The organism is Streptomyces sp. NPDC020983 (assembly GCF_044333485.1).
Lineage (GTDB): Bacteria > Actinomycetota > Actinomycetes > Streptomycetales > Streptomycetaceae > Actinacidiphila.
Window position 1 is genome coordinate 77,523 of sequence record NZ_JBIRRA010000017.1, and the last position, 55,068, is coordinate 132,590.

The window sequence follows — 55,068 nt, forward strand, 5'->3', positions numbered from 1 at the left end:
GCGCCGGCCCGGGCGACGTGCTGCTCGTCCCGCACGGCAGCGGCCACCTGCTGGCCGACCCGCTCGGCGGACCGGACCGGCTCCCCTCCCCCACGGCGGCCCCGCACGGCGGCGGCGCGGCGAAACCCGCCCTCCGCGCCGGGCAGACCGCCGTCCCCGTCCCCCGCCCCCGCAGCGGCGAGCGCACACCGGCGGCCGCGGCACCCGGCGACGGGCCCTCAGCCGTCCTGTTCAGCGGCAGCCACCGGTTCGACCCGCGCTACGTCCACCCGCTGCTGCACGGCCTGCCGGCGGTGCTGCACCTGCCCGCGAGCCCCGCCCGGCACCCCGACGTCACCGCCGCGGTCCGGCTGCTCGCCGCCGAGCTGGACCGCCCGCGGCTCGGTACGGACGGGCTCGTCCCGCCCCTCCTCGACGCCCTCCTGCTGTACGCGCTGCGCGCGTGGTTCGCCGACCGCCCGCGCCACGACACCCGCGAGCCCGGCTGGGCCGCGGCCCTCACCGACCCTCCGGTCGCCGCCGCCCTGCACGCGATGCACCGCGCCCCGGAAGCGCCCTGGACCGTCGAACGGCTCGCACGCGAGGCGGGTCTGTCACGCGCCGCCTTCGCCCGCCGCTTCGCGGCCCTGACCGGGCGCCCGCCGCTGGCCTATCTGACGTGGTGGCGGATGACGCTCGCCGCCCGCCTGCTGGCCGAATCGCCACTCCCGCTCGCAGCGGTCGCCGCCCGCGTCGGCTACTCCTCGGAATTCGCCTTCGCCCACGCCTTCAAGCGGTGGTACGGCGTCGCGCCCGGCCGCCACCGCAGGACCACCCATCCGGTTCACGAACCGACGGCGCGTCGGTAACGTGGCTCCCGTGCCCAGTTACTCCTATGCCGTCACGATCGCCGCTCCCGCCGCCCGGGTCTGGCAGGTGCTCGCCGCGCCGGAGAAGTGGCCGGAGCTGACCCCCTCCATGACCTCCGTACGCGGCCTCGCCGGCCCCGGCGTCTTTCCCGGCGCGCGGTTCGCCGTCCGCCAGCCCCGCCTCCGCCCGGCCGTCTGGCAGGTCACCGCCCTCGACGAGGGCACCTCCTTCTTCTGGGAGACCCGCGCCCCCGGCGCCCGCTCCCGCGCCGGCCATGTCCTGGAACCGGCCGGCGACGCCACCCGTATGACCCTCACCCTCGACCAGTCCGGCGCCCTGTCCTGGCCCGTGGCCTTCCTCCTCGGCTCCACCATCCGCCGCTACCTCTCCCTGGAGGGCGACGGCATCAAGCGCCGCAGCGAACAGCCCCCGTCCGCGTGAGGAGAGCGGACCGAGGGGGTGGTCGAGTGGTGGTGGCGGGACTCGGGGGCCCGGCTCGATCCGGCTCACCGGCGCCCCCCGGCGGCCTGCTCCCGAGCCGGCACGAGGAGCCTGATCACAGGGGGTGCGGGTGTTATCGTCCCCCGCATGGCCGAACTGATCGCTCCCACGGAACGGTTGCACTCCTCGTGGCGCACCGCGCGTGACGAGTGGCAGCCCGGCGCTCACCAGGACGGGGTCGGCCTGCACCTGGTGGGTGACGACGACCTCGACAGCCCGGAAGGGTTCGCCTCCTGGGTCCAGCGGCTGCGGCAGCAGTCGGACCGGTCGCTGCCCGTCGGGGAAGGTCGCGTCCACGCCACCCACTGGTGGATCGCCGAGGGCGAGACCTACCTCGGGGCCATTGACCTCCGGCACTACCTGAACGCCTTCCTGCGGGAAGGCGGCGGACACATCGGCTACAGCATCCGCCCTTCCGCCAGGAGACGCGGACTGGCCTCGTGGGCGCTGGGGGAGGTTCTGCTCAAGGCACCGGCCCTTGGTCTGGACCGCGTCCTCCTCACCTGCGACGACGGCAACGCCGGCTCGGCCCGCACCATCGAGGGCAGGGGCGGCGTCCTCGAAGACGTGCGCAGCACCGGATCCGGGGTCAAGCGCCGCTACTGGATCGACCTCGGCGGCGCCGGGCAAGGGCATTCACCGACGGCCCCGACGGGGACGGCCGACGCGTAGCGGGGCGCGAGCGCGCCGCAGGTCGCGGGGGGCACGGTGTCCCGTGCGGCGTCGGCGCCGCACCGGGCCCCGGCCCGGCAGTTCCTCGGGGCCGGGTCCTGCCGGGCCGCCGACGCGCGGACCGCGTTCCCCGGGGCCCCCGCCGCCCGGCGGCTAGTGGCAGGCCTTCTTCCCGAAGTCGGCGGTTTTCGCGGTTCCGCCGAAGAAGCTGACGCGGCCGGGCGAGAGGGATTTCAGGTCGGCCACCGTGAAGTCGATGTGGACCGCCGTCCAGGAGTTGTCCGTGGTCCAGCCGTAGAGCACGTACGTGACCCTGGGGACGAGCGTCGTCGTGGGCCAGTCGGCCCCCCAGCCGGGCAGGATCCCGTTCAGCGGCCAGCTGGTCACCCCGGGCTCGATGGGGTGGACCGGCACCCAGGTGTTGATCGTGCTGAGGTGGCCGTCCGCCTTCTCGGAGTAGAGCGTCAGGCCGTCGATGTGGGAGCCGCACACGGCGACGTAGCCCACCGGCCTGCCGCTCGCGTCCACACTGATTCCGGCGGCACCGGCCGTGGGCGCCCCGCAGCCGGTGAGAAGTCCCATCGCCGTTGCCGCCGCGGCCACGCAGGCAGCCCCTCCGAACGACCCCAACCGCCCGACCGACCGCATGTGGCCCCCCTGGATCCAGCGTCCGTCCCTGTCGAGCGTAGGCGCGGCACCTCCGCGAACGGGGCGTGCCGCCACTCCGTTGTGCGGACGTTGCCGTTCCGTGGCCGCCGGGCCCTCGTGGTGGTGCCGGCCCGCCGGGAACGCACGTGCGGCTGCCCCCTCCCCGCCTTCGGGCCGGCGGGCGGGCGGCACCGCGCGGGCGCGACCGGCCGCCCGCCGCGAGTCCCGGCACGGCGGCAGCAGGCACCCCCGGGGGTGGCGCCCGGCAAGAACTAGGCTGGCCGGGCAGCCGGAGCCGCCGGCCCACCCGCCGCCGACGCACCGGACCCGCCGACCCACGGCCCAGGAAGGAGCCCCCCGTGTCACGGGACGCCCGATGGACCTCGCTCCTGGACCTGCTCGCCGCCGAAGGGCGCCTGGACGTCGAGGAGGCGGCCGCCGCCCTGAACGTGTCCGCGGCCACGATCCGCCGCGACCTCGACCAGCTTGCCGAGCAGCAGATGCTCATCCGGACCCGCGGCGGCGCCGTCGCGCACGGCGTGTCGTACGAACTGCCGCTCCGCTACCGCACCGCCCGCCACACCGAGCAGAAGCAGCGGATCGCGGCCGCGGTCGCGGCGATGGTCGGGGCCGGGGAGGTGGTGGGCCTCACGGGCGGGACCACGACCACCGAGGTCGCGCGGGCGCTGGCGCTGCGCGGCGATCTGACCGGGGCGGCCGGCCGGCACCCCGCGCTCACCGTGGTGACCAACGCCCTCAACATCGCCGGTGAGCTGGTGATCCGCCCCCAGATCAAGCTCGTGGTGACCGGCGGCGTCGCCCGGCCGCAGTCCTACGAACTGACCGGCCCGCTGGCCGCCGGGGTGCTGCACGAGATCACCCTCGACCTGGCCGTGCTGGGTATCGACGGGATCGACCCCGACGAGGGCGTCTACGCCCACCACGAGGACGAGGCGAGCACCAACCGGCTGCTGGCGCAGCGGGCCCGGCGGGTCGTGGTGGCCACCGACTCCTCGAAGATCGGCCGCCGCGCCTTCGCGCGTATCTGCGCCACGGGTGCCGTGCACACGCTGGTGACCGACGGCGGCGCCCCGCCCGCCGCGCTGGCCCGTTTCGCGGACGCCGGCGTGGAGGTCGTGACCGTCTGAGCCGACGCCGTCCGCGACGGCCCGGCAGCGAACGGCCCGGGGCCCGGCGAGCGCACAGCAGCGGCCCGGCAGGGGCACCGCAGGGGTCCCGGCGGCCCCGGTGAAGGCCTGGCCGGCGGTACGGCATGCTGGCGCGATGAGCGACGCGCCGACCACCCTCCTCCGCTGGCCCGCCGAGGGCCCCTCCGACGAGTCCCTGTCCGCCCTGCTCGCCGCGTACCACCTGCGGACGCAGGCCGAGAAGGGCGTTCCCGTCGGCAGCCCGGAGAACCTGCCGGCCCGCTACCGGGCCGAGGTGGAGGCCCCGAGGACCGCGTTCGCGGGTGACACCGTCCTGGTGGCGACGAGCGGTGGCACGGCTGCCGGCTGCGTCGTCCTGAGCGCACCGGCAGGCGCGCGGTCGGAGGTCAGGAGGCTCTGGACGGAGCCCGCCTTCCGCGGCCGCGGCATCGCCTCCGCCCTGATCCGCGCGTCGTTCGCCCTGTCCGCGGCGGCGGGCGCGGACACCGTGCGGCTGTCGGTGTGGAAATGGCGGACCGGTGCGATCGGGCTGTACGAACGGCTCGGCTTCACCGTGGCGGAGTCCTGGGACGAGCGGGACGGCCTGGTGTGCATGGAACGGGCGCTGTGAACTGCGCGGCCGCGCACCGGGCGCAGGCCTGAGGCGCCCGGGCAGCGCTCCCGGCCGGCCGGGCCGCGTACGGCGGCAACGCCACACCGCGGGGGGTGGGCGCGCCTGAACGGCGCTCGCCGGGCGTGCGCCGGCGCGGCACTCGCGGCTCGGCCCACGCGCCCGGTCGAGGAGACTCCCGCCCGGGCGGCTGCCACGCGGCCTCCCGGGCCCTGATCGGCCTTCCCGCGGCGAACGGCCCCCTGCTAGCGTGCGCCGATGGAGAACCTGGTCCCCGTCGCGTGGCCCCCCGCCCCGATCAGGACGGAGCGGCTCGTGCTGCGTGCGTCCGAGGCACGGGACCGTGCGGCCTTCGTCGAACTGCTCGCCTCGCCGGAGGTGCACACCTACCTGGGCGGTCCCCGTCCGCGTGCCGATCTCGAACGCGAACTGCCCGACGTACCCGAGTCGTGGCCCGGCAGCTTCGTCGTCGCACTCGACGGGGCGATGATCGGCCAGATCCTGCTGCGGAGGGTGCCCGGGGACCGCCGCCCGGCGGCTGCCGGGAAGGCCGATCTCGGCTACCTGTTCCTGCCGCGGGCATGGGGGTCCGGCTACGCGGCCGAGGCGTGCGGGGCGGCGCTCGGCTGGTTCGACGCCGCCTTCCCCGGCGAGCCGGTGGTGCTCGCCACCCAGTCCGCCAACGCCGCCTCCATGCGCCTCGCGGCGCGGCTGGGGTTCGCGGAGGTGGAGCGGTTTCGGGCCTGGGACGCCGAGCAGTGGCTCGGCCTGCGGCTGCCGGCCGGGACGTCCGACTGAAACGCCGGCGCCTGCCGCGACCTGGCGCACACGCAACAGTTACGACACCGTGATCGCGCTCGCGTCCGCTCCGGCACACGCCGCGGCCGTCGCCCCGGCGCCCCCGGCACACCCTGGCTCCTGACGCGAAACCCCAGGTCAGAGCCCACTTTTCGAGGACCGGCCGGCTGGCGGCAGGTCAGCGGCGGCCCTCACGGGACCGCTCCCCCGGGCGGCGGGGTGGGAGTCGCGGGGCGGCTGGTGCGGCTGTGAACAGCGGTGTCACACGTCCCCGAGAGCGCTCTCACGAATTCTTGACACCGGCTTCCCGCAGCCCGCAGGGTACGTCTGCAAGAGAGCGCTCTCACGCGCTCCGGGGATCCGTGGGGCTGCCGGTCCCGGGCCGTACGGAGCTCGCGGACAGTCGCGGAAGGTGGTCGTCGTCATGTCGTCGTTCAGGGTCGCGGGCAGTGAACTCACCGGCACCGCAACGGGGACCGCCACCGCCGCCGGCGCCCGCTTCCGCACCGGCTCGCCCGCGGACACGCGCCCGGGCCCCGGCGCCGGGCGGAGCCGCCGCACGTTCGCCGCGTCCACCGCGCCGGCCCCGGCCGCCCCGCCCGGGACGGCCCCCGCCTCCGCCGCCCGCGGGCAGGAGCGCCGGCCGGGCTCCCCCGAACCGGACTTCGGGCCGAACGTGCGGGTCTTCGGCCCCGCCACCCCCGCCGCCGAGATCCAGGCCGCGCTGGACGCCGCCGCCCGCCGGCAGGATGCGGGCGGCGGCTTCGCCTTCCTCTTCCGGCCCGGCACCTACGACGTGGACGCCCGGCTCGGCTCCTGCACCTCGATCGCGGGCCTGGGCCTGTCGCCCGACGACGTGACGATCAACGGCGCGGTGCGCGTCGAGGGCCGGCCGCAACCGGGCGGCGGGGGCGGCGCGCTCACCGCCTTGCCGTGCTCGGCGGAGAACCTGGCCGTCGGCCCCGCCGACGGGACCGGCCGGTGGGCCGTGTCGCAGGCCGCGCCGCCGCGCCGGGTGCACATCCGCGGGCAGCTGCTCCTCCCCCCGCGCCGGGGCGGTTCCACGAGCGGCGGCCACACCGCGGACCCGGCGGCCGGCAGCGGGGTCGTGAACGCCTCGCAGCAGCCGGGGCCGACGCGCGGCAGCACGGCCGCCGGCCGGCCCGACGGCGTCCGGGACCAGATCTTCCGCAGGTTCGCCGGCGCGCCGGGTCAGCCCTCCCCGCAGCCCCCGTGTCCCGCCGCGCCGGCCGCGCCGGTCAGCCGCGAGAAGCCCTTCCTCCACCTCGACGCGGCCGGGCGCTACCGGGTGTTCCTGCCCGCGCTGCGTTACGGCACGGCGGACGCAGGCCGGAGCGCGGGGCGCGTCCGGGGCACCTCGGTCCCGATCGAGCAGTTCTTCGTCGCGAAGCCCGCCGACTCGGTGGTCACCCTCAACCGGGCGCTGGCACAGGGCAAGCACCTGCTGCTGACCCCCGGCGTCTACCGGCTGACGGGCACGCTCAAGGTCACCTGGTCCGGCACGGTGGTGCTGGGCCTGGGCTTCCCGACGCTCGTCCCGGTCACCGGCGCGGTGGCGATGCGGGTGGAGAACGTCCGCGGGGTGCGCGTAGCCGGGCTGCTCTTCGACGCGGCCGGGGAGGAGCCGCCCGCGCTGCTGGAGATCGGCGGCCGCGGCAGGCGCAGTGACCCGCGGGACCCGACGTCGGTGCAGGACGTCTTCTTCCGGGTCGGCGCCGGGGGCCCGGGGCGTACGGGCAACGCGCTGGTGGTCGGCAGCGACGACGTACTGATCGACCACGTCCGGGCGTGGCACGCGGACCGCCCGGGCGCCGCGGCGCCGGTGGACGTCGTCCGCCACCCGTCGCCCTGACCGGCACGCGGACACCACGAGACGTCACGAGCCATTGCTGGTGGGGCAGTTGGTGTCGACCGGCGGCTCGCGGCTGCCTAGGATGGGAGTGCTCCAGCTCACTTTCACCTCGGCTGCGCCGGGCCGAAGATGCCGCGAGGATCCGATGGACGACGCCTCTGTCCCGCTGACGGACCGCATCGACGTCAACGTGCCGAGTGTGGCGCGGATGTACGACTACCTGATGGGCGGCAAGGACAACTACCCGGCGGACCGGGCGGCCACCGAGGAGCTGCTGGAGCAGGTCCCCAGCACCAAGGTGCTGGCCGTCAACAACCGGGCCTTCCTGCGCCGGGTGGTACGGCGGCTCGCCGAGGACTACGGCATCCGGCAGTTCGTCGACCACGGCTCGGGCCTGCCGACGCAGGACAACGTGCACGAGGTGGCCCAGCGGGTCGACCCGGAGTGCCGGGTCGTCTACATCGACAACGACCCGATCGTGCTCGCCCACGGGCGGGCGCTGCTGGAGCAGAACGCGAACACCGCCGTGATCCACGCGGACATGCGCGACACCGAGGCCGTGTGGTCGCACCCCGACGTCAAGCGGCTGATCGACACCGAGCAGCCGGTCGCGGTGCTCTTCGTGTCGGTGCTGCACTGCATCCCGGACCGCGACGACCCGGCGGGTGTGGTGCGGCGGGCGGCGGCGAAGGTGCCGCCGGGCAGTTTCCTGGTGGTGTGCCAGCTGGTGAGCGAGGACGAGGAGACCCGGCGCGGCGTCACGGAGTTCATGGACCGCACCACGGGCGGGAACTGGGGCGAGGTGCGGCGCGAGGCGGACGTCCTGCGCTTCCTCGAGGGCACCGAGCTGCTGGAGCCGGGACTGGTGGAGGTGTCGACATGGCGCCCGGACTCCGACCTGGCGCCGCGGCAGCCCAGCATGGAGTGGATCGAGTACGGCGGCGTCGGCCGTATCCGCTGACGGGCCCGTGGCGGCGGGCCCGTGCCCGCTGCCGCGGGGTCAGCGGTAGCGCTGGAGTGCCTGCTCCAGGAGCACCCGGCTGTCCGCCGGGGTCGCGGCGAGCGCGCTCAGCTCGTCCAGCGCGGCGCGGTAGTGGTCGACGTCGGTGAGCCGGTCGAGGTAGACCGCGCTCGTCATGTGCTCCAGGTAGACCATGTCCGGCAGGAAGCCCTGCGCGAAGCGGAGGTAGGTGACGGACGTCCCCGGGGTCGCGGCGGCGCTGGCGGCGTAGGAGGCGATCTGCAGCCGGACGCCGGGCTGCCGCAGCACCTCCAGGAGGTACGTCAGCTGCTCGCGCATCACGGCGGCGCCGCCGACCGGGCGGTGCAGCACCCCCTCGTCGACGAGCGCCCACAGCACGGGCGCGCCCGGCTCGGTCATCCGGCGCTGCCGCTCCAGTCGCAGCTCGACACGCCGGGCGTTCTCCTCCGGGGGCGCGAGCCGGTGGCCGCTCTCCACGACGGCGCGGGCGTACCGCTCGGTCTGGAGCAGGCCGGGGACGAACTGCGTCTCGTAGCTGCGCACCAGGTGGGCGTCCCGCTCCAGGCCGATGAGCTGCTGGAACCAGTCGGGCACGACCTCGCCGTAGGGCTGCCACCAGTCGGGGCCGGCGGCGCGCTGCACCAGGCGCCCGATCTCCGCGCGCTCGCCCTCGCCGACCCCGTAGAGCTGGAGGAGCTCGTCGACGTCGCGGACCTTGAGGGAGACGTGCGCGGTCTCCATGCGGCTGATCTTCGAGGCGTGGGCGCGGATGTGGGCACCGGCCGCGGCCGGGGAGCAGTTGCGGCTCTCCCGCAGGGCGCGCAGGTAGGAGCCGAGCACCCGGGACACGGCGCGGGAACCCATCTCGGGGCGGCGCTCGAACAGGGGTAAGGGCGAGGCGGGCTGCGGCAGTGCGGACATGCTGGCTCCCCGAGTGGTACCGGCCGGCCGGTACTGCTCCGCGAAGCCCGCGACCCGCCCCTGCGGGCGTCATTGCACGGGCTTCACACCGTGAAGGTGTCGAAGTCGCCGTCCTTGGCGCCCCCGACGAATGCGTTTATCTCCTCCCGCGTGTATACCAGAGCAGGCCCGTCGGGATAACGGGAATTGCGAACCGCAACCCCTCCGTCGGGAAGCCGCGCGAACTCCACGCAGTTGCCGCTCGGGTTGCTGCGAGCGCTCTTGATCCATTCCACTCCGGGAATGCTGCTGGCCCGGACGCCGTTGCCGAACTGCGCGCTCATCGCCGTACCGCCTCTCCTGCTCGATTCCGGCGGCCCGTCCGCCGCACGGGCACCGTCAGGCGCGTGCCCGCATCCGGGATCTACCCCGCAAGTGCAGCTGCAATTCCGGATGCAATTGCACACATTGCCGCGGGCAGGCGGGGCTGGTGCCGCCGCGTCAGGTGGCGACGGCGCCGAGCGAGACGAATGCGCAGATCAGCACGAAGAGGAGGGCCAGGAGCGGCCAGATGAAGCGCAGGTACTGGTCATAGCGGACCTTTGCCAGCGAGACGCCGCCGATCGTCACGGCCGTGGTGGGCACCCACAGGTTCATCCAGCCGCTCGCGGCCTGCCACGCGGTGACGACGACCGCGCGGGAGACGCCCGCGAAGTCCGCGAGCGGCGCGAGGATCGGCATCGCGAGGGTCGCGTGGCCGGACGTGGAGGGGATCAGGAAGGCCAGCGGCAGGTTGACGACGAAGACGACGACCGCGAAGACCGCGTTCGAGGACCCGGACACCGCGCCCTCGATGGAGTGCAGCACCGTGTCGGTCACCTTCGCGTTGTTCATGATCACCGTGACACCGCGGGCCAGCACGATGACCAGCGCGGGCGAGACGAAGTCCGCGGCGCCCTGCACGACGGTGGAGCTGAGCTTCTGCTCCCCCAGCCCCGCGAGCAGCCCGACGAGCACGGCCGCGACGACGAACAGCGCGGCGAGTTCGGCAAAGGACCAGTCCAGCTCCCAGCCGTACGGGAGGGCGTCGGCCCTGCCGGTGACCGCGCTCGACCAGGGCACCACCGAGAAGATCATGAAGACGAAGACCAGCACCACCGCGGCCAGCACCGTCCTGTGCCGCCGGGTCAGCTCGGGCGGCTCGCCCGCGCCCCGCTCGCCCTGCTCGCGGTCGCCGGGCAGGAAGCCGCTGACCGAGCGCTCGGGGCGGCGCTGCACCCGGCGGCCGTAGCGGACGACGTAGGCGACCGTCACGGCCGTCAGCACGATCCACATCAGGGAGCGCAGCACGATGCCGTCACCGAGGGAGATGCCGGCGGCCGAGGAGGCGACGCCGGTCGCGAACGGGTTGACGGTGGAGCACAGCACACCGACGCCCGCGCCGAGGATGATCGTGCCGGTGGCGACCATCCGGTCGTAGCCGAGCGCGAGCATGAGCGGCACGATCAGCCCGTAGAAGCCGAGGGTCTCCTCGGCGAAGCCCTCGACCGTGCCGAGCACCGAGAAGACGACCATGATGCCGGCGATCAGCAGCGCGCCGCGCGTGCGCAGCGCGTGCGCGAGCCGGGCGATGCCGCGGTCCAGGGCGCCGGTCGCGAAGACCACCGTGATGAAAGCGCCGATGGCCAGTACGAAGAGGAAGACGCCCGCGCTGCCGTAGAGGTCGCCGGTGTTGTCGGGCCCGACCGCGCCGGTCCTGGTGTCCTGGATGCCGTAGAGGCCGTTGACCGGCGAGAGGAAGAGGTCCTTGAGGCGGCCGCCGAAGCTCAGTCCGGAGGGCACGTGGTGGTAGGTGCCCTGGACCGGCTTGCCGTCGGCGTTGCGGCGGTACTCGCCGGACGGGATCGCGAAGGCCAGCGCCCACACCGCGATCGTGACGAGGGCGAGGATCGTCAGCGCGCTGGGGAAGGTGAAGCGGCGCCTTTCACCGGGCCCCTCCCCGCCGCCCTCGCCGCCGGGGCCGCCGCCTGGCGGCGGGCCCGCGGCGCCGGCCCGCGTGCCGGGACCGGCCGCCGCGGCGCTCACCGCCGGCCGCCCGCCGCCTTGAAGTCGGCGGCGTACTCGCGCAGGAAGGCCGCCTCGGCGATGACGGCGCCGCGCAGTTCGGAGAACAGCACCCGCTCGTTGGGCGCGTGCAGATTGCACATGCTGTCCTGCGCGCCGAAGAGCAGCACCTCCGCGTCCGGCACGGCCCTGGCGAGCCCGTTGACCAGCGGGATGGACCCGCCGCTCGCCGCGAGCCGCGCCTCGCTCCCCCAGCCCTCGCGCAGCGCGGCACGCGCCGCCCGGTAGGCGGGTCCGTCGGTGGCCGGCTCGAAACCGGGTCCCGTGTCGCCCGGGGTCACCGTCAGCTCGATCCCGTACGGGCGGTGCTCGCGCAGGTGCCGCACGAGCGCCTCGGTGGCCTCCCGCGGGTCCTGCTGCGGGTGCACCCGCAGGTTGAGCTTGGCGCGCGCGTACGGGACGACGGCGGAGGCCGCGCCGTCGACGGCCGGGGCGTCCAGGCCGATCACGGTGACCGCCGGGCCGCTCCACAGCCGCTCGCCGAGACTTCCGCTGCCGGTCAGCGGGACCCCGCCGGCGACGGTGGCCAGCTCACGGAACTCCTCCTCGGTGTACGACGCGCCCCGCCACTCCTCGCGGCGCAGCCCCTGCACCGCGACGTCGCCGCGCTCGTCGTGCAGCCCGGCGAGCGCGCGCAGCAGCGCGAGCAGCGCGTCGGGGGCGGCGCCGCCGAATTCGCCGCTGTGCCGGGCCTCGGCGAGGGTGCGGACCTCCACCACGACCTCGGCGACCCCGCGCAGCCCGGTCGTCAGGGTCGGGGTGCCGGGCCGGAGGTTGCCCATGTCGGCGATCACCATCGCGTCGCACGCGAAGCGCGCGGGGTCGGTCGGGGGGTAGTCGTCGAAGGCGCTGCCGTACTCCTCCTGGCCCTCCAGGACGATCTTCAGCCCGGTCGGCGGGCGGCCCCCGTAGGCCCGCAGCACCCCGATGTGGGCCATGACGTTGGACTTGTCGTCGGCGATCCCGCGCGCCCGCAGGCCGCCTTCGACGGGCGTGGGCTCGAACGGCGGGGAGAGCCACAGGGACACGTCGCCGGGCGGCTGGACGTCGTAGTGGCCGTAGAGCAGCACGGTCGGGGCGTCCGGGGCGGGCGGCGGCACCTCGGCGTAGATCACCGGTGCGGTGTCGGGCAGGTCGATGCGCTCGACGTGCCCGACACCGGCGTCCCGCAGCAGCTCGACGAGCAGGTCGTGCGCGCGTTCGACCTCGGCGCGGGGGTAGCCGGGGAAGGCGATCGAGGGGATCGCGGCGAGCCGGGCGAGGTCGGCGGTGAGCCCGTCCATGAGGCTGTCCACCGTGCTGCTGAGGTCCATCGGTTCTCCCCGGGCCGGCTGGTCCGTGCCCGGGCCCGGGCACGGCTGTCCACCCCAGACCCTTGCGCACGCCGCGCCGCCCGTGCAGCCGGGGTGGGCCGAACGGGCGGCGGGCGGCCCGCGCTCAGGCCGCGCGCAGCTCCAGCAGCAGCGCCTGGCCCGGGTTCAGCGTCGGCATCGGCAGCCCGGCGTGCACCGCCACGGCGCCCGGCAGCGGCACCCAGCCCTCCAGCGCGGCGGTGAACCACGCGGGTCCGTCGTTCTGGTGCAGCGACGGCAGCCCCGGCTCGGTGCGGATCCGCACCCGGTAGGCGGTGCCCGGGTCCAGGCCCGGCAGCGGCACGCGCCCTGACTGGCCGTCGGCCGAGGTCGCGGTGCGGGCCCAGCAGTAGACGGCGGCGGAGGCGTCGGGCGCGACCACGCCGTGCAGCAGCACCGCGTCGTCGGGGAGGTCGGCGCGCACCTGCCGGCCGCCGTGCAGCAGCGGGCGCAGCTCGCGGTAGAGCGCCGTCCAGTCCGTGATGCGCGCGAGTTCCCCGGGCTCGCAGGCGGTGAGGTCCTGCTCGATGCCGGGGTGGCCGAACAGGCTGGTCACCAGCCGGAAGGAGGCGGCGGTCACCCGGCCGGTGGTGTGGCTCTCGGCGGTGGCGACGTGGGCGCCCATCAGCTCGGGGGGCAGCAGCTGGCCGGTCCAGCGCTGGATGGCCTGGCGCTCGACCGGGTCGTTGCAGTCGGAGGTCCAGACCCGGTCGGTGCGGGCGAGGATGCCGAGGTCGATCCGGGCGCCGCCGGAGGCGCAGCTCTCGATCTCCAGCCCGGGGTGGCGGGCCCGCAGGGTGTCGAGCAGCCGGTAGAGGGCGACGACCTGGGCGTGGCCGGCGGGTCGGTCGCCGGGGCCGTGCACGGCCTCGTGCAGGTCCCGGTTGTGGTCCCACTTCAGGTAGCCGATGCCGTGGTCCTCGACGAGCGTGCCGATCCGCTCCAGCAGGTACGCCCAGGCGTCCGGGTGGGCGATGTCCAGCACGTACTGGTGGCGGGAGGTGGGGCCGAGGCCGCGGGCGGGGCCGAGGATCCACTCCGGGTGGGCGCGGGCCAGGTCGGAGTCGGGGTTGACCATCTCCGGCTCGAACCACAGCCCGAAGTCCATGCCGAGCGCGCGGACGTGGTCGGCGAGCGGGGCGAGGCCGTCCGGCCACACGGCGGGGTCGACGTACCAGTCGCCGAGGCCCGCGGTGTCGGCGCGGCGGCCGGTGAACCAGCCGTCGTCCAGTACGAAGCGCTCCACGCCCACCTCGGCGGCCCGGTCGGCCAGGCGGCGCAGCCGGTCGAGGTCGTGGTCGAAGTAGACGGCCTCCCAGCTGTTGAGGACGACGGGCCGGGGGGTTCGCGGGTGGCCCGGGCGTGCGCGCAGCAGGGTGTGGAAGCGGTCGGCGAGCCCGTCGAGCCCGGCGCCCGACCAGGCGAAGTGGCAGACGGGGGTGCGGTAGCTGTCGCCGGGGGCGAGGCGGATCTCGCCGGGCCGCAGCAGCTCGCCGCCGCCGAGGACGCCGCCGTGCACGCCGGCGCCCTCGGGCAGCCGCTCGGCGAGGTAGCGCTGGTCGCCGCTCCAGGCGACGTGCACCGCCCACACCTCGCCGGTGCGGAAGCCGAAGCCGGGCACCCCGGCGGCGAGGAGGTAGGGCGAGTCCGCGCCGGGCTTGCCGCGGCGCGCCTCGCGGACGTGGCTGCCGTGACCGAGCGGGCGGCGCTGCGGCACCCGCTCGCGGCTCCATTTGCCGGTGAAGTCCAGCAGTTCGGTGGCCCGTCCGGGCAGCGGCAGCACGGTGGTGACGCGCGCGAGGTCGTACGGCTCGGGTCCGGCGTCCGCCCGGCGCGTCAGGGTGGCGGACGCGGCGAGCACGCCGGAGGGTTCGAGGCGGTAGGTCAGCTCGGTGTCGAGGCCGGTCGTGGCGTCGGTGAGCGACAGGACGATCGTGCCGCCGCCTTCCGCGGACTCCTCGTGCGTGGCGCCGGTGAGCACCGGCCCGGGCGCGGCGGCGCCGCCCGCCACGTGGCCCTCCTGCGCGGGGGTGCCGGACCAGCCGTCGGCCTCGGTGGGCCAGACGGTCAGCCGGCGCGGCACGTCGAGGGCGTTGTTGAGCACCGCCTGGTCGGCGGTCAGGGCGAGCGCGGCGGCGTCCGCCTCCGCCAGGGCGCCGAGGTCGGCGCCCCAGTGCAGTACGCGCGGCACCGGCTCGGTCAGTTCCACGACGAGCGCGGTGCCCGCGGCCCGCAGGGCGAGGACACGGGCGGTGGGTGTGGGCATGGGGAGTCCTCTCAGTCCTCGCGTTCGATCATGGTGAATCTAGGGCGCTTTTCGTTCGACGGTCAACAGATTCCAACGCAAGGACAGGATCTCCGGCGGCCCCCGCCCCGCGGTACGGTGCCGGGCATGACCTCAGCCGCAGCACGCACTCCCGGACCGGTGACCGCCGACGACGTCACCGAGGCCGTCCGCCTGTCGATCACCGCCCTGCGCGGAGCCCCCGGGGACGGCTGGGACTCACCGGCGGGCGACCTGACATGGACGTGCTGGCAGACGGCGGAGCACCTGGCCGACGACCTGTTCGCCTACGCGCTGCAACTCGGGCCGCAGCAGCCGCCGCTGACGACCCATGTGCCGGTCTCCTGGCGCCGCGAGTTCCCCGGCGGGCCGGCGAGCACGATCTTCGTGGAGCGCGCCGAGGGCACCGAGGGCCTGCTCCAGGTACTGGACGGCTGCGGCGCGCTGCTGGCGGCGATGGTGCGGGTGACCCCGCCGGAGGTGCGCTCCCACCACGTCTTCGGCGCCGCCGACCCCGAGGGCTTCGCGGCGATGGGCGTCGTCGAGACCCTCGTCCACGTCCACGACATCGCCGCCGGGCTGGGCCTGCCGCCTTTCACCCCGCCGGCCGCCCTGTGCGCCCGCACCCTGCACCGCCTCTTCCCCCACGCCCCCGGGGACGCCGAGCCCTGGCCCGCCCTGCTGTGGTCGGCCGGCCGCGTCGCCCTGCCGGACCACCCGCGCCAGGAGAAGTGGCGCTGGTACGGGGAGCCGCGCGGCTGACCTTCCCCCGGGCCCCTCAGGGCAGCCGCGCCGCGGACGCGGGGGAGAGCAGCGGGGCCAGCAGGTCACCGTGGGCGGCCAGGCGGGCCGGGATGTCGGCGATCGTGAAGGCCAGGTCGGCGGGCGAGGCCGCGGACTCCACCTCGTCCCAGGACAGCGGCGTGGACACGGTGGGCTCGGGGCGGGCGCGGACGGTGTAGGGCGTCGCGGTGGTCTTCTTGCGGGAGTTCTGCGACCAGTCGAGGAAGACGCGTCCGGTGCGGTCGGCCTTCGCCATGCGGGAGACGACCCGGTCGGGGTGGGCGCGCTCCAGCTCGCGGGCGACGGCGCGGGTGTAGTCCGAGGCCTGTTCGGCGTCGGCGTCGCGCAGCGCCGCGTAGAGGTGCAGGCCCTTGGAGCCGCTGGTCTTCGCCCAGGCGCGCAGCCCGTCCGCGGCGAGCCGGTCGCGCAGCAGCAGGGCGATCTCGCAGCAGTCGACGACGGTCCGCCCCGGCCCGGGGTCGAGGTCGACGACGAGGCGGTCCGCGGTGCCGGGCGCCCCCGACCGCCACTGCGGGGTGTGGATCTCCACGCACGCCAGGTTCGCCGCCCACATCAGCGTGGCCAGGTCGTTGACCTGGACCTGCGGCATCAGCTCGCCGCTCTTGCGCGGCGTCTCGGACGTCGCCACCCAGTCGGGCGTACCGGCGGGAGGGCGTTTCTGGAAGAAGCGCTGCCCCTGCACGCCGTCCGGGGTGCGTACGAAGCTCACCGGACGCCCGGCGCAGTGCTGGATCAGGGCGTCGGCCACCGTCGCGTAGTAGTGCAGCAGCTCGCCCTTGGTGGTCCCGGTGTCCGGCCACAGGACCCGGTCGAGGTGGCTGAGGGTGATCCGGCGGCCCCCGACCTCGGTGATCGGCATATCCTAAAGATCCCATATCCGGATCAAAGGGACATGCCATGCGCAGCGTCTGGAGCGGAACCCTCGCCTTCGGCCTGGTCTCCATCCCGGTGAAGCTCGGATCCGCGGTGTCCAGCCACAAGATCAGCTTCCGGCAGATCCACCTGGCCGACCAGGGCCGGGTGCGCTACCAGAAGACCTGCGAGCTGGACGAGGAGGTGCTGTCCTCCGCCGAGATCGGCCGCGCCTTCGAGACCCCCGACGACGAACTCGTCGAGGTCACCGACGCCGAGCTCCAGGCACTGCCGCTGCCGACCGCCAAGACCATCGAGGTGAGCGGCTTCGTCGACACCTCCCGCATCGACCAGATGCAGCTGGACACGCCCTACTTCCTCGCACCCTCCTCCCCCACCGCGAACAAGCCGTACGTCCTGATGCGCGAGGCGCTCTCCCGCTCGGGCAAGGCGGCGGTCGGCAAGTTCGCGATGCGCAACTCCGAGCACCTGGCCCTGATCACCGCGCGCGGCGACGTCCTGCTGCTCCAGACGCTGCGCTGGCCCGACGAGCTGAACCCGGCGGCCGACGCGGCGCCGCGCGGCAAGGTCACCATCTCCGACAACGAGCTGAAGCTCGCCGACACCCTCATCGACGCCCTGGGCGAGGCCGACCTGGCCGCCTACCACGACGAGTACGCGGCGGCGGTGGAGGCGCTGGTCACCGCGAAGCTGGAGGGCGCCGAACCGCCCACGGCCGGGGGCGGGACCGGCGGCGGGCAGGTCGTGGACCTCATGGCCGCCCTCCAGGCCTCGGTGGACCAGGCCCACGAGGGCCGCGCGAAGAGCGGGCGCGGCAAGGACGCGACGGTGACGGACATCGGTGACCGGCCGGGAAAGGGTGCCGGTACCGGCACCGGCAAGCGTCCCGCCAGGAAGGCCGCGGCGAAGAAGACGGCGGCCAGGAAGACGGCGAAGAAGGCCCCCGCGAAAAAGACCCCCGCCAAGAAGACCGCGGGCCGCCGGAAGGCGAACTGAGACGGCGGTCGCGCGACCCGCGGAAAAAACGACAGTCCACTTTCATTTGACATCACTCTCCGATCTGGGAGTCTACTGTCAACAAACAGTCGACTCCCCCGGAGGCCGCCATGTCCGCGCCCACCCCTCCTCCGCCGCCGCTCGCGGCGTCACCACGCCGCTGGTGGGTGCTGGCGGCACTGACGCTGAGCGTGCTGACCGTCGCCCTCGACGGCACCGTCGTCACCGTCGCGCTGCCCACACTGTCCGGTGAACTCGGCGCCGACAGCGCCCAGTTGCAGTGGATCAACGGCGGCTACCTGCTGGCGCTGTCGGTCGGCATGCTCCCCGTCGGGCTGCTCGGCGACCGCTACGGGCACCGCAGGATCCTGGTCGCCGGTGTCACGCTCTTCGGTCTCGCCTCCCTCGCCGGGACCCAGGCCGGCAGTCCCGGGCAGCTGATCGCGATACGCGCCGTGCTCGGGCTGGCCGCCGCGATGATCATGCCGGTGTCGATGGCGGTGCTGCCGCAGGTCTTCGGCCCCGAGGAGGTGCCCAAGGCCGTCGGCGTGTGGACGGCGGCCACCGCCCTGGGCCTGCCCGTCGGCCCGCTGGTCGGCGGCTGGCTGCTGAACCACTTCTGGTGGGGCTCGGTCTTCCTGTTCAACGTGCCGCTGTTCGCCGTCGCGCTGGCCGCGTGCCTCCTGCTGCTGCCCGCCGGGGAGCCGCGCGACCGGGCCGGCGCCGCGCCCTTCGACGTCACGGGCACCCTGCTCAGCGGGCTGGGCATCACCGGCCTCGTGTACGGCACGATCCTGGTGCCCGGCCACGGGTGGGGCAGCGCGAAGGTGCTGGCCGGGATCGCCGGCGGCGCCGTGCTGCTCGTGGCCTTCGTCGTGCAGCAGCGCCGCCACCCCTTCCCGCTGGTGGACACCGCGCTGTTCACCGACCCCCGGTTCCGCTGGGGCACGCTCGTCGCCGTCTTCGTCAACTTCGCCGTCATGGGCATCCTCTTCGTGGTGCCGCAGTACCTCCAGGCGGTCCTGGGGCACGACGCGCTCGGCACCGGGCTGCGGATCCTGCCGCTGATCGGCGGGCTGATGGCGGCCGCCGCCCTGAGCGAGCAGCTCGTCCCGCGGCTCGGCGCCCGCGTCGTGGTGCCCGCCGGGCTGCTGGCGCTCGCGGTGGGCACGCTGCTGGGAGCGGCCACCGGCGGCGGCGCCGGGTACGGCTACGCGGCGCTGTGGCTGACGCTGACGGGGCTGGGCTTCGGGCTCGCGACCGTCCCCGCGACCAGCCTGGTGATGGCCTCGCTGCCCGCCGGGGCCTCCGGACGGGGCACCAGCCTGCTGGAGACGGTGCAGCAGGTCGGCGGGGTGCTGGGCGTCGCGGGGCTCGGCAGCCTGCTGAGCGCGGGGTACCTGGCCCGGCTGCACGTGCCCGGGCTGTCCGCCGCGGACACCGGCCGGGCCCGCGACTCGGTCAGCGGCGCCGACGAGGTCGCCGCCCGGCTGGACGACCCGCGCCTGGCGGACACCGCGCACCGCGCCTTCCTGCACGGCATGGGGCTGGCGCTGCTGGTGTGCTGCGCCATCGCCGTGGCCGGCGCGGTGCTCGCCGCGCTGTTCCTGCCCGGGCGCGCCGCCGCCGGGCGGACCGTGACGGACGGCGGGGACGGGCGGGCCACCGTACCGGAACCGGCCGGCCCGACCGGGGCGGTGGATGCGGCGGGCTCCCCGGGGGCCGGGTTGGCGGGAGCCGTGCCCGAGCGCGGAGAATCACCGGCATGAACGCCAAGGAGACCCCCGCCGCGCCGGAGACGAGCCTGCGGGAGCGCAAGAAGCGGCGCACCCTCGCGACCATCCGGCGCGAGGCCTTCCGCCTCTTCGCGGCCCAGGGCTACGAACGCACCACCGTGGAGCAGATCGCCGCCGCGGCCGAGGTCTCCCCCAGCACGTTCTTCCGCTACTTCCCGACCAAGGAGGACGTCGTCCTCGACGACGACTACGACGCCGCGCTCGCCGACGCGCTGCGCGCCCGCCCGCCCGGCGAACCGGTCGTCGACAGCCTGCGCGTCGCGCTCACGGACTCGCTCGGGCGGCTGCTGGAGGCCGATCGGGACGAACTGCTGCTGCGTACCCGGCTGGGCTTCACCGACCCGGCACTGCGGGCCCGCTCCTGGGACGAGCTGATCCGCAGCCAGGACTCGGTGGCCGAGGTGATCGCGGAGCGCAGCGGCCGCGCCGCGGACGACCTGGACGTGCGGTGCACCGCCGCCGCCCTCATGGCGGTCTCCACCGCGGTGGTGCGCCACTGGGTCGAGCACGACGGCCAGGTGGACCTGGTGCCGCTGTACGACCGGCAGTTCGCGTTGCTCTCCGCGGGCCTGCGGCTCTGACCCCCCGCCCGGCCCGTACGCGTCCGGCGGACGGGACGCCGGGGCCGTGCGGAAGATCTTGCGGCCGGATCGGGTTGCACCACTGGTGAGCGCCGGCCGGCCCGGCGCAGAAACGGAGCAGCAGCGCGACCATGTCGACCAGCCTCGAATCCGCCCAGCCGGCGCGTCCGGCACCTGCCGCGCACCCCCTGGACAACCCGGTGTGGGCCGCGCTGAACGGCCCGCAGGCCGCTCTCGCCGTCGCCGCCGGTTCCGCGGCCCGCTTCCACCCCGAGGTGTCGCCCTTCGTGGCCGTCGCCGATCCGGACGACCCACGGGGCTGGGCCGATCTGGCCGCGCTCGTCGGCGGCGGCAACGCCTTCGCCTTCACCGGGGCCGAGGCGCTGCCCGGCGGGTGGGAGACCGGCTGGGCGGGGCAGGGGGTGCAGATGGTCGGCAGTGCCGTCACCGCCGTGACCGACGACGAGGCGGAGCCGCTGGGCCCCGCGGACGTCCCCGAGATGCTGGAGCTGGTGGCACGGACCAAGCCGGGCCCGTTCGCGGCCCGCACGGTCGAGATGGGCGCCTACTACGGCATCCGCCGGGAGGGCCGGCTCGTCGCGATGGCCGGCGAGCGGATGCGGCCGCCGGGCTGGACGGAGATCAGCGCGGTGTGCACCGACCCGGAGCACCGCGGCCAGGGCCTGGCCTCGCGGCTCGTGCTGCACACCGCGGCGGGCATCGCGGCCCGCGGCGACACCCCGTTCCTGCACGCCGCCGCGGTCAACACCGGGGCCATCAGGCTGTACGAGTCGCTGGGCTTCTCCCGGCGCCGCGAGGTGCACTTCCATTTCTCGAAGGTCCCCGCCGGCACCGCCCGCTGAACGCCCGAGACCGCACCGACCACCGAGCACGGGAGCACCGGATGCCCACCGCGTACGTCCACACCGCCTTCGGCGGGCCCGAGACCGAGACCTTCGCCGACCTGCCGCGCCCCGTGCCCGGCCCCGGGCAGCTGCTGGTCGCCGTACGCGCCGCCGGGGTGAACCCGGTCGACTGGAAACGGCGCGAGGGCTACCGGCGGGCGGGCGGCCCGGCCACCGAGCTGCCGGCGGTCTTCGGCAGCGAGGCCGCCGGCGTCGTCGTGGAGGTGGGGCCGGAGGCCGAGGGCTTCGCGCCCGGCGACGAGGTCTTCGGCCACGCCGGGAGCGGCGGCTACGCCGAACTGACGCTGCTGCCCGCGGCCGGCACCGCGCACAAGCCCGCCGCGCTGGCGTGGACCGACGCGGCCGCGCTGCCGGTCGCCGCCGCGACCGCGTACGACGCGCTCGTCGGGCTCGCGCTGCCGGAGGGGGCCACCGTGCTGGTCAACGGCGTCGGCGGCGGGGTCGGCGTGGCCGCGGCGCAGATCGCCCGGCACCTCGGCCTGAAGGTCGTGGGCACCGCGAGCGAGGCGAAGCGGGCCTTCACCGAATCGCTGGGCGCGGTGCACGTCGCCTCCGGTCCCGGTGTGGCCGAGCGGGTCCGCGTCGCGGCGCCCGGCGGGGTGGACGCGATCCTCGACCTGGTCGGCGGCGAGCCGCTGCGCGAGCTGGCGGTCCTGCTGGGCGACCGCTCGCGGCTGGTCAGCGGGGCCGACAAGGAGGGCGCCGCCGAGCTGGGCGGGTCGGCGATCGTCCGCGAGCGCACGGCGGCGGTGCTGGACGCGGTGGCCGCGCTCGTGGTCGACGGCGTCCTGGACCCGTACGTGACGCGGACCTTCCCGCTCGACGAGGCGGGGGCCGCGCTGCGGGCGGTGGAGCAGGGCCACACCCGCGGCAAGATCGTCCTCACGGTCGGCGGCTGAGGGTCTCCCTCAGCCGCCCCGGCCCCGCCGTACCGGGCGGTCCGGCGGGGCCGGGGCGGTGGGGAAGGACGTCCGCACCAGCTCCCAGGCGTCCGCGACCGGGCCGACGTGCCCGAGCTTGTCCGGGTTGACGACCGTGCGGATGGCCTGGACGCGGCCGTCGGCGACGTCGAGGGTCCAGGTGTTGATGACCTTGCCGTCCCGGTCGCGGAAGATCGCCCCGGGCTGGCCGTTGAGCCGGTGCGGCTCCAGCCCGGCGCCGAGCGCGGTGAAGGAGCCGGCGAGGGCGGCCAGCACCCGGGTCACCCGGGCGGCGCCGACGACGGGGGTGAGGAAGTTCGGGCCCTTCCCGCCGCCGTCGGCGACCATCCGCACGTCGGCGGCGAGCATGTCCCGCAGGGCCTCCACGTCGCCGTCCCGGAAGGCGCCGAGGAAGCGCCCGGCCAGCTCCTCGCGGCGGCGCCGGTCGGCCTCGAAGCGCGGGCGGCCCGCGTCCATGTGGCGGCGGGCGCGTACCGCCAGCTGCCGGCAGGCGGCCTCGGACCGCCCCACGGCCGCGGCGACCTCCGGGAAGCCGAAGCCGAAGACCTCGCGGAGCACGAAGACGGCGCGCTCCAGCGGGCTGAGCCGCTCCAGCAGCAGCAGCGCGGCCATCGACACCGAGTCGGCCAGCTCCGCCGAGCGCGCCGGGTCCTCGTACGGATCGGCGAGCAGCGGTTCGGGGAACCACGGGCCGACGTACTCCTCACGGCGGACCCGGGCCGAGCGGAGCACGTCGATCGCGATCCGGGTGACCACCGCGGACAGGTAGGCACGCGGCGAGTCGGGCCGGACGGGTGAGGACCGGTGCCGCAGCCATGCCTCCTGCACGGCGTCCTCGGCCTCGCTGACGCTGCCGAGGATCCGGTAGGCGATCGAGAACAGCAGCGGCCGCAGCTCCTCGAACTCCTCGGCGGGCGTCACCCCTGAAGCTCCGTCCGGAAGCCCTCCCGCCACGAGGGGTGGCGCAGCTCCCAGCCCAGCTCGCGCCGGGCCTTGGCGTTGGAGAAGCCGCGGCCCTCCGTCATCATGATCACCGCCTGGTCGCCGGCCAGCAGCCGGGCCAGCCACACCGGCACCCGCCGCGGCGGCCGGGCCCCGGCGCATTCCGCCAGGTGGGGCAGCCACTCGGCGGCGGGGGCGGGCTCGTCGTCGACGATGTTGAAGACCCCGCGTGCCTTCTGCTCCACGGCCAGCACGGTCGCGCTCGCCGCGTCGTCGAGGTGGATCCAGGAGCTGTGGCCCTGGGCCCTGCCGACCAGCGGGTACTGCCGCTTGCGGACCAGCGTGACCTGGTCGTCGATGGCGCCGGGCCCGTAGAAGGCGCCGTAGCGCAGCACCGCGCCGCCCGCCGCGAGCACCGCCCGCTCCACGTGCGCCAGCACCTCCATGCCGTGCTGGGCGGCAGTGCCGGGGAGCAGGTCGAGCGGGTCCTCCTCGGTCTTGACCCAGCCGCCCTCGCGCAGGCCGTTCCAGCTGGCGTAGCCCTGCGCGACGACGTGCGGGACACCTGCCTCGGCGGCCGCGGCGAGCAGGTTGTCGGTGCCCTCGCCGCGCAGCCGGTTGGTGGCGGCGAACCAGCGGTCCGGGTGCTTGATGTCGGGCCTGCCCGCGTGCGCCGGGGAGATCGCCGTCATCTGGTGGACGACCGTGTCGGGCCGGGCGCGCGCCACCGCGGCCCGTATCGAGGCGGCGTCGAGGCCGTCCATGACGACGCCCTCGGCGCCCAGCCCGCGCAGCAGGTCCAGTTTCGCCGGGCTCGTCGTCGTGGCCGTGACCTGGTGGCCGCCGGCCACCAGCTGCGGCACGAGCCGCCGCCCGAGCACCCCGGTCCCGCCCGCCACGAACACCCGCATGTCGCTCACCTTCCCGGTTCCCTCGCCGTCCACCGTCCCCCGGGGTATGACGAGGCAGCCCCGCCGACTGTGACACGGGCGGCGGGCCCGGGGACACGGCGGCGCGCCGCGCCCGGCTCAGCGGTGCGAGCGGCGGCGCAGGGCGGGGTCGGAGAGCGCCGGCGGGGCGTACCCGGCGTCGCGGGCGACGAGGTGGACGCCGGGCGGCACGACGACGGCGACGAGGTCGGCGCGGTGGCGCGGGCAGGAACCGGCGAGCCGGGGGAGCCGGCCGCCCGGCGGCAGGGCCGGGCCGGCCGCCGCGGCGGCCGGCCCGGGTGCGGTGTCCGTACAGTCCGTCACGAAACCTCCGGGAGTGCGATGCCGAGGTGCCCGGCGCCGGTGGCGCCCGCCGGCTCGAAGAGCCGGTTGGCGGGGCGCGGCAGCCCGTAGTGCTCGCGCAGGGTGCGGCCGGTGTACTCGGTGCGGAACAGGCCGCGCTCCTGGAGGATCGGCACGACCCGGTCGACGAACAGCTCCAGACCGGACGGCAGCACCGCGGGCATGATGTTGAAGCCGTCGGCGGCGCCCGCCTCGTACCACTCCTCGATGGTGTCGGCGACCTGCACCGCGGTGCCGGCGAAGGTGCGGTGGCCGCGGCCGCCACCGAGCCGGCCGATGAGCTGACGGACGGTCAGCCGCTCGCGCCGGGCCAGCTCCACGATGAGGGTGAAGCGGCTCTTGGCGCCCTCGATCTCGTCCTCGCCGGGGATGTCCGCGGGCAGTTCCTCGTCGAGCTCCAGCCGCTCGGGGTCGATGCGGAGGGTCTTGGAGAGCTGGTGTACGGCGTACTCGGGGCGGATCAGCCGGTCCAGCTCGTCGTCGAGGGCGTGAGCCTGCTCCTCGGTGTCGCCGATGACGGGGACGATGCCGGGCAGGATCTTGATGCCCTCGGGGTCGCGGCCCAGGGCGGCGGCGCGCTGCTTGACGTCCTTGTAGAAGGCGACGGCCTCTTCGAGGGTCTGCTGGGCGGTGAAGACCGCCTCGGCGTAGCGGGCCGCGAAGTCCTTGCCGTCCTCGCTGGAGCCGGCCTGCACCAGGAGCGGGTATCCCTGCGGGGAGCGCTGCACGTTGAGCGGTCCGTCCACCCGGAAGTACGTGCCCCGGTGGCCGACCTTGCGCACCTTGTCCGCCCGCGCGTGGACGCCGGCCGCCTTGTCGGCCACGACCGCGTCGTCGGCCCAGCTGTCCCACAGCTTGGTCGCGACGTCCACGAACTCGGCGGCGCGCAGGTAGCGGTCGCGGTGCAGCGGGGTGTCGTCGAGGCCGAAGTTGCGGGCCGCGTCGGCACCCGCGGTCGTCACGATGTTCCAGCCCGCGCGGCCGCCGGAGATGTGGTCCACCGAGGCGAACCGGCGGGCGAGGTTGTAGGGCTCGTTGTAGCTCGTGGAGGCCGTCGCGATGAGGCCGATGTGCTCGGTGGCCGCGGCGAGCGCCGTCAGCAGCACCGTGGGCTCCAGTTTGCTGCCCGGGCGGCGGCCCGGATCGCCCATCAGCACGGGGCTGTCGGCGAGGAAGAGCGAATCGAGCCTGCCACGCTCGGCGATACGGGCCAGTTCGCGGTAGTGGTCGAGGTCGGTGCCGCCGGAGGCGGGGCTCTCCGGGAGCCGCCAGGCGGCCTCGTGGTGACCGACGGACATCAGGAAGGCGTTGAGGTGCAGCGGCTTGCGGTCAGTCCTGGCGGTCATGGTCCTTCTTCTCCTGGTCGTGGCCGAGCGCGCGGGCGGGCGCCGCGGAGGCGGCGAGGGGGACGGGGCGGGGGCGCGCCGGGTGGGCGGGGGCCGCGGCGCGGGTGTGCGGCACGGGGGCGTCGGGCAGCTCCACGCCGAGTGCGGCGAGGAGGGTGTCGCGGTACTCCTGGAAGCGCGGGTCGCGGCGGCTGCGGGGGCTGGGCAGGTCGACGGTGAGGTCCACCGCGATGCGGCCCTCCTCCAGCACCAGGACGCGGTCGGCGAGCTCCACGGCCTCGTCCACGTCGTGCGTGACGAGCAGCACCGCGGGGCGGTGCCGTTCGTACAGCTCGCGCAGCAGGCCGTGCATCCGCAGCCGGGTCAGCGCGTCGAGCGCCCCGAACGGCTCGTCGGCCAGCAGCAGTTGCGGCTCGCGGACGAGGGCCCGGGCCAGGGCGGCGCGCTGCTGCTCGCCACCGGACAGCTCGTGCGGCCAGGACCGCTCGCGCCCTTCGAGGCCGACCTCGGCGAGGGCGGTGCGGCCGCGCTCGCGGGCCTGCCTGCCGCGGATGCCGAGCACCACGTTGTCCAGCACCCGCATCCAGGGCAGCAGCCGGGAGTCCTGGAAGGACAGCGAGACCCGCTCCGGCACGCTCAGCTCGCCGGAGCCGGCCACCCCGTGGTCGAGCCCGGCCACCGCCCGCAGGAGCGTGGACTTGCCGGAGCCGCTGCGGCCCAGCAGCGCGATGAACTCGCCCTGCCCCACGGTCAGGTCCAGGTCCCGCAGCACGTCCCGGTCGCCGAAGGACCGGACCAGCCCCGTGGTGCGGACGGCGGGGCGCCCTGCGGTCAGTCCGCCAGCGTGCGGCGCCATGACAGCACCTTCCGTTCTGCGGCACGCACGACCGCGTCGGAGACGAAGCCGAAGACCCCGTAGACCACGAGGCCCACGACGATGACGTCGGACTGGGCGTACTGCTGGGCCTGGAACATCATGTAGCCGAGGCCCTGGGTGGCGTTGACCTGCTCGACCACGACCAGCCCGAGCCAGGAGGCGGTGACCGCGAGCCGCAGCCCGACGAAGAAGCCGGGCAGTGCGCCGGGCACGACGACCCGGCCGACGAACTGCGCCCGCGTCAGGTCCAGGCTCTCCGCCAGCTCGACGTACTTGCGGTCGATGCCGGTCAGCGACGCGTAGGTGTTGACGTACACCACCACCGCGACACCCACGGCGATCACGACGACCTTCATCTCCTCGCCGATGCCGAGCCACAGGATCATCAGCGGCAGCAGCGCGAGGGACGGGATGGCCCGCTTGACCTGGAGTGTGCCGTCCAGCAGGTACTCGCCGATCCGGCTGAGACCCGCGGCGACCGCGAGCGCCACCCCGGCCAGGGTGCCGAAGAGCAGACCGAGTCCCGCGCGCTGCAGCGAGACGAGCATGTTGTCCTGCAGCCGCCCGCTCCCGACCAGGTCGGCGAAGGTCGAGGCGACGGTGCCGGGGCCGGACAGGATGCGCGGGTCGAGGTAGCCGAGCGCGGAGGAGGCCCACCAGACCAGCACCAGCAGAGCCGGTCCGGCCAGCCGCGCGAAGGGGACCGCCCGCCCGGGCCCGAGCCGCCGGCGCCGGGCCGGGGCCCCGCCGCCGCGGGCGGGGGCGGGGGCGGCCGCCCGACCGGACGCGGGGACGGTACGGGCGCCGGGCCCGTCGGGCGGTGCCGCGACGGCCGTCGGGAGGATGCCGGTCATGACGCCACCTGGTACCGCGCCGGTACGGCCTGCGAGGCGAGGCCCTCGAAGCGGCGGTCGAAGAGCCCCGCTGCCCCGATCTTCGGGACGAAGCCGCCGGCGGCCATCAGGTCGGCGGTCTCCTGCTCCCAGGCGACGGCCCGGTCCCAGCTGCGCGGGAACCGCGGCTGCGACTGCGAGGCGACGATGCGCTGCCCGTCGGCGGCCGTCACGCCCTGGTCCTCGACGTAGTAGCGCTGGACCCACTCGTCGGTGTGCTCCCAGGCCCACACCACGCCCTGCGCCCACAGCGGGACGAAGCTGCGGATCGCGGCGACCTTGGCGTCGTCGTTGAGCACCTCGGTGGGCGCCCACAGCACGGTGAGCAGGTCCACCACGTCGGTCGTCACACCGCGCGCGCCGTCCTTGCCGTACTGGCCCAGGTACTTGGTGAGCGTCGGCTCGCCGAGCGGGGCGACGTCCACCTGCCGGGACTGCAGGGCGGTGAGGAACTGCGTGCTGGGCAGCGGGACGAGCGAGACGTCGGAGTTCTTCAGGCCCGCCTCCTTCAGCGCGCGCAGCACCACGACACCCTGGGCCTGGCCCTGCGAGAAGGCGATCTTCCGGCCGCGGAAGTCCGCGGCGGAGGCGATGGCGTCGCCGGATCCGGGCGCGGTGGCGAAGGTGTAGAGCGGGTGGTCGCGGGTCTGGACGGCGACGATACGGGCGCCGACCTTGATGGCCTCGGCCTGGATCGGCGGGATCCCGGCGTTGCTCGCCAGGTCGACGGAATGCGCCCGGAAGCCCTGGATCACGTCGGGTCCGGCCGTCAGGTTCGGCCAGCCGGAGACCGTGAAGGGCAGCTTCTTGTCCAGCCCGGATCCGGCGAGCTGCAGCTGGGAGGTGTGGATGGATATCGCGAGTTTCGTGCCGGGCGGCGGTGCCCCCGAGGGCAGTGCGCGGGTCGGCACCGAGTCGATCGAGGCGGACGCGTTGCGCGAGCAGGCGGCGAGCAGCGCGGCGCCTCCTGCGAGGGCGAGGAGGGACCGGCGCGGGACGAGTCCGGCGGTAGGGCGGTGAGTCATGGCGGATTCCCGGAAGGAGGGCCGGACACGCGGGTCCGGACGTGGCGTGGGCGTCGGGCGGGGCGGGTCAGAGCGTGTGGTAGCGGCCGTCGTGGAAGAGCAGCGGGGAGCGGGTGCCGTCCGTCCAGGACTCCTGGACGCGGCCGATCACGACCCGGTGGTCGCCGGCCGGCACGATCTGCTCGATGCCGACACGCAGCCAGCTGCCCACGCCGTCGAGCACCGGCTCGCCCTGCGGCAGCCGGCGCCAGGCGGTGGGCGCGGCGAAACGGTCGATGCCGCTGGTGGCGAAGGTCCTGGCGACCTCTTCCTGGCCGGCGCCCAGGAAGTTGACGACGGCGCTGCGCGCCTGCTCGACGTGCGGCCACGACGACGTGCCGGCGCCGATACCGAAGGACACCAGCGGCGGATGCAGGGACAGCGAGGTGAGCGAGGTCGCGGTGAAGCCCGCGGGTCCGCGCCCGGCGTCGACGGTGACGACCACCACGCCTGCGGGATGGTTGCGGAATATCTGCTTGAAGCGCTCGGGGTCGATCCCCGGGACGGCAGGTGACGGCACGGTGATGGTCAACGTCTCCCCCAGTTGGGTCGAGGGCGGGTACGGGAAGGGGTGCGGCGGGCGTGCGGAGCCGCGCCGCGGGTGTCACACGCGCAGCGGAAAGCCCCGTGCCCGCGGGCCGCACGGCATCGGGCGGCAGGGCACGGTGGGGCTGACGGAGAAAGGGAATTACCGGAAGGGAAAACGGCGGCGGCAATGCCGTGCGCCATTCACGTAATCGTCCGCTACCGCTTGCGGCCGTTCACCGCGTTCACGGTCGCCGCGGAGAATCAGCGCCGGGCGGTAATCGGTTCGCGCTTGCCCGCGGTGCCTCGCACGGCGCGGCAAGCGCCCGTACAGCTCCCGTCCGGACAACGGAGAACGGCGCCGGACGTGCCCCGGCACCACGCACGGCCGGAAGTCTCGCGGCCCGGTGCGGAGGGCACGCGGAAGGAGTGTGCCGCGGCCGGCTCCTGCTCCTGATTCCGCTGATTGCCGTTCATGATTCCATTCTCGCGTGCGAGTTCTGCCAGGTCAACAATGCAACTGCCTGAATTAAGTCGGAATTCGGAGTTGCGCGGACGATTCGGGCGGCGCGGCGCTCAGCACACCGCGGACAGCGCCGGCCACGGACCCAGCGGGTCCGCGTAGAGGGCGCCGAGGGCCACCGCGCCGCCCGCGACCGGCAGCACCGAGCCGGTGAAGCTGCTCGGCAGCACCACTCCTTCGGGGTCGTCGCACACCCAGGAGCGGGCGCCGACCTCCGCGCGCATCACGTCCAGGCACTCCGGCAGCCGTCCGGTGCCGGCCTCGACGACGACCACGACCTCCGGGTCGAACACGTCGAGCAGCAGCGCCACCGCGCGGCCCACCAGGAGCGCCCGGCGCCGGAAGAGCGCCACCGCCCGCGGTTCGCCGGCCAGCGCGAGGGCGAGCAGCGCGCGGAAGTCGGTGACGTCCAGGCCGCGGGCGGCGGCCTGGCGCACGAGAGCGGGCTCGGACACCTCGGACTGCAGGCAGCCCGGTGCGCCGCAGGCGCACGGCTCGGCGGGCGGCCCGCCCGGTCCCTCCGGGCCGACCGGCAGGTGCGCCACGCTGCCCGCCGCCGAGCGCGGCCCGCGGTGCACCCCGCCGGCGGTGGCGAAGGCGGCGTCAACGACCGCGCCGACGAAGAGCAGCACCGCGCTGCCCCGGGTGGTCGCCGCGCCGAACAGCTGCTCAGCGCGGGCCAGCGCCCGCGAGTGGCTGTCGACGTGCACGGGCAGCCCGGTCGAGGCGGCCAGCACCTCACGTGCCGCCACATCGCGCCAGCCCAGGCGCGGGTGATCGACGATCACCCCGGCGTCCGGATCGACCCACTGGCCGGTCGCGACGCCGAGCGCCAGGACCGTACGGCCGCCCGCGTGGGCCTCGACCAGCCGCGGCAGCCGGGCGGCGAGCCCGCCGAGCACGGCGTGCGGATCGGTTCCGCGGTGCGGTCGCCGGTCACTGGCGACGACGCGGCCGCGCAGGTCCATCAGCGCGAGGGTGCTGTGCGCCACGGCGATGTGAGCGCCCGCCACCACGTAGCGGGCGGTGTCGATCTCCAGCGGGATGTGCGGGCGGCCCAGACCGCGCGGGCCCGGCGCCTGCGGGCGCTCGGCGACCAGCCCGCGGGCCACGAACCGCGTAGAGTGCCCGCTCACCGCCGCGGGCGACAGCCCGGTGAGACGGGCGACGGTGCTGCGCGCCACCGGCCCGTGGTCGAGGATCGCGCGGAGCACCGCGGCGGCCCCCGCGGGACGGCGCGGCTGCCCCGCGGACGGCGCGGCGTGCGGGCGGCGCAAGGGAGTCGGGGCGGCAGGACGTTCGGGCGGCAGGACTACCACGGTGGGCCTTCCAGGTCGTCGACGGCGGCGGGGACGCACGCGGCACGCGCACCGGCGGCGAACCGGCGGGGCGGGCACCCCCGTTGGGGCTCCGTACCTCCGTACGGGGCTGAGCTGTCAGACCTGGTGACACGCGGCGGAGCACACGCGCTTGAGGTCGACATGACCCCGCGTCGTGAGGTGTGTGGTCCGCTGCATGCCGCGCAACGTAGCCGGAACGGGCGAACGCGGTCAAACGCCTGCCCGCATCGTGGACGCCCCCCGGCCGCGGAACGGGCGCCCGGAGCGCGGGCCGGCACCCCCCCGGACGGGGCGCCGGACCCCGCCGCGTGCCCACCGCCGCCCGCACGGGGCGTGGTCACCGGCGGGCGGGCCGTCAGCCGCGGTACGCCTCCAGCAACCGCCTGTGACGACCCACAACAGCCTCTGCCTCACCGTCCGCGGCCGCCTGACAGGCAGCAGCCACCACCGCGACGGCGCTGCATGCTGCCCCGGGGGTCGGCCCGATCCCGCGCCGCCCTGATGAGCAGATGCCGCCACCGACCGGACGGCCACCTCCCACCCGCCGCAGACGCAGCCGACCACCACCTGATCGGCACAAAGCCCAGGTCGCAGTCAGAATCCGGACCGGCCGCCGCCAGACGTTGAACGGCAGGCTCAGAGGTACGGCCAGGGCCGTAGGGCCGTCGGTGCTGCCACCGTCGTTGTCATGCTCCCCGCCTCGAAGATGAGGGCCACCACGCGCCGTTGCCGGCGGCGCGGGTGATCTCCCTGTTGTGATTCCCCGCCGCCCGGAAGACAGCGGCCGCCCGCCGTCGACCCCGACAGCCGGGCACTGCTGATCGTCGCGCTCCTCCGCCGCCCCGGAGGGGGGCGGCTGCTTCTCGGCGGCGGTCACCAGACCCAGGGCTCCACGGTTGCGATCCCCTGGCTCATGGGCACCGGGCCCACCGACCCCCGCCGCTCATGTCGTGAGGAGTTCTGACACCCTCCTACGCGGCGTTGCTCACGACGGTTCCAGCGGATCGGCTTCGGTGTCCGCCCCGTCTACCCTCGGGGGATCGAGGGCGGACGGGAGGTGCCGAGTCCGGTCACTGAGCGGGCAGTTCGAACCCGAGCGTGGTCAGCGCCTCCTCCGCGGCACGCATGTCCTGCTCGTAGCTGCCTCCGGAGACGCCCAGGCCGCCGACGCACCGGCCGTCGACGATGATCGGGTAGCCGCCGCCCACGGCCATCACGCGTGGGTGGCCGGACAGCGGCGCGATGCGCCGGTCGGTGAGGAAGTCGTTCCACGCATGGGTCGGGCGGTGGAACGACGCCGCGGTCCATGCCTTGTCCAGGGCGACCTCGGCGGTGAGGAAGGGCGCGTCGTCCGCGCGGTCGAATGCCTTCAGGTGCCCGCCCTGGTCGGTGACGGCGACGGCTGCCGTGAAGCCGATGCGGCCGGCAGCGGCGTTCACTGCCTCGACGAGTGCGCGGGCGGCTGCCTGGGTGACCGAGGAGGAGTGAACGGTCTTCTCTGCAATGACAGTGCTCATCAGAAGTGTCCTCATGGCTGTGTGGTGGTGCGGGGACGGCCGGATGTCCACGGCGCGGGTTCAGCGCAGCGGGGAGGCGGGCGTGGGACTCACGTACGTGACGACCGTCTCCTCGCGGATCAGCAGGGTGTTGACGATCGGGCCGATCTCGTTCTTCCACCGGTCGTGCTCGTAAACGGCCGCGTACAGGGCGGCGCTCTCCGAGTCGTTCTCGAACCGGCGCATCCACACATAGCCGTTCTCGTCCCGGCCGTCGGTGAAGGAGGCGGTCACGTCCATACCCTGCGCGGTCTGGAACGGGATGATCACCGCTTCCATGTAGCGGACCCACTCCTCGCGGCGCCCGGGCCGGGTCCTGTACCGGCGGATCTCGTAGTGCATGGTGTTTCTCCGGGGTGGGTGAGGGGGTCAGTCCGTGACGGTGAGGACGAGCTTGCCGCGGGTGCGGTTGGCCTCGCCCACGCGGTGGGCCTCGGCAACCTCTTCCAGCGGGAAGGTGCGCTCCACCTCGATGCGGACCGTGCCGGAGTCGACCAGACCGGCGATCGTGGTCAGGGCGGCGGAGTCCGGCTCCACGAGGAACGGGCTGGTGCGCACCCCGGCTTGACCGGCGACGGTGGCGAGACGCTCCGGGACACCGGCGGGAATCGAGACGACCAGGCCGCCGGGACGGGTCACCGACACGGACCGGACATCGGTGTCGTCATGGGCGCCGACCAGGTCGACGACGACGTCGATGTCGCCGGTGACGTCCTCGAACCGCTGCTGGGTGTAGTCGATGACCTCGTCCGCGCCCAGCTCCTTGAGCCATGCGTGCCGGGGTGCGCTGGCGGTCGCCACCACCTCGGCGCCGAGGTGCTTGGCGAACTGCACGGCCAGGTGCCCGACTCCGCCGGCCGCCGCGTGCACGAGTACGCGCTGGCCGGCCCGCACGGCGGAGGTGTCGACCAGGACCTGCCACGCGGTGAGCGCCGCGAGGGGCAGGGCCGCGGCCTCGACGTGACCGATCGAGGCCGGCTTGCGGGCGAAGTGGCGGGAGGGCGCCGTGACGTACTCGGCGTAAGCACCGGCGGCCCGCGGGAACCAGGGCATGGCATAGACCTCGTCGCCGGGCTTGAGCGTGGTGACGCCGAAGCCGACCTCCTCCACGACTCCGGAGACGTCCCATCCCAGGATCAGCGGCATCGTCTGCACGCCGGCCATGGCCTGGCCCGCACGGGTCTTCCAGTCCACCGGGTTGAGCCCGGCGGCGCGCACCCGGACCAGCACCTCCGTCGGCAGCGGCTCCGGCCGGGCGACGCGCTCGCTCGTCAGCACCTCGGGACCGCCGAACTCCTTGATGGTGACGGCACGCATGGTGTTCTCGCTCATTGATTCCTCAGTCATGTGGCTTCGTGTGTTCTCATCCCGGGCCTGGCCCGGTGAGACTCACTCTGGTGTGCGTCCAGGACAGCGAGTGAGGGGCCGGAAGGACACCTGTCGTACCATTCCGGCCATGGCGCATCGCGTTGCCGTTCTCGCTCCCGACGGGGTCCTGCCACTGGATCTGGGCATCCCGGCCTGGGTGTTGAACGAGGCGTGCGCCCCGGACGGGACCCCTCTCTGCTCAGTGAGCACCTTCTCGATCGGCGGCGGACCGGTCCGTACGCACGAGGACTTCCGGATCCTGCTCGACCACGACGAGTCGCTGCTGGGGACGGCGGACACCGTGGTGATCGCGACCGTGGCGCCGGGCGACAACCTGCTCGCGGCAGGGGGCCTGCCGGACGGCCTCGCCGCGGTACCGGCCCGGAGTCGCCCGCAGACCCGCATCGTGAGCCCGTGCACCTCCGCCTTTCTGCTCGCGGCAGCCGGCCTGCTGGACGGCCTGCGGGCCACCACCCACCGTGCGCTGTGCGATTCCTTCGCGCGGCTCTTCCCGGGCGTCGAGGTCGATCCGAACGTGCTGTCCGCCGACAACGGGCGCGTTCCGACGTCCGCCGGCGGGGCCGCGGGCATCGACCTGTGCCTGCACCTGGTCCGCCGGGACCACGGAGCGGCCGTCGCCGCGGCCGCGGCCCGCCGGTGCGTGGCAGCCCCGTGGCGCGAGGGCGGGCAGGCCCAGTTCAGCGTGCGTACCTTCACCCGCCGGTTCCGAAGCGAGTCACGCATCAGCCCGCTCAAGTGGCTCGGCCGGCGCCGAGTGGCCCACGCACGACTGCGGTCGCCGTCAGAGGGTGACGACCAAGGTGTGTTTGTCCGTGCCGGACGTGCCGATGACGGTGGCGCCGCGGGCCGCCACGATGGCTGCCGCGGCGCTGCCCACGCCGCCGGCGGCCGGCCGTCGCGACCGCGCACGCGCGACGACCTCGGCCGTCCCATCCTCAGCGCACGATGATGACCAGCTTGCCCGTGGTGCGGCCGGTCTCCCCCGAGGCGTGGGCCCGGGCGCCTTCGGTGAGCGGGAAGGTGCCAGAGACGTGGGCGCGGAGCCTGCCCCGGTCGACGAGGTCGGCGATGGCGCGCATCCCTGCCTGGTCGTGCTCGACGAGCAGCACGACGGCGCGGACCTGTGCCTTCTCCGCCGCGACCAGGGTGTCTTCGGCACCCGGTACCAGGGAGACGAGCACACCGCCAGGGCGGAGCACGCTCACGGAGCGGGTGGCCGTCTCCCCGCCGAGGGGGTCGAGGACGACGTCGTAGGGCTCCTCGGTGTCGGTGAAGTCCGCGGACCGGTAGTCGATGCAGGCATCCGCGCCGATCTCGCGCAGGAAGTCGTGCTTGGGAGCGCTCGCCGACCCGGTGACGTGCGCGCCGCGCTCCTTGGCGATCTGTACGGCGAGGTGACCGACCCCGCCGGCTGCGGCGTGGATCAGCACCCGCTGCCCGGCCCGCAGGTCCGCGGTGTCGACGAGGGCCTGCCAGGCAGTGAGCGCGGCCAGAGGCAGAGCAGCCGCCTGGACGTGGTCGATGCCGGTGGGCTTGGCGGCGAAAGCGCGGGCCGGGCCGGTCACGTACTCGGCGTGGGAGCCGACCCCGTGGGGGTAGGGCAGCATGCCGAACACCTCGTCACCGGGCTCGAAGAGGGTGACGCCGCCGCCGGTCTCCACCACGGTGCCGGAGACGTCCCAGCCGAGGGTCAGCGGCGGGGGCGGCAGGAAAATGCTCAGGGCGCGGTGTTTGAAGTCCGTGGGGTTGAGTCCGGCCGCGTGCACCGCGATCAGGATCTCCCCGGGGCCGGGCGCGGGCCGCGGAAGCTGGGTCAGCCGCAGGACCTCGGGGCCGCCGAGGGCCGTCTGGTGCAGGGCGAGCATCACGGGGGCCCCGTCCGGGGCGGCGGGGTGCGAGGAGTCCGTGGCGGCCGCGGGGCCCGGTGAGTTGAGGTTCTCAGAGGTGTCCGTCGAAGTCATGCCTCGATTCTGGGCGTACGGTCCGGCCGGGGACGGTGGCGAGAAGGTCAGCATGCGATACATCCCGGCCATACCTGTCGCCCCGGTCGCCCGCTGCCTTCCCGGCGCCCGGCACTCCCACCGACCGCTCCCGTGCCGCGCCCCCGCGGCGCCGTGTGATCGCCGAGCACGCGGCCGAACTGGGATCGCCCGACGCGCCCGGGGCCTTCCCCGTCGGCGAGGGAGACCCCGTGGCGCCCGCCTCCTGCTCCGCCTGGCCGGCGCCGGCCTCGACTGCCGCGCCCATATCCGGCCGGGCAAGGCCGTGCCTGAGGGGCCACGCCCGTCGACGGCGACATCCTGGCGCCGCTTCACTGCGGCGGGCGCTGGACGGCGTCACCCACGTCGGCCACCTGGCCGCCCTCTTCCGCACCCAGGAGACCGACGCCGTACGCAGCACCAATATTGACGGCACCCGCAACCTCACCGCCGCCGCCACCGCCCGAGCCCCCAGGCACGCTTCACGGTGGCCGGCGCCGGCCTCGTCTGCGGCTCCCGGAGTCCCGCATCGTGCAGCCGGTGTGCAGGCAGTCGACGAGGTTGCGGCCCAAACGGTCGACCGCGGCACCGGCGATTCCGTCGCGGGGCCCCCTCTCCCCTCGGTCAGGGTCCGAGTGCCGGGCGGTCACGGGGTCGGTGGCGCCCGGGGCCTCCCCGTCGTCAGCCCAGGCGACGACGTGCCCGCCGACAGCTTTCACTGCGTCGAGCACGTCGTGCCGCCGTCGTTCAGGGCGAGGTGGTGGCGGACGTCTGCGACAGGCGACGGACCCCGGCCGAGCATCGACCGCATCCGCCGTCGGCCCGTTCGATCACTTTCTCCGCCGTACCACGCCCCTGCCGCTTTGCCCTTATTGGCGGTAGGCCTCCAGCAGGCGCAGCCAGATCTCACTGATCGTCGGGTAGGAGGGGACGGCGTGCCACAGGCGGTCGATCGGCACCTCGCCCGCCACCGCGACCGTCGCGGAGTGGAGCAGCTCGCCGACGCCGGGGCCGACGAAGGTCACGCCGAGCAGATGGTTGCGGTCGAGGTCGACGACCATGCGGGCGCGGCCGCGGTAGCCGTCGCGGTAGAGGCTCGCGCCCGCGACCTGGGCGAGGTCGTAGTCGACCACCTTCGTCCGCCGCCCGGCCCGTTCGGCCTCGGCGGCCGACAGGCCCACCGCGGCCACCTCGGGGTCGGTGAAGACGACCTGCGGCACCGCCGCGTGGTCGGCGGTCGCGACGTGGCGTCCCCAGGCGGCGTCGTCGACCGGCTCGCCCTTGGCGCGGGCCGCGATGACCTCGCCCGCGATCCGGGCCTGGTACTTGCCCTCGTGGGTGAGCAGCGCGCGGTGGTTGACGTCGCCGACGGCGTAGAGCCAGCCGCCCTCCACGCCGGTGACGCGGAGCGTGTCGTCGACCGCCAGCCAGCCCCCGGGCTTCAGGCCCACCGTCTCCAGGCCCATCTCGCCGGTGTGCGGGGCGCGGCCGGTGGCGAAGAGCACCTCGTCGGCGGCGACCTGGGCACCGCCCTCCAGACCGACCCTGACCTCGCCCTCCGCGCCGTCCCGCTCCACCGAGGCGACGTTCGCGCCGAAGCGCACGTCGACGCCCGCCTCGCGCAGCGCCTCGGTGACCATCTCGCCCGCGAAGGGCTCGATCCGGTCCAGCAGGATGTCACCGCGCACCAGCAGCGTCACCTGCGAGCCGAGTGCCTGCCAGGCCGTGGCCATCTCGACGGCCACCACACCACCGCCGACCACGGCGAGCCGCCGCGGCACCTCCTTGGCGCCGGTGGCCTCCCGGCTGGTCCACGGGCGGACGTCCCGCAGCCCCGGCATCGGCGGCAGGGCGGCGGTCGTCCCCGTGCAGACGGCCACCGCGTGCCGGGCCTCGAGCCGCACCGTGCCGCCGTCGGGCGTGTCGACCTCCACCCGGCGCTCACCGGCGAGCCGGCCGTGGCCGCGCACCAGGTCGACGTCGACCGAGCGGAGCCAGTCGACCTGCCCGTCGTCCTTCCAGTGCGAGGTGAAGTCGTCGCGCCGGGCGAGCACCGCCGCCGCGTCCAGCGGGACCTGCGCGGCACGGCTGAGGCCCGGCAGGTGGCGCGCGTCCGCGTGCGCGAGCGCCGGGCGCAGCAGCGCCTTGCTGGGCATGCAGGCCCAGTACGAGCACTCACCGCCGACCAGCTCGCTCTCGACGACGACGGTGCTGAGCCCGGCCGCGCGGGTGCGGTCGGCGACGTTCTCGCCGACCGGCCCTGCGCCGATCACGATGACGTCGTACGTACGGGGGGCGTCGGTGGCGTCGTTCACGGCGGCTCCTGTGCTGCGGGTCGGACGGCGGGAAGGGCAGGCCGGACGGGCACGGGCGTGAAGGCCCGGGCGCGCACCGCGATCGCTCCGGCGTCACGCTGATGCCGCAACCGGGGACGCGCGGTCATCGTACTGAGACGAGGTGACGGGGCGTCTGCCCGCCGGCCCGCGTGTCATGCCACAACCGCGCGGAAGGGGCCGGCCGGAGTACGCGGACGGTCGCGGAAGGGCCGGGCGGCGGCGCCCGGCTGCCGCGCCGCACCGCGACGTATGATCATATTGCGGCGCCGAACGGCGTCACGGGAGGTGACCCCATGGGCGAGCTCGTGCTGATCCGGCACGGTGAGACCGAGTGGAGCCGGTCGGGAAGGCACACCAGCTACACCGATCTGCCGCTCACCGAGAAGGGCGAGGCGCAGGCACGCGGCCTCGCGCCGCTGCTGGCCTCCCGGCACGTCTCCTGCGTCCTGACCAGCCCGCTGCAGCGGGCCAGGGACACCGCGAAGCTCGCCGGCCTGGAGCACGCCATGGTCGACCCGGACCTGCACGAGTGGGACTACGGCGGCTACGAGGGCGTGACGACCCGTGACATCCACCGCGGGCGGCCGGACTGGGACCTGTGGACCGACGGTGTGGCCCCCGGCCCCGACGACCATCCGGGTGAAACACCGCAGCAGGTCGGCGACCGCGCCGACCGGGTCCTCGCGCGGGTCGACGCGGCCTTCACCAACGGCGACGGCGGCGACGTGGTGCTCGTGGCCCACGCCCACTTCCTGCGCGTCCTGACCGCCCGCCGGCTGGGCCTGCCGCCCGCCGACGGCGCCCTCTTCCAGCTCGCCACCGGCACGGTGAGCCGCCTCGGCCACGAGCACGGCCGCCACGTCCTGACGTCCTGGAACCGCCTGCCGTAACCCACCCCGCCCAGCGCGAGCACCCCGGCCGACGCCCGTACGACGGCAGGCCCCCGCGCGGCCACCCCGGTCGACGTCCGCCCCCGCGCGACCGGGAGACCCCCCCGCCCGCACCGGCCACGCCGACGCCGGTACGGCGGGCCGCCGGGCGGGGGCGGTACGGGTCCCCCGGCCGCGCAGCGCGGCAGCTCCCACGGTTCCCGCCGGGCTGCGGTCCGCGCCCTCGCGCCCCCGCCGCGCGCCGACACGCCGTACACGGCGCGGTGCGCCCGGCGCGCGCGGGCCGGAGGGAGCGGCGAGACTGGTCGCCCGCGCCGGGAGCGGTGCGGACAGGTGTGCCCGAGCGGCCGAGGGAGCGCGGATGACGGTGACGGCCCCCGGGCCGCGGGCGGAGTCCGCGGCGCCCGCGGCGCGGCGGGCGGGCTGGGCCCGCGGGGCGGGCGCGGCCGCGGCGGGCGCGCTGCCCGCGCTGGCCTTCCCCGCTCCGGCGCTGTGGTGGCTGGCGTACGTCGCGCTGGTGCCGTGGATGCTGCTGGCGCGGTCCGCCCCGACCCCGCGCCGTGCCGCGCTCGACGGCTGGCTGGGCGGCGCCGGCTTCATGCTGGCCGTGCACCATTGGCTGGCCGCGAGCCTGACCGTCTTCCTCGTCGTCCTGGCGCTGCTGCTGGGTGCGTTGTGGGCGCCGTGGGGCTGGCTGGTGCGGCGGCTGCTGGGCACGGGGCCCGGGGGCGCGGTGCCGCGGCCGTGGCCCGCACTGGTCCTGCTGCCGTGCGGGTGGCTGATGGTGGAGCTGGCCCGCTCCTGGCAGTATCTCGGCGGGCCCTGGGGGCTGCTGGGGGCCAGCCAGTGGCAGGTCCCGCCGGCGCTGCGGCTGGTGTCGCTGGGCGGGGTGTGGCTGGTCAGCGCGCTGGTGGTGCTGGTGAACACCGCGGTCACGGCGCTCGTCGCCCTGCCCGCGCTGCGCCGCCCGGCGGCCGCCGCGCTGCTCGCCGCCGCACTGGCGACCGGCGCCGCCTGGCTGTGGGCGCCGCGCCCGCACCCGGCGGGCTGGGCGCGGATCGCGGTGGTGCAGCCGGGCGTGGTCGTCGGGAGGAACGCGCGGCTGGCCCGCGAGGAGCAGCTGACCCGGCAACTGGCCGGTACCCGTCCGTCCCTGGTCGTGTGGGGCGAGAGCAGCGTCGGGGTGGACCTGGCCGCGCGGCCCGACGTGGCGCGGCGGCTGGCCGCACTGTCCCGGCTGGTCGGCGCGGACCTGCTGGTCAACGTGGACGCCGAACGCGCCGACGGCACCGGTATCTCCAAGACGTCCGTCCTGGTCGGCCCGCGGGGCGTGACCGGGCCCGCGTACGACAAGATGCGCCTGGTGCCCTTCGGCGAGTACGTCCCGCTGCGTCCGCTGCTCGGCTGGGCCACCTCGGTGGGCAAGGCCGCGGGCGAGGACCGGCGGCGCGGCGCCCGGCAGGTGGTGATGGACGCGGAGGGCCTGCGGATCGGGCCGCTGGTGTGCTTCGAGTCGGCCTTCCCCGACATGAGCCGCCGTCTGGCCGGCGACGGCGCACAGTTGCTGGTCGCGCAGTCGTCCACCGCGTCCTTCCAGCACACCTGGGCGCCCGCGCAGCACGCCTCGCTCGCGGCGCTGCGTGCCGCGGAGACCTGGCGGCCGGTGGTGCACGCGACGCTGACCGGGGTCAGCGCCGTCTACGACGCCGCCGGACGGCAGGCCGGCCACCGCGTCGGCACCGGCACCGCCGAGGCCGTCGTCTACGACGTGCCGCTCGCGGCGGGCCGCAGCCCGTACGTCCGGTTCGGCGACTGGGTGCCGCACCTGGCGCTGCTGCTGGTGCTCTCGGCCGCCGCGTACGAGGTGACGTGCGCCGTCAGGCGGCCTGTCCCCGTACCTCGCTGACGATGCGTTCGCACAGCTCGTGGGTGGCCAGTGCGTCGCGCGCGTCGAGCGGGGAGCCGGCGCCGGCCCGCACGGCGTCGAGGAAGGCCAGGGTGATCTGCTCGATGCCGCGCTGCCGGGCGACCGGCACCCAGTCGCCCCGGCGGCGCACAGTGGGCCGGTCCTCGTGGTCGACGACCTCGGCGAGGTTGAACACCTGGCGGCGCCGGTCGCCGCCGCTGACGTCGAGGCTCTCGTCGACCGAGCCGCTCGTCCGGTTCATCGAGCCGATCGCGGTGAAGCCGTCGCCCGACAGGTGCAGCACCACGTGGTGCAGCAGGCCGCCGGCCGTCCTCGCCGAGACGCGGACCTGCTCGACGGGGCCGGGGGCCAGGAAGCGCAGGGTGTCGACGACGTGGATGAAGTCGTCGAAGACCACCTCGCGCGGGTCGTCGGCCAGCCCCACCCGGTTCTTCTGCATCAGGACCAGGTCCCGCGGGTGGTCCAGGCACTGCGCGTAGCCGGGCGCGTAGCGGCGGTTGAAGCCCGCGGTGAGCGGGACGCCGTGCCGTTCGGCGAGTTCGACCAGGAAGCGGGCGCCCTCGGCGTCGCGGGCGAGCGGCTTGTCGACGTAGACCGGGACGCCCGCCTCGATGACGCGGGCGGCGATCGCGACGTGGTCGGCGGTCGGCGCGTGCACGAAGGCGGCGTCCAGGCCCTCGCCGAGCAGCGTGTCCAGGGAGGTGTGCCGGTGCGGCAGCCGGTAGGCGTCGCCGATCCGGTCGAGGGTGGCGCGGGTGCGGGTGTGCAGGTGCAGATCCAGCCCCGGCTGGGCGGCCAGCACCGGGAGGTACGCCTTCTGCGCGATGTCTCCGAGCCCGATGACGCCGACCTTCAGGGGGGCGTTGCCCGCTGCCATCCGCTGCTCCTCGCCGTTCCGCCGCCCGCGCCCGGGGCGGGAGCGGTGCCACCGCAGCATACGGGCAGGTGAGCGCCACCCGGACGGGTGACCCGGGGTGCACGGCGGCCGCGATTTTCACTCCTGCGGGGACTGACGTGCCCAGGAGGAGCCGGGCACAGTGGGCGGGTGCGACTGCTGCCCGCTGCGGTGCTCCTGCTCACGGCGTGTGCCGTGGCCGGCTGCACCACCGTCTCCCCCGCCCGGCCCGACGCGACGACCCCGCCGCCCGGCCGCGCGCCCGCCGTGATGACCCTGACGCCGTCACCGGCCGCGCCGCTGCTCGCGGACGTGCGCCCGGATCCCGGCACGCCGTCCGCCACCCCGGCGCCGCGCCAGGGGCCGGCCGCGGCCCCGCGCCGGCCCGTCGAGGCGGTGCCGCGCGCCCCGCGGCCGGAGCGGCACCGGGTGGCGGGACCGGCGGCCGGCATCCAGGGCAGCGGTCCGTGCGCGATGGGCCGGGCCTACGGGCACTGGCCCGCGGGGAGCAGTGCCGCCACCATCTGCCAGGGCGTCTACGGCCGCTGACCGGGCCCGCGCCGCCGCCCGTGCGTACGGGCCGTCAGCTCCCCGCGGCCACGGCGAGGTCCGGGATGCGCCAGTCGATCGGGGCGTGGCCCTGAGCGGCGACCGCGGCGTCGATCTGCGTGAAGGGGCGGCTGCCGAAGAAGAGCTTCGCCGACAGCGGCGAGGGGTGCGCCCCCTGGATGACGGCGTGCCGTTCGGTGTCGATGAGCGGCAGCTTCTTCTTCGCGTAGTTCCCCCACAGGACGAAGACGGCCGGGTCCTGGCGGGCGGCGACCGCGCGGATCACGGCGTCGGTGAACTTCTCCCAGCCCTTGCCCTTGTGCGAGTTGGCCTCGCCCTCGCGCACCGTGAGCACCGCGTTGAGCAGCAGGACGCCCTGCTCGGCCCACGGCAGCAGGTAGCCGTTGTCCGGGATCGGGTGGCCGAGCTCCTCGTGCATCTCCTTGAAGATGTTGCGCAGCGACGGGGGCGTCCTCACACCGGGGCGGACGGAGAAGCACAGCCCGTGGCCCTGGCCGGCACCGTGGTAGGGGTCCTGGCCGAGGATCAGCACCTTGACGCGGTCGAAGGGGGTCGCCTCCAGTGCCGCGAACACCTCGTCCTCGGGCGGGAAGACGCGGTGTTCCTTCCGCTCGGCCGCCACGAATTCGCCGAGCTGCTGGAAGTAGGGCTTGTCCAACTCCTCGCCGAGGACGGATCGCCAGGACTCGGGGAGCATGGTGGGCACGTCGGGACCTCCGGTACGCGATCAGTTACTGCGTCAGAACGTACCGGCAGGCACTGACAGTCCGTGCCGCGGTGGTCGTCGGGGCCGCCCGGCGCAGGCCGGTCCGCCGGGCGGTCCCGGGTGGACGGCCGGTCAGGCGCCCCCGGCGTGCAGGAAGAGCCCGCCGTCGATCACCAGGTTCTGCCCGGTGATCCAGCCGGCCTCGTCGCCCAGCAGGAAGGCCGCGGCGCCGCCGATGTCCTGCGGCACGCCGAGCCGCCCGAGCGGGTAGCCGGCCGCGGCCTCCTCCTCGCGCCCCTCGTAGAGCGCGGCGGCGAACTTCGTCTTGACCACCGCGGGGGTGATCGAGTTGACCCGCACGCCCGGCGCCATCTCGGCGGCGAGCTGCACGGTCAGGTTGACCATCGCGGCCTTGCTGATGCCGTAGGCGCCTATGAAGGGCGAGGGGGCCAGGCCCGCGACCGAGGCGATGTTGAGGATCGCGCCGCCGTGGTCCTTCTGCCACGCCTTCCACGTCTGCTGCGCGAAGCCGAGCGCGGAGATCACGTTGGTCTCGTAGACCTTGCGCGCGACGCCGAGGTCGAGATCGGCGAGCAGCCCGTAGACGGGGTTGGTGCCGGCGTTGTTGGCCAGGTAGTCGATCCGGCCGAAGGCCTCCATGGCGCGTTCGACGGCGGCGGCCTGGTGCGCCTCGTCGTGGGCCTTGCCCACGGCGTAGACCGCCCGGTCGGGGCCGAGCCGCTCGACGGCCTCCTTGAGGGTGTCCTCGGTCCGGCCGGTGATGCACACCCGGTCGCCGCGGGCGACGAGTGCCTCGGCTATGGCCAGCCCGATGCCGCGGCTGGCACCGGTGACGAGCGCGGCCCTGCCGGTGTCGGGGGTGGTGGGGTTCTGGGTCATGGTGTGTGCGCCCTCCGGGCGGTCAGTCGAGGGGTCCGCCGGCCACGTACAGCACCTGGCCGGAGACGAAGCCGGCGTCGTCGCCGGTGAAGAAGGCGATGGCGTTCGCGACGTCGTCGGGACGGCCGACGCGCTGCACGGGGATCTGGGACGCGGCGGCGGCCTGGAAGTCCTCGAAACCCATGCCGACCCGGGCGGCGGTCGCGGCGGTCATGTCGGTGGCGATGAAGCCGGGCGCGACGGCGTTGGCCGTGACACCGAACTTGCCCAGCTCGATCGCCAGGGTCTTGGTGAAGCCCTGGAGACCGGCCTTGGCGGCCGAGTAGTTGGCCTGGCCGCGGTTGCCGAGCGCGGAGGACGAGGAGAGGTTGACGATCCGGCCGAAGGACGCGTCGACCATGTGCTTCTGCACCGCGCGGCTCATCAGGAAGGCGCCGCGCAGGTGGACGCCCATGACCGTGTCCCAGTCCGCGGAGCTCATCTTGAACAGCAGGTTGTCGCGCAGCACGCCGGCGTTGTTGACCAGCACCGTGGGCGCGCCCAGTTCGGCGGCGACCCGGTCGACGGCGGCCTGCACCTGCGCCTCGTCGGAGACGTCGGCGCCCACCGCGAGGGCCCGGCCGCCGGCCGCCGTGACGGCCTCGACCGTGTCCTTGCAGGCGGTCTCGTCGAGGTCGATCACGGCGACGGCGCGGCCCTCCGCGGCCAGCCGGACCGCCGTGGCGGCGCCGATACCGCGGGCGGCGCCGGTGACGATCGCGACGCGCTGCTCGGTGCTGGACATCTGTTCTCCTCAGCCCTTGGTGCGGCCGCACGGCGCGTGGCCACGCATGAGCGACCGCTTAGTAGGTTCCGATGCCGAAACCGTAGGAGGACAGTGACCCAGTGTCAACGCCACCACGGCCGATGTGGCTCAGCGCACCGGCCGCGCGCCCGGCGCGCGGGCGTCAGCGGACCAGCAGCGCGAGCAGCCGGTCCGCCTCGCCCTCGGGGTCCGCGGTGAGGCCGGTGTGGATCGGGCCGGGCTGCACGACGGTGCTGCGCGGCGCCGTCAGCCAGCGGAAGCGCCGGCCCGGGTCGTCGCCGCCCGCCTGCCCGGCGTCCTCACCCCCCGCGCAGACCTCCTGGTAGCCGCGCAGCGCGGCCCTGACCCCCGCCACGTCGACGTCCGCGTCCAGGCAGCGCAGCCGCGTCTCGTCCAGGTGCACCCGCACGCCCACGTACGCCTTCGCCCGGCAGTAGACCAGCACCCCGGCGTTGATCATCTCGCCGCGCTCGATCCGCGGCACCACGCGCACCAGCGCGTACTCGAACACGTCCCTCGCACCCATCAGGCGTGCCTCTCCTCGTCCCGCCGGCCGTCCTCGGCCGCGGCGTCGGCGTTCCTGCCCTCGACCCAGGTGCGCAGCCACTCCGGCGGAGGCTGCCGCTCGCGCTGCCGGGGCGCGAGGGTGATCCGCTCGTGGATGCCGGGCGCGCGGGCGGCCAGCAGCTCCACGTACGCGCGGCGTACGTCGTCGGGCCCGGCGAAGCCCGGCTCGCCGGCCAGCCACTCGTCCGGGACGAGCGCGGTGACCTCGGCGAGCAGGGCGGGGGTCACCAGCGGGGCGAGTTCGGCCGCCGCGGCGGCCGGGTCGGGCGAGAAGCGCGACAGCGCGTGGTCGGAGGCGTCGTAGGGCTTGGCGGCCGAGGCCTGCGCACCCTTCCAGTTGTGGTGCCAGATGAGCGAGGCGCCGTGGTCGATGAGCCACAGGTTGCGGTGCCAGACCAGCAGGTTGGGGTTGCGCCAGGAGCGGTCGACGTTGCCGATGAGCGCGTCGAACCAGACGACGCGGCTCGCCTCGGCCGGATCCACCCCGAAGGCCAGCGGGTCGAAGCCGAGGGAGCCGGGCAGGAAGTCCATGCCGAGGTTGAGCCCGCCGCTGGCCTTGAGCAGGTCCTGGATCTCCTGGTCGGGCTCGCCGAGGCCGATCACCGGGTCGAAGTCGAAGCGGACCAGCTCCGGCACCCGCAGCCCCAGCCGGCGGCCCAGCTCACCCGCGACCACCTCGGCGACCAGTGCCTTGCGTCCCTGCGCGGCGCCGCTGAACTTGACCACGTACGTGCCGAGGTCGTCGGCCTCCACCACACCGGGCACCGACCCGCCCTCACGCAGCGGCGTCACATAGCGGATGCCCGTCACTTCTCTCAGCATCGCCCAAGGCTATCGGGTGCGCGCCGGCGTCCCCGCGTACAGTGCGGCGGGCACCGGATGCGGTGACGTGGGGAAACCGCTGCGCGTGTCGTTGAACGGACGGCGGCGATCCCCCGTATCAACGGACACGCGTGGACAGCGCGCCGCCGGACGGCCCCGCCGCCCGGTCCGACCAGCGGACAGGAAACAGCTCATGCCCGAAACGCCCGGACTCCCCCCGGCCTCCACCCGCCGTGCCGTCGTTGCCGCGGCCGGCGGCGCGGGTCTCGCCGCCGTACTGACCGCGTGCGGCTCGGACTCCGGCTCGGGCTCCGCGTCCGACACCCCGGCCCCGGACGCGCCCACCTCGGACAGCGGCTCGGGCGGCTCCGGCGGCGGGGGCGACGTGCTGGCCAGGACGTCGGACATCCCGGTGGGCGGCGGCAAGGTCTTCGCCGACCAGAAGGTCGTCGTCACGCAGCCGGCCGCGGGGCGGTTCAAGGGCTTCTCCGCGGTGTGCACGCACCGGGGCTGCACGGTCATCGACGTGTCGGACGGCACGATCAACTGCCCCTGCCACGGCAGCAAGTTCAAGGTCGAGGACGGGTCGGTGGCGCACGGCCCGGCCACCTCGCCGCTGCCGCCGAAGACGGTCACCGTCTCCGGGGACGGCATCACGCTGGGCTGAGCGCCCGCGGGCCCCGGCGGTCGGGGCCCAGCCCGGCCGCCGCCGCCCCCAGCGCGTCCACCGCCGCCCGGATCGCGGGGCGGCGGTCGGCGTCCGCACGCCAGACGGCGTAGATGTGCCGCCGCATGGTGTGCCGCACCGGCACCACCCGCACGCCCTCCGGCATCGGGTCCCGGCCGAGCCGCGGGATGACCGCGACCCCGAGACCCGCGGCGACCAGCGCGAGGACCGTCGCGTGCTCCTCCGCGTGGTGCGCGATCCGCGGCTCGACGCCCTTGCCGCGCAGCGTGAACAGCAGCCACTCGTGGCAGAAGCCGCCGTCCGGCCAGGCGATCCAGTCGTCGTCGGCCAGCTCGCCGAGGTCGATCTCGGCGCGGCCCTCCAGTCGGTGCCCGGCCGGCAGCGCGACGTCCACGATGTCGTCGAACAGCGGCGCTTTGGCCAGTCCGCCGGGCAGCGACAGCGGTTTGTTGTACCAGTCCAGGACGACCGCGAGGTCGATGTCCCCGCGGACGAGCCGCGCCAGCGAGTCGTGCGGCTCCAGTTCGTGCACGGTCGTGCACAGCTGCGGGTGGGCGGTGCGCAGCGTGCGCAGCGCGGCCGGGAAGAGCCCGCGGACGGCGGTGGGGAAGGCGCCCGCGGTCAGGTCGCCGACCGCGGCGCCGCGGTGCGCCTCCAGATCGGAGTGCGCCAGCTCGACGAGGGACAGGATGCGCTCGGCGTGGCCGGACAGCAGCCGCCCGGCGTCGGTGAGCCGTACCCCGCGGCCGCTGCGGGTCAGCAGCGTCTGGCCGGTCTCCCGCTCCAGCTTGGCCATCTGCTGCGAGACGGCCGACGTCGTCACGCCCAGCACGTCGGCGGCGGCGCTCACCGAGCCGTACCTGTCGATGGCGTGCAGGATGCGCAGGCGGTCCAGGCTCAACATGTAAGAGATTCTACGCGGACGGTTATACGAATACTCGCTTGTTCTACGAGATCGCGACCGTCATCGTGATGTCATGACCGCACCCACCCGCAGCCGTCCCGCCGTCCTCACGACCGGCACCGGTCCCGCCGCCCCCACCGCACCCGCCCGCCGGCCGCTGCTGGACTGGCGGCTGCGCTTCGCCGCCCTCGGCCTGGTGTGGGGATTCAGCTTCCTGTTCATGAAGGTGGGCAACGAGGCCTTCGCACCGCTCCAGGTGACGCTCGGGCGGATGGTGTTCGGCACGGCGGTGCTCGCCGCCGCCGTGGCCTTCCGGCGCGAGCGGCTGCCGCGCTCGCCGCGCGTCTGGCTGCACCTGTTCGTGGCCGCCTTCCTGCTCAACTCCCTGCCGTTCACGCTCTTCGCGACAGCGGAGCAGACCATCCCGTCGATGCTGGCCGGGATATGCAACGCCGCGACACCGCTGTTCTCGATGCTGGTGTCGCTGGTCGCCCTGTCCGAGGACCGGCCGTCGCGCGAGCGCTTCGCGGGCGTGGGCCTCGGCTTCGTCGGGGTGCTCACCGTGCTCGGCGCCTGGCAGGGCTTCTCGGGCCAGGACCCGAAGGGCACGCTGATGGCGCTGACCGCGGCCGTCAGCTACGCGGTGGGCTGGGCGTACGTCCGGCGGACGCTGAGCGGCACCGGCAGCTCGCACCTGGCGGTGTCCGCGAGCCAGCTGCTGGTCGGCACGCTGCAGCTGCTCGCCGTCACGCCCTTCTTCACCTCCCTGCCGGACAGCTGGCCGGCGAAGTCGGTGCTGTCCGTCCTGGCGCTGGGCGCGCTCGGGACGGGCCTGGCCTTCCTGATCCAGTACGGGCTGGTCGCCGAGAAGGGCCCGACCATCGGGGCGATGGTGACGTACCTGATCCCCATCGTCGCGACCGCGGCCGGCGTGCTGCTGCTCGGCGAGACCCTGCACTGGAACGAGCCGGTCGGCGCCGTCGTCATCCTGGCCGGGGCCGCCCTCACGCAGCGCCGGCCGCGCGGGTAGCGGCGGTCCGTCATCCGTAGCGGACCTGACCGGCCGTGGAGTCACGCAGCACCGCCGCGACGGCGTCGGCCAGCGGCCCGATGTCGTCCGGCGCGAGCGTCGAGACCGTCAGCCGCACGGCGGGCTGCGAGCGGACCCGGAAGCGGGCGCCGGGCGTCACCGCCCATCCGTGCCGGAACAGCCCGGCCACCGCGCCCGTCTCGTCGCTGACCGGGACCCACACGTTCAACCCGCTGCGCCCGTGGGCCGCGACCCCGCGCTCCGCCAGGGCCCGGACGAGCCCGTCGCGCCGCCGCCCGTACGAGGCGGCCACCGCCGCGCTGTCCACGGCGCCGTCCTGCCAGAGGTGCACGACCGTGCGCTGGAGCAGGTGGCTCACCCATCCCGCGCCCAGCCGGTGCCTGCCGCGGACCCGGTCGACGGTGGTGGCGTCGCCGGTGTAGAGCGCGAGCCGCAGGTCGGGGCCGTACGCCTTGGCGACGGAGCGGATCAGCGCCCAGTGACCGGTGACGCCCGACAGGCAGTGCAGCGGCAGGTCGACGGCGCCGTTGAAGTGGTCGTCGTCGATCACCAGCACCTCGCGGTGCCCGGCCAGCAGCTCGCGGAGCTCCGCCGCACGGGCGGCGGAGACGGCGGCACCGGTGGGATTCTGCCCGCGGTCGGTCACGATCAGGGCGCGTGCGCCGCCCCGCAGCGCCCGGGCCACCTCGGCGGTCACCGGCCCCTCGTCGTCGACCGCGACCGGCACGGCGCGAAGACCCAGCGCCGGGACGAGGTCCAGCAGGCTGCCCCACCCCGGATCCTCGACGGCCACCGCGTCACCGGGCCGCAGATACGCCGTCAGCACCCGCTCGATGGCGTCCAGCGACCCGGAGCTGAGCCCCACCGGCCCGGCGGGCACCCCGTCCGCGTCCAGCGCGGCGCGCGCCATCCGCTCCAGGTCCGCGTCGACCGGCGGGCCGCCGTAGAGCGCCGGGTGCAGCGCGTGCTCGGCGGCGGCCGCCGCGAGCGCGTCGCCGAGCGGCGGGAGGAGGGCGACGTCCGGGTTGCCCTTGGACACGTCGCGCACGCCCGGCGGCACCTCGATGGGGATCTGGTCGCGCGGCGTGGTCGCGGGCCTGGCGCGCACCCGGCTGCCCCGGCGGCCCGCGGTCTCGATGACCCCGCGGTCGCGCAGCAGGCGGTAGGCGGCGGCCACGGTGTTGGCGTTGACCCCCAGTTCGGCGGCCAGCTCCCGCAGCGGCGGAAGGGTGTCACCGGGGCGCAGCGCACCGTCGCCGACCGCCCGTTCGATGTCGGCGGCGATACCCGATGCGCCGCGACCAGTGACTCTGTATTCTCCTAGCACAAAGCTCATTATGCACTAGTGCAAAGGATCGCGCCATGCCGACACCGACCGCCGCCGGCTCCCCCTCCGGCGGGCCCACCGAGCAGCTCGGCACCTACACCGCCACCGACCGCACCGTCCCCACCCGCTCCCGGGAGCGCGCCGCCTACGACCGCGCGACCGTGCACGCGGTCCTGGACCAGGGGTACGTCTGCCACCTCGGCTTCGTCAGGGACGGCGCGCCCGTGGTACTGCCGACGCTCTACGCCCGCAGCGGCGAGCGGCTGTACGTGCACGGATCCACCGGCTCGCGCCCGCTGCGCGGCGCCGCACGCGGCGGCCTGCCGGTCTGCCTCACCGTGACGCACGTGGACGGCCTGGTGCTCGCCAAGTCCGCCTTCCACCACTCCCTCAACTACCGCTCGGTGGTGGTGCACGGCGTCGCGTACGAGGTCACCGACCCCGACGAGCGGGCGGCCGCGCTGGACGCCATCGTCGACCAGGTCACGCCCGGCCGGTCCGCCGACACCCGGCCGCCGAACGCCAGGGAGCTGGCGGCGACGGCCGTGATCCGCCTCGACCTCGGCGAGGTCTCGGTGAAGTCGCGCACCGGCGGGCCCAACGAGGAGCCCGAGGACGTCGCGCTCCCCTACTGGTCCGGCGTGGTCCCGGTCGCTACGGCGTACGGCGCCCCCGAACCGGCCCGGCTTCCGGGCCTGGCGACACCGCCGCTGCCGGAGTACCTGCCGCCGGCGCGGGGCTGAGCGGCACCACCGCCACCACCGCGGCCGCCGCTGCCGCCTGCCGCGGCAGGCGGCGCGCGGCGCGCGCCTCGCCGCCCGCCAGCGCCGCGACCGCGCCCAGCAGGCAGACGCCGCCCAGCACGGTCGCGACCGTCAGCTGCTCGCCGAGCAGCGTGACCGCGAGCACCGTCGCCGACAGCGGCTCGATGAGCGCGATCACCGACACCGTGGCCGCGCGCAGCACGGCCGCACCGGCGAAGTACAGCCCGTACGCGAGCGCGGTCGGCACCGACGCGAGGTAGCCGAGCAACAGCAGGGTGCGGCCGAGGTGCGCCGCGTGCGGCAGCGGGCCCTCCGCCCAGGCCGCCGGGAGCATCAGGACGGCGCACAGCCCGAAGGCCCACATCGACGTGCCGAACGGGTCGCCCGCCTCGCCCCGGCGGCCCCACCAGCGGGTCAGTACCGTGATCGCCGCGTAGCCCGCGGCGGACAGCACCGCCAGCGCGATCCCCGCGGGGCGTACGGAGGCGCCACCGCCGCCCAGTACCAGCACCGCGAGCCCGCCGAGCGCGCCCGCCACGGCCGTCACGCCGCCGCGGCCCAGCCGCTCGCCCATCACCAGCCGCGCGGCCAGCGCGATCAGGACCGGGCCCGAGCCCAGCGTCACGACGGTCGCCACCGCCAGGCCCGTCGACCGCACCGCGCAGAAGTAGGCGGCCTGGAAGACCGTCAGCCCGGCGCCCGTCGCCAGCACCCGGCGCACCGACCGGGCCCGCGGGCCGGCGGCCCTTCCGCGCGCCGGCCGGCGCACCAGCCGGACCCCGAGCAGCAGCAGGAAGCCGCCGGCCGCCCGCCAGAACGTCAGCGCCAGCGGACCGAGCCCGCTGCGCCCGTACAGCGCCGCCGCGACGGCACCGGCCGTCCCCCAGCCGACGGCTGCGACGACGACACAGATCAAGCCCCGGGTGGCCGGGGCGGGGGCATACCTCAAGGAGTGCCTGAAGGACACGGATTTCTCCCGCGAAAGGGTGGGTGGTCGGATCACTCGTCCCTGCGTGCGGGCAGCACCGACCGCCCCGGCGCTCGCGCCGGGTCGCGTCTACGTCGTCCTCAGACCCCTTCGCTGCCCGCGGTCACACCGCGGGCGGCGGGAGCACACATGTGTCCACGGGGTCACGATATCCCCGCCCGGGGCGGGCGACCGCCCCTCCGCGGGCCATGCCGGCCGTCTCTCCCCGCGGACGGCCGGTCGCGCGGTTCCCACCGCCCCTGGGTGAGTGCCACTCGCGCCGACACATCGCCTTCCCCGGGTGGCGGGCCGATCGCGCCGCTCCCCTGATGAGCCCCCTGCGCGGCATGAGCGAGCCACTCCGTGCGGGCCACGGGGAACGGCGCGATCGGCCGCGACGGCGGGAAGACGGCGAACGCTGCGGCAGGCCCCCGCAGCGCAAGGCGCCAGGAAGCCCGCGCGATCTGCCACCGCAGGGAGGCCGCGCGGGGCACCGCAGGAGGCACCCGGCAGCGCCCCCGGGGGCCTCAGCGCGTGAGTTCGGGGACGGCGGGCCGGCTCGCGGGGGGAACCGCGGCGGGAGGAGCCGCGGCGGCCGTCTGGGCCACGAACGCGCCGGCCAGCACGAGCGCGCCGCCCGCGATCTGCGCGGCGCCGAGGTGCTCGTCGATGAGCACCCACGCGAGCACCGTGGCCACCACCGCTTCGAGCACGCCCACGACCGCCGCGACCTGCGGGCTGAGCGTGCGGACGGAGGTGACCCCGGCGAGGTAGGCGACGACGGTCGACACCAGCCCGATCCAGCAGACGAGCAGCACCGCCGGGACGTCGCGGTCGCCGAGCGCGGCCTGGTGCCCGAGCTCCGCCCACTGCATGGTCCACGGGTGCGCGGCGAGCGTGAGGGCGGCCGCTCCGACGAGCAGGCCGTGCGCGACCACGGCCACCGGCTCGGGCGCGTCGTCCCCGTCGCTGCCGTGGTCGGCGAGCACGAAGTACGCGACCTGGCAGCACGCGGCGCCGAACGCGTAGAGCAGTCCGAGCGCGTCGAAGGCGAGGCCGGTCCAGATCTCGACGACGCAGGTCATGCCGCCGGTCGCCAGGACGACGCCGACCGCGGCGGCCCGGGTGACGGGCCTGCGCTGCACGAGCCGGATCCAGCCCAGCAGCAGCGCGGGGCCCAGGAATTCGACGAGGATGGCGATGCCCACGGGTATGCGGGCGATCGCCACGAAGTAGAGCGCCTGGCAGCCGACGACGCCGAGCAGGCCGAAGCCCGCGATCAGGGCGGGGCGCTGCCGGGGCAGCACCCGGTACCGCAGGGCGACGGGCGCGAGCACCAGCGCGGCGACCACCACCCGCATCCACACCACCTGGAGCGGGTCGAGTCCGAGGTCGATGAGCGGTTTGGCGGCGACCCCGGACCCGCCGAAGGCGCACGCCGACAGCACGGCGAGACCAAGTCCCCTGCTCCTCACACCGGATCCGCGCATCGGGCCATCATGTCAGCCGCCGTCAGGACCGTCATCCTCAAAATCCCTGTCGGCGCGCGGCGCCGGGACGGACGGCTCGTGCAGCCCGTCGGGATCGAGTCCGGCGGCGCGCAGGACGTCGGCGGCGCGGCAGTCCGGGTCGGCGGTGAGGGCGTGCAGCAGGTCGATGCCCGCGGCCTCCTCACGGCCGCGCAGCCGGGCCAGCTCGGCGGCGCCGCGCAGTGCGGCCGCGGCAGCGGGGCTCCAGCCGGGCAGGGTCAGGGTGAGGGTGGGGGTGGCGCCGGAGTCCTCGACCGAGCCGCGCCAGCGCAGCCCGTAGCCGACGCTGCGCTGCACGAGGTAGCCGAGCACGCGCACGGCGCGGCCGGCCGGCGCGTCGCAGGCGGCGCGGGCCCGCGGGTCGTGCTCCAGCAGGGAGTGCAGCAGGTGCGCGGTGTCGGCCTGCGCGTCGCCGTCCCGGACCGCGCGCCGGCGGGCGTCGGCGACGACGGCGCGCACCTCGGGCGTGAGGTGGGCGCCGTCCGCGGGACGGGCCGGCTCGTGCCGCGGCCCCTGGTCGCTGTACACGCCACCATCACAGCAGCCGGCGGCGGCCCGGCGCATCGGCTCAGCGGCCCATTCCGCATCCGCCCGGGGAGGGGGGCACCCGGCGCGCCCTCCTCCCCGGGGATGAGTCATGGCCACAGCAAAGTGCGGGACCAGCCGCCCTCCGCACGGGCCTGCCGGGTGTAGCGCAGCCGCAGGTGGCCGCGGTCCGGGTCGGCCTGGAAGAACTCGGCCTCGTCGGCACGCAGCCGGTAGACGGTGTGCCACTCGGGCACGCGGTCGGGTTCGGCGGAGACCAGCGCCTCGGCGGCGAGCCGCTCGCGCGCGTACTCCTGCGGGCTGCCGAGCGGCGCGCTGACGGTGCCGGTGAAGGCGGCGGCGCGGGAGGCGGGGCTGCGGCCGAGGAAGTCCCGCCAGGCGGCCTCGGCGTCGAGTACGGCGACCGGCCCGGCGAGCCGGATCTGCCGGCCGTGGGCGGGCCAGTAGAAGGTCGCGGCGGCGAGGGGGTTGGCGGCGAGGTCGCGGCCCTTGCCGCTGCGGGCGTCGCCGGCGAAGACGACGGCGCAGCCGGCGGAGTCCACCCCGCGCAGCATCAGCACCCGCGCGCTCGGCGTACCGCCGGGCGTGGCGGTGCTCAGCGTCATGACGTGCGGCTCGGGCAGCCCGTCGGCGAGCGCCCGGTCCAGCCACCCGGCGAGCAGCGGCCCCGGTGCGGCGGGCGCCTGTTCCGGGTCGAAGCGCGGCAGCGGCCCGGCGAGGACCGGCGCGGCCCTGATCCGTCCCAGCAGCGCCCGGTCCGCGTCGGCCGCGCCCGTGCCCCCGGAGCCACCGGGGCCCGTCTCCTGGTCGTCCCGCATTGCGCCTCCTCCGTCCGCCGGGCACGTCCCGGGCATCCGTCCGGGCCCAGCCTCGCAGGCAGCCGCGCCCGGCGGTGCGCGGCGCGGCGGGCCGCGCGCGGGGTTGGCCCCGTGCGCGGCCCGCCGCGCCCGTGCGGGGAGCGGCAGGCGGGACTCAGCGGACGGTCACCGTGGTCGTCGCGCTGCCCGCGGTGAAGACGTACGCGCCGGGCGCCACCTGCTGCGGTCCGGAGCCGTCGATGTCGCCCCCGGTCACCGCGAGCCGGTTCGGCGGCACCTTGAGGGTGACCGTCGTGCTCCGGTGCGCGGCCAGGTGGACGCGGGTGAAGGCGACGAGCTTCGTGGGCGGTGCGAGGACGTCGCTGGTCGGCTGCGAGACGTACACCGGCACGACGAGGTCGCCCGCGCGGTCACCGGTGTTGGACACGCCGACCTCGAGGCTGATGGTGTCGCGGGTGCGGGCGGTCGCGGAACGGGCCTTGAGCGAGTCGAAGGCGTAGGTGGTGTAGGACAGGCCCGCGCCGAAGCGGTAGGCGGCGTCGTAGGAGGACTCGGGCCCGGCGTTGGTACCGGGGAGCTGCTGGTAGTACAGCGGCTCGTTGCCGATGTCCTTCGGCCAGGACGCGCTGAGCCGCCCGCTCGGGTTGACCT

55 protein-coding genes (2 of these 55 running past the window's edge) are annotated in these 55,068 nt (G+C 75.1%); 21 read left to right on the top strand and 34 right to left on the bottom strand.

Annotated elements, in window-relative coordinates; translation table 11 throughout:
* The 3 genes from ACH4SE_RS31375 to ACH4SE_RS31385 form a co-directional block, all read left to right on the top strand.
* On the top strand, positions 1-848 hold the 3' portion of the coding sequence (locus ACH4SE_RS31375; RefSeq protein ID WP_398546919.1) for an AraC family transcriptional regulator. The gene continues 265 nt to the left of window position 1, outside the view; 848 of the gene's 1,113 nt are visible here — the last part of the coding sequence; its start codon lies off the left edge, out of view; its stop codon occupies positions 846-848.
* A gap of 10 nt (positions 849-858) precedes the next feature.
* Positions 859-1,290, top strand: a complete 432-nt coding sequence (locus ACH4SE_RS31380) for an SRPBCC family protein (protein WP_398546920.1) — start codon at positions 859-861, stop codon at positions 1,288-1,290.
* A 147-nt stretch (positions 1,291-1,437) separates the two neighbouring features.
* Positions 1,438-2,022, top strand: a complete 585-nt coding sequence (locus ACH4SE_RS31385) for a GNAT family N-acetyltransferase (RefSeq protein WP_398546921.1) — start codon at positions 1,438-1,440, stop codon at positions 2,020-2,022.
* A gap of 153 nt (positions 2,023-2,175) precedes the next feature.
* Here the strand turns inward: ACH4SE_RS31385 and ACH4SE_RS31390 are convergent, their stop codons facing one another.
* The gene (locus tag ACH4SE_RS31390) at positions 2,176-2,625 is read right to left on the bottom strand and encodes a hypothetical protein (protein WP_398546922.1); all 450 of its coding nucleotides are present in this window, start codon (positions 2,623-2,625) and stop codon (positions 2,176-2,178) included.
* Between the two features lie 404 nt (positions 2,626-3,029).
* Here ACH4SE_RS31390 and ACH4SE_RS31395 point away from each other — a divergent pair, with 404 nt between their 5' ends.
* From ACH4SE_RS31395 to ACH4SE_RS31415, 5 genes are all read left to right on the top strand, one after another.
* Positions 3,030-3,818: a DeoR/GlpR family DNA-binding transcription regulator gene (locus ACH4SE_RS31395; protein WP_398546923.1), complete on the top strand. Its 789-nt coding sequence runs from the start codon at positions 3,030-3,032 to the stop codon at positions 3,816-3,818.
* Positions 3,819-3,954: 136 nt separating this feature from the next.
* Positions 3,955-4,449 carry a GNAT family N-acetyltransferase gene (locus tag ACH4SE_RS31400; RefSeq protein WP_398546924.1) on the top strand — a complete coding sequence of 165 codons (495 nt, stop codon included), beginning with the start codon at positions 3,955-3,957 and terminating at the stop codon, positions 4,447-4,449.
* Positions 4,450-4,707: 258 nt separating this feature from the next.
* The gene (locus tag ACH4SE_RS31405; RefSeq protein ID WP_398546925.1) at positions 4,708-5,247 is read left to right on the top strand and encodes a GNAT family N-acetyltransferase; all 540 of its coding nucleotides are present in this window, start codon (positions 4,708-4,710) and stop codon (positions 5,245-5,247) included.
* 424 nt (positions 5,248-5,671) lie between these two features.
* Complete coding sequence (locus tag ACH4SE_RS31410) at positions 5,672-7,120, top strand: coagulation factor 5/8 type domain-containing protein (RefSeq protein ID WP_398546926.1); 1,449 nt, start codon at positions 5,672-5,674, stop codon at positions 7,118-7,120.
* A gap of 145 nt (positions 7,121-7,265) precedes the next feature.
* Positions 7,266-8,081, top strand: a complete 816-nt coding sequence (locus ACH4SE_RS31415; RefSeq protein ID WP_398546927.1) for an SAM-dependent methyltransferase — start codon at positions 7,266-7,268, stop codon at positions 8,079-8,081.
* 39 nt (positions 8,082-8,120) lie between these two features.
* Here ACH4SE_RS31415 and ACH4SE_RS31420 read toward each other — a convergent pair whose 3' ends face one another.
* The 5 genes from ACH4SE_RS31420 to ACH4SE_RS31440 form a co-directional block, all read right to left on the bottom strand.
* Positions 8,121-9,023, bottom strand: coding sequence for a helix-turn-helix domain-containing protein (locus ACH4SE_RS31420; RefSeq protein WP_398546928.1), 903 nt, complete (start codon positions 9,021-9,023; stop codon positions 8,121-8,123).
* Between the two features lie 83 nt (positions 9,024-9,106).
* Positions 9,107-9,346, bottom strand: coding sequence for a DUF397 domain-containing protein (locus ACH4SE_RS31425; protein ID WP_398546929.1), 240 nt, complete (start codon positions 9,344-9,346; stop codon positions 9,107-9,109).
* A gap of 157 nt (positions 9,347-9,503) precedes the next feature.
* On the bottom strand, positions 9,504-10,958 hold the full coding sequence (locus tag ACH4SE_RS31430; RefSeq protein WP_398546990.1) for a YfcC family protein: 1,455 nt from the start codon (positions 10,956-10,958) through the stop codon (positions 9,504-9,506).
* 125 nt (positions 10,959-11,083) lie between these two features.
* Positions 11,084-12,439, bottom strand: a complete 1,356-nt coding sequence (locus tag ACH4SE_RS31435; protein WP_398546930.1) for a M20/M25/M40 family metallo-hydrolase — start codon at positions 12,437-12,439, stop codon at positions 11,084-11,086.
* Between the two features lie 124 nt (positions 12,440-12,563).
* The gene (locus ACH4SE_RS31440; protein WP_398546931.1) at positions 12,564-14,744 is read right to left on the bottom strand and encodes an alpha-galactosidase; all 2,181 of its coding nucleotides are present in this window, start codon (positions 14,742-14,744) and stop codon (positions 12,564-12,566) included.
* Positions 14,745-14,870: 126 nt separating this feature from the next.
* Between ACH4SE_RS31440 and ACH4SE_RS31445 the strand changes: the two genes are divergently transcribed.
* Complete coding sequence (locus tag ACH4SE_RS31445; RefSeq protein ID WP_398546932.1) at positions 14,871-15,524, top strand: hypothetical protein; 654 nt, start codon at positions 14,871-14,873, stop codon at positions 15,522-15,524.
* A 16-nt stretch (positions 15,525-15,540) separates the two neighbouring features.
* Here ACH4SE_RS31445 and ligD read toward each other — a convergent pair whose 3' ends face one another.
* Positions 15,541-16,425, bottom strand: a complete 885-nt coding sequence (gene ligD / locus ACH4SE_RS31450) for a non-homologous end-joining DNA ligase (RefSeq protein WP_398546933.1) — start codon at positions 16,423-16,425, stop codon at positions 15,541-15,543.
* A gap of 38 nt (positions 16,426-16,463) precedes the next feature.
* Between ligD and ACH4SE_RS31455 the strand changes: the two genes are divergently transcribed.
* The 5 genes from ACH4SE_RS31455 (at position 16,464) to ACH4SE_RS31475 (ending at position 21,637) form a co-directional block, all read left to right on the top strand.
* On the top strand, positions 16,464-17,435 hold the full coding sequence (locus ACH4SE_RS31455) for a Ku protein (protein ID WP_398546934.1): 972 nt from the start codon (positions 16,464-16,466) through the stop codon (positions 17,433-17,435).
* A 110-nt stretch (positions 17,436-17,545) separates the two neighbouring features.
* Positions 17,546-19,204, top strand: a complete 1,659-nt coding sequence (locus tag ACH4SE_RS31460; protein WP_398546935.1) for an MFS transporter — start codon at positions 17,546-17,548, stop codon at positions 19,202-19,204.
* A complete protein-coding gene (locus ACH4SE_RS31465) occupies positions 19,201-19,812 on the top strand; it encodes a TetR family transcriptional regulator (protein ID WP_398546936.1) in 612 nt (203 codons plus the stop codon). Before ACH4SE_RS31460 ends, ACH4SE_RS31465 begins: the two co-directional genes overlap by 4 nt.
* 131 nt (positions 19,813-19,943) lie before the next feature.
* A complete protein-coding gene (locus ACH4SE_RS31470; RefSeq protein ID WP_398546937.1) occupies positions 19,944-20,675 on the top strand; it encodes a GNAT family N-acetyltransferase in 732 nt (243 codons plus the stop codon).
* 41 nt (positions 20,676-20,716) lie between these two features.
* Positions 20,717-21,637: an NADP-dependent oxidoreductase gene (locus tag ACH4SE_RS31475; RefSeq protein ID WP_398546938.1), complete on the top strand. Its 921-nt coding sequence runs from the start codon at positions 20,717-20,719 to the stop codon at positions 21,635-21,637.
* Positions 21,638-21,646: 9 nt separating this feature from the next.
* Here the strand turns inward: ACH4SE_RS31475 and ACH4SE_RS31480 are convergent, their stop codons facing one another.
* The 12 genes from ACH4SE_RS31480 to ACH4SE_RS31535 form a co-directional block, all read right to left on the bottom strand.
* A complete protein-coding gene (locus ACH4SE_RS31480; protein ID WP_398546939.1) occupies positions 21,647-22,600 on the bottom strand; it encodes an RNA polymerase sigma-70 factor in 954 nt (317 codons plus the stop codon).
* Positions 22,597-23,532, bottom strand: a complete 936-nt coding sequence (locus ACH4SE_RS31485; protein ID WP_398546940.1) for an NAD-dependent epimerase/dehydratase family protein — start codon at positions 23,530-23,532, stop codon at positions 22,597-22,599. The genes ACH4SE_RS31480 and ACH4SE_RS31485 overlap by 4 nt, the downstream gene beginning before the upstream one ends.
* Before the next feature lie 117 nt (positions 23,533-23,649).
* Positions 23,650-23,874 (bottom strand): hypothetical protein, encoded by a 225-nt coding sequence (locus ACH4SE_RS31490; RefSeq protein WP_398546941.1) that lies wholly within the window; start codon positions 23,872-23,874, stop codon positions 23,650-23,652.
* Entirely contained in the window at positions 23,871-25,259 is a 1,389-nt protein-coding gene (locus ACH4SE_RS31495; protein ID WP_398546942.1) for an LLM class flavin-dependent oxidoreductase, read from the bottom strand. Before ACH4SE_RS31495 ends, ACH4SE_RS31490 begins: the two co-directional genes overlap by 4 nt.
* Positions 25,243-26,115, bottom strand: a complete 873-nt coding sequence (locus ACH4SE_RS31500) for an ABC transporter ATP-binding protein (RefSeq protein WP_398546943.1) — start codon at positions 26,113-26,115, stop codon at positions 25,243-25,245. Before ACH4SE_RS31500 ends, ACH4SE_RS31495 begins: the two co-directional genes overlap by 17 nt.
* Positions 26,091-26,990 (bottom strand): ABC transporter permease, encoded by a 900-nt coding sequence (locus ACH4SE_RS31505; protein WP_398546944.1) that lies wholly within the window; start codon positions 26,988-26,990, stop codon positions 26,091-26,093. Before ACH4SE_RS31505 ends, ACH4SE_RS31500 begins: the two co-directional genes overlap by 25 nt.
* Complete coding sequence (locus ACH4SE_RS31510; protein WP_398546945.1) at positions 26,987-28,054, bottom strand: ABC transporter substrate-binding protein; 1,068 nt, start codon at positions 28,052-28,054, stop codon at positions 26,987-26,989. Before ACH4SE_RS31510 ends, ACH4SE_RS31505 begins: the two co-directional genes overlap by 4 nt.
* Positions 28,055-28,121: 67 nt before the next feature.
* Positions 28,122-28,625 (bottom strand): flavin reductase family protein, encoded by a 504-nt coding sequence (locus ACH4SE_RS31515; RefSeq protein ID WP_398546946.1) that lies wholly within the window; start codon positions 28,623-28,625, stop codon positions 28,122-28,124.
* 569 nt (positions 28,626-29,194) lie between these two features.
* A complete protein-coding gene (locus ACH4SE_RS31520) occupies positions 29,195-30,460 on the bottom strand; it encodes an ROK family protein (RefSeq protein WP_398546947.1) in 1,266 nt (421 codons plus the stop codon).
* Positions 30,461-31,551: 1,091 nt separating this feature from the next.
* Entirely contained in the window at positions 31,552-31,998 is a 447-nt protein-coding gene (locus ACH4SE_RS31525) for a heme-binding protein (protein WP_398546948.1), read from the bottom strand.
* 60 nt (positions 31,999-32,058) lie between these two features.
* Positions 32,059-32,379, bottom strand: coding sequence for an NIPSNAP family protein (locus ACH4SE_RS31530; protein WP_398546949.1), 321 nt, complete (start codon positions 32,377-32,379; stop codon positions 32,059-32,061).
* A gap of 27 nt (positions 32,380-32,406) precedes the next feature.
* A complete protein-coding gene (locus tag ACH4SE_RS31535; protein WP_398546950.1) occupies positions 32,407-33,384 on the bottom strand; it encodes an NADP-dependent oxidoreductase in 978 nt (325 codons plus the stop codon).
* Between the two features lie 109 nt (positions 33,385-33,493).
* Between ACH4SE_RS31535 and ACH4SE_RS31540 the strand changes: the two genes are divergently transcribed.
* Positions 33,494-34,375, top strand: coding sequence for a DJ-1/PfpI family protein (locus tag ACH4SE_RS31540; RefSeq protein ID WP_398546991.1), 882 nt, complete (start codon positions 33,494-33,496; stop codon positions 34,373-34,375).
* Here ACH4SE_RS31540 and ACH4SE_RS31545 read toward each other — a convergent pair.
* Both ACH4SE_RS31545 and ACH4SE_RS31550 read right to left on the bottom strand, forming a co-directional pair.
* Positions 34,362-35,387, bottom strand: coding sequence for an NADP-dependent oxidoreductase (locus ACH4SE_RS31545; protein WP_398546951.1), 1,026 nt, complete (start codon positions 35,385-35,387; stop codon positions 34,362-34,364). The two genes, ACH4SE_RS31540 and ACH4SE_RS31545, sit on opposite strands and share 14 nt — an antisense overlap.
* Positions 35,388-36,274: 887 nt before the next feature.
* Positions 36,275-37,720: a dihydrolipoyl dehydrogenase family protein gene (locus ACH4SE_RS31550; protein ID WP_398546952.1), complete on the bottom strand. Its 1,446-nt coding sequence runs from the start codon at positions 37,718-37,720 to the stop codon at positions 36,275-36,277.
* A 314-nt stretch (positions 37,721-38,034) separates the two neighbouring features.
* On the opposite strand from ACH4SE_RS31550, the gene ACH4SE_RS31555 reads away from it, so the two are divergent.
* Positions 38,035-38,631, top strand: a complete 597-nt coding sequence (locus tag ACH4SE_RS31555) for a histidine phosphatase family protein (RefSeq protein WP_398546953.1) — start codon at positions 38,035-38,037, stop codon at positions 38,629-38,631.
* A gap of 361 nt (positions 38,632-38,992) precedes the next feature.
* Positions 38,993-40,537, top strand: a complete 1,545-nt coding sequence (gene lnt, locus ACH4SE_RS31560) for an apolipoprotein N-acyltransferase (protein ID WP_398546954.1) — start codon at positions 38,993-38,995, stop codon at positions 40,535-40,537.
* On the opposite strand, the gene ACH4SE_RS31565 is transcribed toward lnt, so the two are convergent.
* On the bottom strand, positions 40,509-41,414 hold the full coding sequence (locus tag ACH4SE_RS31565; protein ID WP_398546992.1) for a Gfo/Idh/MocA family protein: 906 nt from the start codon (positions 41,412-41,414) through the stop codon (positions 40,509-40,511). The two genes, lnt and ACH4SE_RS31565, sit on opposite strands and share 29 nt — an antisense overlap.
* 189 nt (positions 41,415-41,603) lie before the next feature.
* Between ACH4SE_RS31565 and ACH4SE_RS31570 the strand changes: the two genes are divergently transcribed.
* Positions 41,604-42,002, top strand: a complete 399-nt coding sequence (locus ACH4SE_RS31570) for a hypothetical protein (RefSeq protein ID WP_398546955.1) — start codon at positions 41,604-41,606, stop codon at positions 42,000-42,002.
* A 34-nt stretch (positions 42,003-42,036) separates the two neighbouring features.
* Here the strand turns inward: ACH4SE_RS31570 and ung are convergent, their stop codons facing one another.
* The 5 genes from ung to ACH4SE_RS31595 all read right to left on the bottom strand — a co-directional run bounded on the left by ung (position 42,037) and on the right by ACH4SE_RS31595 (position 45,823).
* Complete coding sequence (gene ung, locus ACH4SE_RS31575; protein ID WP_398546993.1) at positions 42,037-42,720, bottom strand: uracil-DNA glycosylase; 684 nt, start codon at positions 42,718-42,720, stop codon at positions 42,037-42,039.
* A 141-nt stretch (positions 42,721-42,861) separates the two neighbouring features.
* Entirely contained in the window at positions 42,862-43,629 is a 768-nt protein-coding gene (locus ACH4SE_RS31580; RefSeq protein ID WP_398546956.1) for an SDR family oxidoreductase, read from the bottom strand.
* Between the two features lie 22 nt (positions 43,630-43,651).
* On the bottom strand, positions 43,652-44,413 hold the full coding sequence (gene fabG / locus ACH4SE_RS31585) for a 3-oxoacyl-ACP reductase FabG (RefSeq protein WP_398546957.1): 762 nt from the start codon (positions 44,411-44,413) through the stop codon (positions 43,652-43,654).
* 163 nt (positions 44,414-44,576) lie between these two features.
* Positions 44,577-44,960 (bottom strand): DUF3037 domain-containing protein, encoded by a 384-nt coding sequence (locus ACH4SE_RS31590; RefSeq protein ID WP_398546958.1) that lies wholly within the window; start codon positions 44,958-44,960, stop codon positions 44,577-44,579.
* The gene (locus tag ACH4SE_RS31595; RefSeq protein ID WP_398546959.1) at positions 44,960-45,823 is read right to left on the bottom strand and encodes a HipA family kinase; all 864 of its coding nucleotides are present in this window, start codon (positions 45,821-45,823) and stop codon (positions 44,960-44,962) included. Before ACH4SE_RS31595 ends, ACH4SE_RS31590 begins: the two co-directional genes overlap by 1 nt.
* Positions 45,824-46,016: 193 nt before the next feature.
* Between ACH4SE_RS31595 and ACH4SE_RS31600 the strand changes: the two genes are divergently transcribed.
* Positions 46,017-46,490, top strand: coding sequence for a Rieske (2Fe-2S) protein (locus ACH4SE_RS31600; protein ID WP_398546960.1), 474 nt, complete (start codon positions 46,017-46,019; stop codon positions 46,488-46,490).
* Here ACH4SE_RS31600 and ACH4SE_RS31605 read toward each other — a convergent pair.
* Positions 46,477-47,415: a LysR substrate-binding domain-containing protein gene (locus ACH4SE_RS31605; protein ID WP_398546961.1), complete on the bottom strand. Its 939-nt coding sequence runs from the start codon at positions 47,413-47,415 to the stop codon at positions 46,477-46,479. The genes ACH4SE_RS31600 and ACH4SE_RS31605 overlap by 14 nt on opposite strands.
* 73 nt (positions 47,416-47,488) lie before the next feature.
* Here ACH4SE_RS31605 and ACH4SE_RS31610 point away from each other — a divergent pair, with 73 nt between their 5' ends.
* Positions 47,489-48,445, top strand: a complete 957-nt coding sequence (locus ACH4SE_RS31610; protein ID WP_398546962.1) for a DMT family transporter — start codon at positions 47,489-47,491, stop codon at positions 48,443-48,445.
* Between the two features lie 10 nt (positions 48,446-48,455).
* Here the strand turns inward: ACH4SE_RS31610 and ACH4SE_RS31615 are convergent, their stop codons facing one another.
* Positions 48,456-49,793 carry an aminotransferase class I/II-fold pyridoxal phosphate-dependent enzyme gene (locus tag ACH4SE_RS31615; protein ID WP_398546963.1) on the bottom strand — a complete coding sequence of 446 codons (1,338 nt, stop codon included), beginning with the start codon at positions 49,791-49,793 and terminating at the stop codon, positions 48,456-48,458.
* Between the two features lie 35 nt (positions 49,794-49,828).
* Between ACH4SE_RS31615 and ACH4SE_RS31620 the strand changes: the two genes are divergently transcribed.
* A complete protein-coding gene (locus ACH4SE_RS31620) occupies positions 49,829-50,536 on the top strand; it encodes a pyridoxamine 5'-phosphate oxidase family protein (protein WP_398546964.1) in 708 nt (235 codons plus the stop codon).
* Here ACH4SE_RS31620 and ACH4SE_RS31625 read toward each other — a convergent pair.
* The 5 genes from ACH4SE_RS31625 to ACH4SE_RS31645 form a co-directional block, all read right to left on the bottom strand.
* Complete coding sequence (locus ACH4SE_RS31625) at positions 50,448-51,506, bottom strand: DMT family transporter (protein ID WP_398546994.1); 1,059 nt, start codon at positions 51,504-51,506, stop codon at positions 50,448-50,450. The two genes, ACH4SE_RS31620 and ACH4SE_RS31625, sit on opposite strands and share 89 nt — an antisense overlap.
* A 545-nt stretch (positions 51,507-52,051) precedes the next feature.
* Positions 52,052-53,014, bottom strand: coding sequence for an EamA family transporter (locus tag ACH4SE_RS31630; RefSeq protein WP_398546965.1), 963 nt, complete (start codon positions 53,012-53,014; stop codon positions 52,052-52,054).
* Positions 53,015-53,026: 12 nt separating this feature from the next.
* The gene (locus tag ACH4SE_RS31635) at positions 53,027-53,581 is read right to left on the bottom strand and encodes a Clp protease N-terminal domain-containing protein (protein WP_398546966.1); all 555 of its coding nucleotides are present in this window, start codon (positions 53,579-53,581) and stop codon (positions 53,027-53,029) included.
* Between the two features lie 107 nt (positions 53,582-53,688).
* Positions 53,689-54,417 carry a pyridoxal 5'-phosphate synthase gene (locus ACH4SE_RS31640; protein WP_398546967.1) on the bottom strand — a complete coding sequence of 243 codons (729 nt, stop codon included), beginning with the start codon at positions 54,415-54,417 and terminating at the stop codon, positions 53,689-53,691.
* A gap of 154 nt (positions 54,418-54,571) precedes the next feature.
* Positions 54,572-55,068 carry the end of a glycoside hydrolase family 3 N-terminal domain-containing protein gene (locus tag ACH4SE_RS31645; RefSeq protein ID WP_398546968.1) on the bottom strand. 1,762 nt of this gene lie beyond the right edge of the window, so the window shows 497 of its 2,259 coding nt (coding positions 1,763-2,259); its start codon lies beyond the right edge, outside the window; it ends in the stop codon at positions 54,572-54,574.

Excerpts from the sequence above, each read along its gene's own strand:
- ACH4SE_RS31425 (WP_398546929.1), bottom strand. The coding sequence starts at position 9,346 with ATGAGCGCGCAGTTCGGCAACGGCGTCCGGGCCAGCAGCATTCCCGGA.
- fabG (WP_398546957.1), bottom strand. The coding sequence starts at position 44,413 with ATGTCCAGCACCGAGCAGCGCGTCGCGATCGTCACCGGCGCCGCCCGC.
- ACH4SE_RS31620 (WP_398546964.1), top strand. The coding sequence starts at position 49,829 with ATGCCGACACCGACCGCCGCCGGCTCCCCCTCCGGCGGGCCCACCGAG.
- ACH4SE_RS31555 (WP_398546953.1), top strand. The coding sequence starts at position 38,035 with ATGGGCGAGCTCGTGCTGATCCGGCACGGTGAGACCGAGTGGAGCCGG.
- ACH4SE_RS31595 (WP_398546959.1), bottom strand. The coding sequence starts at position 45,823 with ATGCTGAGAGAAGTGACGGGCATCCGCTATGTGACGCCGCTGCGTGAG.
- ACH4SE_RS31410 (WP_398546926.1), top strand. The coding sequence starts at position 5,672 with ATGTCGTCGTTCAGGGTCGCGGGCAGTGAACTCACCGGCACCGCAACG.
- ACH4SE_RS31540 (WP_398546991.1), top strand. The coding sequence starts at position 33,494 with ATGGCGCATCGCGTTGCCGTTCTCGCTCCCGACGGGGTCCTGCCACTG.
- ung (WP_398546993.1), bottom strand. The coding sequence starts at position 42,720 with ATGCTCCCCGAGTCCTGGCGATCCGTCCTCGGCGAGGAGTTGGACAAG.
- ACH4SE_RS31545 (WP_398546951.1), bottom strand. The coding sequence starts at position 35,387 with ATGACTTCGACGGACACCTCTGAGAACCTCAACTCACCGGGCCCCGCG.
- ACH4SE_RS31400 (WP_398546924.1), top strand. The coding sequence starts at position 3,955 with ATGAGCGACGCGCCGACCACCCTCCTCCGCTGGCCCGCCGAGGGCCCC.
- ACH4SE_RS31465 (WP_398546936.1), top strand. The coding sequence starts at position 19,201 with ATGAACGCCAAGGAGACCCCCGCCGCGCCGGAGACGAGCCTGCGGGAG.
- ACH4SE_RS31415 (WP_398546927.1), top strand. The coding sequence starts at position 7,266 with ATGGACGACGCCTCTGTCCCGCTGACGGACCGCATCGACGTCAACGTG.
- ACH4SE_RS31500 (WP_398546943.1), bottom strand. The coding sequence starts at position 26,115 with ATGGCGCCGCACGCTGGCGGACTGACCGCAGGGCGCCCCGCCGTCCGC.
- ACH4SE_RS31495 (WP_398546942.1), bottom strand. The coding sequence starts at position 25,259 with ATGACCGCCAGGACTGACCGCAAGCCGCTGCACCTCAACGCCTTCCTG.
- ACH4SE_RS31445 (WP_398546932.1), top strand. The coding sequence starts at position 14,871 with ATGACCTCAGCCGCAGCACGCACTCCCGGACCGGTGACCGCCGACGAC.
- ACH4SE_RS31385 (WP_398546921.1), top strand. The coding sequence starts at position 1,438 with ATGGCCGAACTGATCGCTCCCACGGAACGGTTGCACTCCTCGTGGCGC.
- ACH4SE_RS31435 (WP_398546930.1), bottom strand. The coding sequence starts at position 12,439 with ATGGACCTCAGCAGCACGGTGGACAGCCTCATGGACGGGCTCACCGCC.
- ACH4SE_RS31580 (WP_398546956.1), bottom strand. The coding sequence starts at position 43,629 with ATGACCCAGAACCCCACCACCCCCGACACCGGCAGGGCCGCGCTCGTC.
- ligD (WP_398546933.1), bottom strand. The coding sequence starts at position 16,425 with ATGCCGATCACCGAGGTCGGGGGCCGCCGGATCACCCTCAGCCACCTC.
- ACH4SE_RS31440 (WP_398546931.1), bottom strand. The coding sequence starts at position 14,744 with ATGCCCACACCCACCGCCCGTGTCCTCGCCCTGCGGGCCGCGGGCACC.
- lnt (WP_398546954.1), top strand. The coding sequence starts at position 38,993 with ATGACGGTGACGGCCCCCGGGCCGCGGGCGGAGTCCGCGGCGCCCGCG.
- ACH4SE_RS31605 (WP_398546961.1), bottom strand. The coding sequence starts at position 47,415 with ATGTTGAGCCTGGACCGCCTGCGCATCCTGCACGCCATCGACAGGTAC.
- ACH4SE_RS31420 (WP_398546928.1), bottom strand. The coding sequence starts at position 9,023 with ATGTCCGCACTGCCGCAGCCCGCCTCGCCCTTACCCCTGTTCGAGCGC.
- ACH4SE_RS31405 (WP_398546925.1), top strand. The coding sequence starts at position 4,708 with ATGGAGAACCTGGTCCCCGTCGCGTGGCCCCCCGCCCCGATCAGGACG.
- ACH4SE_RS31470 (WP_398546937.1), top strand. The coding sequence starts at position 19,944 with ATGTCGACCAGCCTCGAATCCGCCCAGCCGGCGCGTCCGGCACCTGCC.
- ACH4SE_RS31525 (WP_398546948.1), bottom strand. The coding sequence starts at position 31,998 with ATGAGCACTGTCATTGCAGAGAAGACCGTTCACTCCTCCTCGGTCACC.
- ACH4SE_RS31630 (WP_398546965.1), bottom strand. The coding sequence starts at position 53,014 with ATGCGCGGATCCGGTGTGAGGAGCAGGGGACTTGGTCTCGCCGTGCTG.
- ACH4SE_RS31455 (WP_398546934.1), top strand. The coding sequence starts at position 16,464 with ATGCGCAGCGTCTGGAGCGGAACCCTCGCCTTCGGCCTGGTCTCCATC.
- ACH4SE_RS31590 (WP_398546958.1), bottom strand. The coding sequence starts at position 44,960 with ATGGGTGCGAGGGACGTGTTCGAGTACGCGCTGGTGCGCGTGGTGCCG.
- ACH4SE_RS31485 (WP_398546940.1), bottom strand. The coding sequence starts at position 23,532 with ATGCGGGTGTTCGTGGCGGGCGGGACCGGGGTGCTCGGGCGGCGGCTC.
- ACH4SE_RS31475 (WP_398546938.1), top strand. The coding sequence starts at position 20,717 with ATGCCCACCGCGTACGTCCACACCGCCTTCGGCGGGCCCGAGACCGAG.
- ACH4SE_RS31510 (WP_398546945.1), bottom strand. The coding sequence starts at position 28,054 with ATGACTCACCGCCCTACCGCCGGACTCGTCCCGCGCCGGTCCCTCCTC.
- ACH4SE_RS31530 (WP_398546949.1), bottom strand. The coding sequence starts at position 32,379 with ATGCACTACGAGATCCGCCGGTACAGGACCCGGCCCGGGCGCCGCGAG.
- ACH4SE_RS31640 (WP_398546967.1), bottom strand. The coding sequence starts at position 54,417 with ATGCGGGACGACCAGGAGACGGGCCCCGGTGGCTCCGGGGGCACGGGC.
- ACH4SE_RS31535 (WP_398546950.1), bottom strand. The coding sequence starts at position 33,384 with ATGACTGAGGAATCAATGAGCGAGAACACCATGCGTGCCGTCACCATC.
- ACH4SE_RS31610 (WP_398546962.1), top strand. The coding sequence starts at position 47,489 with ATGACCGCACCCACCCGCAGCCGTCCCGCCGTCCTCACGACCGGCACC.
- ACH4SE_RS31505 (WP_398546944.1), bottom strand. The coding sequence starts at position 26,990 with ATGACCGGCATCCTCCCGACGGCCGTCGCGGCACCGCCCGACGGGCCC.
- ACH4SE_RS31600 (WP_398546960.1), top strand. The coding sequence starts at position 46,017 with ATGCCCGAAACGCCCGGACTCCCCCCGGCCTCCACCCGCCGTGCCGTC.
- ACH4SE_RS31460 (WP_398546935.1), top strand. The coding sequence starts at position 17,546 with ATGTCCGCGCCCACCCCTCCTCCGCCGCCGCTCGCGGCGTCACCACGC.